This is a genomic window from Nocardia sp. NPDC050697, assembly GCF_040654395.1.
Classification (GTDB): Bacteria; Actinomycetota; Actinomycetes; order Mycobacteriales; family Mycobacteriaceae; genus Nocardia.
Map to the genome: position 1 here is coordinate 224685 of NZ_JBFAHY010000006.1, position 55914 is coordinate 280598.

Consider the following 55914-nt stretch of genomic DNA (forward strand, 5'->3'; position numbering starts at 1 on the left):
GTCGCCGCCCGCGGCCGCGCGCCGCACGTGCACGGTGGGCGGGAAGACCACCGGCCAGCGCTCGGCGTCGGCGATCACCGCGTAGAGCGCGGCCGCGGGCGCGGCCACGTTGACGGTGTGCCTGGTGGTGTACTCGGTATCGGGTGCGGGCATGTCGAGCTCCTGGATCATGCGGTGGGGATTCGGGTTTCAGCGCAGGTGCACGCCGCCGTCGACCAGCAGCACGGTGCCGGTCGCGTAGGTCGCGCGGGCCAGGCCGAGCACCGCCTCGGCGACGTCGCCCGGCGCGCCGAGGCGGCGCAGCGGCGCGATCTCCCGCACCTGGGCGCGCGGGCCGGTGAGCGCGGTGGTGAAGGCGGTGTCGATGAGCCCGGGCGCCACCGCGTTCACCCGGATCTCCGGGCCGAGGGTGGCGGCGAGCAGCCGGGTCAGGTGCTCGACGGCGGCCTTGCTCACCGCGTACGGGATCGAGCTGCCCGCGGGCCTGCTGCCCGCGATGGAGGAGATATTGACGATCTGCCCGTGCGGGGAGCGCCGCAGGTGCTCGGCCGCGGCGACGGTGAGCCGCCAGGTGCCGAACACATTGACCTCGAAGATCTCCCGCCACACCTCGACCGAGGCCGCCGCGAGGTCGGCGTGCGGGATCTGCCTGGTCACCCCGGCGTTGTTCACCAGCACGTCCAGCCCGCCGAACTCGGCCACCACCCGGTTCACCAGGTCGGCGGCCTCGGTGTCGTCGGTGATGTCGGCGCGGAAGTAGCGCGCGCCCGGGATGTCCGAGGCCACCTTCTCCCCCGCCTCGACCGAGTTCGCGGAGTTCACCGCGACCCGGTACCCGGCCGCGCCGAACCGGGCGGCGATCTCCGCGCCGATCCCCGAGGACGACCCGGTGACGAGCACCACCGGCTCGCGCGTTTCGCTGTCGCTCATACCTGCTGCTCCTTCCGCCCGGCCGCGAAGGCGATCGCGGACACCGGGCACGTATCGCGGACCTCGGCCAGCCGCGCGGTCAGCGCCACCTCGGCCGCGGCGAGGCCGGGCCGCAGCACGACGGTGCCGAGCTCGTCGTCCTGGTCGAAGAACTCCGGCGCCAGCCGGGCGCAGTGGCCGGAGCCGATGCAGCGCCCGGCGTCGGTGCGGATGCGGACGGCCACGGTGTCACCACGCGACCCGCAGCTCGTGCAGCCCGTAGACCGACTTCTCCGGCCCGAAGGTGCTGTCGCCGGTGAGCCGCAGCGTCGGCACCCGCTCGAAGAGCCGGGTCAGCGCGATCTCCAGCTCCCTGCGGGCCAGCGGCTGGCCGAGGCACTGGTGGATGCCGAAGCCGAAGGCCAGGTGCCGGTTCGGCTCCCGGTCGATGTCGAAGCGGGTGGCCTCGGCGAAGACCGATTCATCGCGGTTCGCGGCGGGCACCGAGGCGATCACGCCCTCGCCCCTCCGGATCAGCGTGCCACCGATCTCGACGTCCTCGAGCGCCACCCGCGGGACCCCCGTGTGCACGATGGAGAGGAAGCGCAGCAGCTCCTCTACCACCCGGGTGATCAGCGCGGGGTCGGCGCGCAGCCGGGCGTGCTGCTCCGGGTGGCCGAGCAGCGTGTAGACGCCGAGCCCGATCATATTGGCGGTGGTCTCGTGCCCGGCGACCAGCAGCAGCAGCGCCGAGCTCTTCAGGTCCTCGGGGTCGAGCTCGCCGGTCACCACCCGCTCGTGCACCAGCCGGGAGAGCACGTCGTCGCCCGGCTCGGCGCGCTTGCGTTCCGCCAGTTCGCCCAGGTACTCCCGTAATTCGACGACGGCCCGCGCGCTCTGCTCCAGGGTGAACTCGGAGCTGAGCATGCGCCTGCCCCGCTCCTGGAAGTACTCGTGGTCGGCGTACGGGACCCCGAGCAGCTCGGCGATCACCGCGGACGGGATCGGCAGCGCGAAGTTCGCCACCAGGTCGGCGGGGTGCCCGGCGCCGAGCAGCTGGTCGATGAAGCGGTCCACGATGGCCTCGATCGCCGGGCGCAGCGCGTCGATCCGCTTGACGATGAACTCCCGGCTCAGCATCCGGCGCAGCCGGTCGTGCTCCGGCGGGTCGAGCCGCAGGAACGGGATGTGCTTCTGCCCCACGCTCGCCCGCAGCGCGGCGGAGACGAAGGGGAAGCCGGCGTTGCGGGCGTCGGCGCTGAACCGGTGGTCGCCGAGGACCGCCTTGACGTCCTCGTAGCGGGTCAGCAGCCAGGCCTCGGTGCCGCTGTAGAGGGTGATCCGCGCGGTCGGGGTGCTGCCGCGCAGCAGCGCGTACTCGCGCGGCGGGTGCAGCTCGTCGGTGCGCTCGAACGGGAACGGGGGCGCCTGGGTCGGCGTGTGCACGGACAAGGCCGGAACCTTCCTTCGATGGGCTGACGGTCAGGAGGTGCCGAGCCGGTCCCAGGACAACGCGGGATCGTGCGAGAGCAGCCGGTTCTCGGCATGGGATTTGGCCGCCTCCAGCGTGTCGAGGCTGTGTTTGCCGAGCGCGGCGCGGACCCGCCCGGTGGCGGCCTCGACGGTGGCGTCCGGGCCGAGCACCTTCTCGATGCCGACCGGATCCAGCGCGACGGTGTGCCTGCCGGTGATCGTCACCGACCCGGCGTGCTGCTCCACCGACCACTGCCCCAGGTGCGCCCTGGCGATCGGCGGCACCGAGCTCGGCTTGTACACCACCCGGGAGCTGCCGAGCAGCACCCGCAGCGACGGAATGCGGTGGCGCGCGCCGTCGTCGGCGAGCACCGTGGTCCAAACCCGCTGCACGCCGTCACCGTCCTCGTCCCAGACGACGTCCTCGATGTGCGCGAGGGCGGCGGGCCAGAGCGTGAGGTCGCGCAGGAAGGCGTAGGCGTGCGCGGCGGCGCCGTGCGTGCGCACCACGTCCTCGAAGGTGTAGACCCAGGCGCCGTGGCCGCCGGGCAGCGCGGCCGATTCGGTGAGCTCGGCCAGCACCCCGCGCACCGCGGGCAGCAGCGGCGCGCCCGGCTCCGCCGCCACCCGCACCGCCTCCGGTGCGGCGCCGCGCTGCCGCCGCACCGTCACCGGCGCCCCGGTGTCCGCGCCGAAGACCAGCACCGTGCCGTCCTCGCCGGCGCGGCGCTCCAGCACCACCGGGCGAACCGCGCGCTCCTCGGCCAGCCACAGCTCGAAGATCTCGGCGTCGTCGCTGGCGGTGAGTGCCCTGGTGTGGATGGCGGGCCCGGCGAAGAGCGGCCAGGCGTGCACGTCGGCCAGCAGCCGATCGACGGGCGAGGGCAGTGCGGTCATCATCGACTCTCTTCTGCTCGGGAACTGGTTCCGGTGCGCGGCTTTCCGGGGCGGCCGGGCAGCAGGGCCGCGCTGAGCGCCGCGAGCACGAGGATCACCGCGGCGACGGCGAAGGCGGTGGTGTAGCCGTCGGTGATCGCCGTCGCGTCCGGCGCGTCGTCGCCGCGGGTGCGCGCTGCGGCCACGATGGTGAGGACGGCGAGCCCGACCGAGCCGCCCAGCTGCCTGGTGGCATTGGCCAGCCCGGAGACCACGCCGGCGTCCTGCGGCGCGGCGCCGCCGATCGCGGTCGCCGCGGTGGGCGCCAGCGCCAGCCCGATGCCGAGGAAGACCACCAGCCCGGGCAGCACCACCGACCAGCCGATGGACGAATCGGCGTTCAGCAGGGTGAGCGCCGCGAAGGCGAGCGCGGCGAGCAGGGTACCCGCGGCGATCACCAGCCGGGGGGCGGTGCCGCGCTTCAGCAGCCGTGCCGCCGACTGCGCCCCGATCACCGTGGTCACCGCGAAGGGGACGAACACCAGCCCGGCAGCGAGCGCCGAGAGCCCGCGCACCCCCTGCAGATACAGCGAGACGAAGTACAGCACCGAGAAGAACCCCGCGCCGAGCAGGAACATGGTCAGGTTCGCCACCGCGACCGCGCGCTGCCGGACGATCCGCAGCGGCAGCAGCGGGTGCGCGGCCACCCGCGCCTCGATCAGCACGAAGAGCGCGAGCAGCGCGATCCCGGCCAGCACCGCGGCGGTCGCGATCGGGTCGAGGCTCGCCTCCTTGCCGAACCGCACCAGGCCGTAGACCAGCACGATGAAACCGGCGGTGACGGTCAGGCTGCCGAGCACGTCGAGCCTGCCGGGCGCGCGCTCGGTATCCCGGTTCAGGTGCACCAGCGCGAGCACCGCGAGCACCAGCCCGACCGGCACATTGACCAGCAGAACCCAGCGCCAGGAGAGGAATTCGGTGAGGATCCCGCCGAGCACGGCGCCGATCGCGCCGCCGACGGCGCCCATCATGGTCCAGGTGGCGATGGCCTGGGTGCGGCGCGGCCCCTCCTCGAAGGCGGCGGTGAGGATGGCCAGCGTGGCCGGGGCCAGCACCGCGCCGCCGATGCCCTGCACGGTGCGCGCCACCACCAGCCAGACCGCGTTCGGCGCGAGCCCGCCCGCCAGGCTGGCCAGCGTGAACAGCGCCAGGCTGAGCACGAAGACCCGGCGGCGGCCGAACAGGTCGGAGGCCCGGCCGCCGATCAGCATGAAGCCGGCGAAGGTCAGCGTGTAGGCGGTGACCACCCACTGCAGATCCGCCTCGGCGAAGCCGAGCGAGGCGCGGATGCCGGGCAGCGCCACATTGACGATGGAGACGTCGAGCACGACGATCAACTGCCCGGTGCAGGCCAGCGCCACCAGGATCCAGTCCCCGGCGCGGCGCGCGGTGTCCGGGCCCGGCGCCGCCTGCGCGGGCGCCCCGTCGATTCTGTTCGTCATATCCGCTTTCCCGATCGTGTCGTGGCGCCGCCCGTGGTCAGGCTCCGGCGCCCGCTCGCAGCCCGATCTCGAGCTGGGTGAGCAATTGGCGTGGGGTCGTGATGTTCTCGAGTTCGTCGTCGGACAACTTCACGCCGTAGCGGCGCGCGATGATCGCGGCGGCCTCGAGCAGTGCCAGCGAGTCGTAGCCGAGTTCGGCGAAGTCGGTGTCGAGCACATCGCCCTCGAGATCGACCGATTCGTCCTCCCCGGCGGCTTCCCGCAGGATGTCCTTCAGCTCCGCGGCGCCGAATTGCACGCTCATGGTTCGCTCCTCAGCTCGTCTCCTCGATCGGACCAGCCGAGCCTGACAGCACCCGCTGGACGATCCCTGGAATCGCGCTGTAGCCGCCGAAGGCCATCCGTGACCATCATCGCCACCGGAACGGTAGATTGGTAAGAAGCCACTTTCAGGTTTGCTGCTCACCGACGGAAAGCTTGCAGATGACCACGCTTTTGCCCGTGATTCCAGAGAACCGCGCGCTGCTGCGCCGGGATTGCCCCGGCCGGGCGCTGCTCGACCACATCACCGGGAAGTGGGGGGTGCTCGTGCTCACCTCGCTGTCCGAGGGGCCGCTGCGCTTCCATCAGCTGCGCTCGCGGATCGACGGCGTCAGCGACAAGATGCTCACCCAGACGCTGCGCACCTTCGCCGGTGACGGCCTGGTGGAGCGCACGGTGCTGCCCACCGCCCCGCCCTCGGTGAGCTACGCGCTCACCGACCTCGGCGCCGAGGCGGCGCGCGAACTCGAGCCCTTCCTGCGCTGGGTCCGCACGACGGCGTCGCGACAGTAGGGGTTCCGGGGGGGGGCGGCGGCGGTCAGCGCACCAGGCGCAGGCAGGCCCTGGTCCCGCCGGCCAGGCTGTCCAGCCACTGCTGCGCGCCGTCCCAGCCGTCGGCGCGGGCGCACTGCAGCAGCAGCCGCAGCGCGGTGAGGGTGAACTGGCGTTCCCGCGGACCGAGCGACAGCAACCCGCTCGCACGCTGCTGCCAGTGCGGCGCGCCGTGGTCGGGGTAGGCGATCTGCTCGGCCGCCATCTGGGCCACGACGGCCTCGTGCAGCCCGGTCCGGCGCGGGTCCTCGTCCAGCCAGCGCAGCGCGCCGACGGCCCGTCCCCAGGAGGTGAGCCGGTGCTCGAAGCAGAGCGGGACGCTCCGCGAGTCCGGCCGGAGCGGCTCGAAATCGGTGAGCAGTTCCCGCATTCCGGTCGTGGTGAGGCCGTCCCACCAGCGCACCGTCATGGTGTCGACGGCACCGCCCCCGTTGCCGGGGCCGGTGCGGACGAGGTGCACCCGGCAGCCGGCCAGCTCGGCGAGCCGCGCGGAGGCCCGCACCAGCTCACCGTCGACGACGTCGGCACATTCCGATCCCACCCTTGCCTCCCATCCGCGGATACGGCAAATATGCCGCAACGATACGGTCCCGCTGCCGCGCGCGGCCGATTACCGCGGAAATGGGGCCGCCCCCGCCCGGAGAATCCGGACGGGGGCGGCTGGTACGCGGTCGAGCGCTCAGGAGGAACCGGCCACTCCGAAGAGCAGGTCACCGAGTCCGCCGATCACACCGAGCAGCAAGTCCACAAGACCCATGTCGTTCTCCCCATTCTCTCTCGAACGCGACCGGGGTCTCTCCCCGACGCACTGGCGACGTTAATGGGGCTGATCACCCGAATCGAGGAAAGTTACAGGTCAGAGGGCTTACCGCCGGGAGCCCGTACCGCACCGTGAGGGGCGGAAGGGGTTTACTCCCCGGATTCCTGGCCACGGCCGGTCAGCGCGCCGCCCGCCGCCCGCCACTGGATCAGCCCGCCGCTCATATTGACCGCGTCGAAGCCGTTCTCCACCAGCAGGTTGGCCGCGCCCGCCGAGCGCAGCCCGCCGGTGCAGAAGGTGATCAGCAGCCGCTCCTCCGGCAGTTCGGGGCAGCGGTCGAGCAACACCTCGAGCGGCAGGTGCACCGCGCCGGGGATGTGCGTGCGGCTCCACTCGAACTCGCGCCGGACGTCGACGATCAGCGCGCCATCGGCCACGAGCCGCAGCGCCTCCGCGGCGCTCACCGCCGGTGGTCTGCGCAGGTAGTGCCGCAGCTTGGTACTCATTCCTTCAGTCTAGCTGAAGGTCGTGCGTCGCAGTTCGGCGCGCAGCCCCTCGGTCAGCTCCGGATGCCGGGCGGCGAACTCGGCGTCCAGCTCGGCCACGATCTGCGCCGCCCGCCCGAGCAGCCGCTCCCCCGCCGCCGTCACCCGCAGCGTCGACGCCGCCCCCGGCTGCGCCGTCCCGTCGTCCACCAGCCCCGCCGCCACGAACCCGCGCACCGCCGCGTGCGCGCTCTGCACGGTGATGCGCGAGCGCCGCGCCAGCTCGCTGAACGAGATCCCCGGCGTGCCGCGCACATGCCCGAGCAACCCGTACTTGCGGGTGGTGAGCCCGAGCGGTTTCAGCGCCTCGGCGTAGGTGGCGTCCCACACCCTGGCCATCGTCAGCAGGGCGATGGTGGGGCTGAAGGGTGGGGGGTTGGGCATGCGGGCAGGGTACCGGCCTCGCCACCGCGAGGTCGCCGCCTCGCACGCCGCCTACGTCGCGCAGCCGGGCGCGGTCGCCGATATCGTGCGGGCCGCGGCGGGCCGACCCTCCAGGGAAGCAGCCGGAAAATGCGGCGCGCAAGCGGTTTCGCGGGGTCTAGCGTCCCGGGGATGACCGAGATCCACGGTTCCTGGGACGCCCGCTTCGCCGGGGTCGCCGCGGCGCTCGGCGCCGCGCTCGACGCGGACGGGGCGGGCGCGTCGGCGGCCGTCTTCGTCGACGGGGAGCCGGTGGTCGACGCCTGGGGCGGCTACCGGGACGCGGCGCGCACGCTGCCGTGGGAGCGCGACACCATCGTGAACGTCTGGTCCACCACCAAGACCATGGTGGCGCTCTGTGCGCTGCTCCTCGCCGACCGCGGCGAGCTGGAGCTGGACGCCCCGGTCGCCCGGTACTGGCCGGAGTTCGCCGCGGCGGGCAAGGGCGAGGTCCGGGTGCGGCACCTGCTCGGCCACACCGCGGGGCTGCCGGACTGGGGCAGGCCGGTCACCGCCGCCGAGCTCTGCGACGGCCCCGCGGTCACCGCGGCGCTGGCCGCGCGGGCGCCCGACTGGGAGCCGGGGACGGCGGCGGGGTACCACGCCGTCACCTTCGGCTTCCTGCTCGGCGAGGTGATCGCGCGGGTCAGTGGCCGCGGCGTGGGGCGGTTCTTCGCCGAGGAGGTCGCCGCGCCGCTCGGCGCCGACTTCCACATCGGGCTGGCGGCCGAGCACGACCACCGGGTCGCCGAGCTCCTCCCCGACCCGGAGGGCGACAGCCCGGCGGGCTTCCCGGCCGGCGTCGCCGACGCCAACACCGCTGCCTGGCGGCGCGCGGAGATCCCGGCGCTCAACGGCCACGGCAATGCCCGCTCGGTCGCGCTGGTGCAGTCGGCGCTGGCCTGCGGCGGCAGCGTGGGCGGGTACCGGCTGCTCTCCGAGGCCGGCGCGGAGCGGGTCTTCGACGAGCAGTTCGCCGGGACCGACCTGGTGCTCGGGCAGCCCATCCGCTGGGGTCTCGGCTACCGGCTGGAGAACCGCACCTGCTCGTGGGGCGGCTGGGGCGGCTCGGTGGTGCTGGCCGACGCCGAGCAGCGGATGACGGTGGCCTACACCATGAACCAGGTGCTCTGGCAGGACGGCTACAGCCGCGGGCTGGAGGTCGTATTCGCCGCCTACGGCGGCCTTCATGCCTGATGGGAGCGGCGCCCCCGCAGTGCCGGGGCGCCGCCCGGGCGCGCTACGCCGCGCTGAGGGTGCTCAGCACGATATTGAGCAACCCGAGGATGAGATTCAACACTGTCCCGCTTCTCCTTCGTCCGTTCGGCGCACCGTCTTCGGTAGCCACCGAGAAGCTAACAGAACCGAGTTTGAAATAGGAGCGTTTCAGGAGTCCAGCCGGACCCGCGCGACCAGCGCGCGGTGATCGGCCCCGGGCAGCGGCACCGTCTCCACCCCGTGCGCGCGACCCCCGGCGAGCAGGATGTGGTCGATGCCGACCAGCGGCGGATACCACGTGTCGGCCGGGTAGGTGCGCAGGAGCCCGGCGCCGGACTGCTCGGCGGCGTCCCGGAGGCGGCCGGTGAGCCAGCGCCGGAACTGCGCATGGTCGTGGGTGGCATTGAAATCGCCGCCCACGACAACGGGCCGGTCGTCGGGCGCGCGCCCGACGAGGGCGCGCAGCCGCTCCAGCTCGTCGGCCCAGACATCGATGCCGTAGACCGGCGGCACCGGGTGCAGGGCGAACACCGTCACCGGGCCCGCGCCGGGGATCTCGGCGGTGGCGCCGAGCTGGTTCAGCACGAAGCCGTCGAACTCGACGGTGCCGGTCAGCGGGAAGCGGCTCCAGATGCCGGTGCCCGATGCCGTGCGCCCCGGCGCGACGTAGCGGTGCGGGAGCAGCGCGTCCAGCCCGGCCGCGGTGAGGCCGTCGAGCGCGGCGGGGGTGAGCTCGTTCACGGTGAGCAGGTCGACCGCGCGCTCGCGCACCAGGCCGACGAAGGCGGCGGGGTCGGCGCCGTCGAAGAGCAGGTTGGCTTGCGCCACGGTGAGTTCCGGGCCGGAGCCGGTGGCCGGTTCGCCGTGGAAGAGCGGCGCCTGGGTCCAGGCCGCCACCCCGGCCACCAGCACCGCGACCACCACCCCCGCCCAGCTCCGCAGCCCGGCGAAGAGCAGCACCGCGACCACCGCGCCGAGCATGAGGTAGGGCGCCAGCGCGGCCGCCAGCACCGGCAGCCGCGCGGCGACCGGGCTGACGTGCAACGCGACCCCGGTGGCCGCGGCCAGCACGGCCGCCCAGCCGGCCACCTCGGCGCCGACGCGCAGAACGGTCACGGCGACGGCACCTCGGCCGCCCAGCGCGCCCGGCGCTCGGCCTCGGACTGCTCCCACCACGGCGTGCCGCGCTCGCCGAGCGCCACCTTCGCCGCCTGCACGCCGTCGCGGGCCGCGCGGGCGCCCTCGGTGCGGCGCACCTCGCGCCGCCACGCCATGAGGATCGACTGCAGCTCGGCGCGGCGCTCCGCCGGGATGAGCGGGTCGGTGGCGCGCCAGCGACGGCCGTCGACCACGATGTAGCGGCCGTCGGGGGTGTGCTCGACCTCCCGGCTCACGGGAAGGCGCCCGGGGTGAGGATGGCGTCCGGGCCGAGCGGGCGGCGCAGCCGCCAGCGCTCGGTGAGCGTGCTCGCCGACATCAGCCAGGCGCCCTCCTCCAGCAGGTACTCGTCGCGGTACTCGCCGGTCATCAGCGTCTCGGTGCGGTCGAGCAGGTTCACCTGGCGGAACTGCAGCGTCCACGCCCCGGTGGCGGTGGTGGCCGAGGTCAGGGTGATCCGCGGGTGCACGGCGTGGTGCATGTCGAAGATCACGAACTCGTCGTCCACCCGGTGCCGGGCCACCCGGCCGAAGAGCGCCGCCATCGGCTCGGCGTCGTCGTACCTCCCGAGCGGGCCGTAGTCGATGCGCGCGCCGGAGCGCACGAAGCACGCGCGGAAGGCGGTGGCGTCCTTGGCGTCGCAGGCCCGCAGGTACCGGTATTTGAGCTGCTCGATCGCCGCGATCCGGTCGAGATCGTCGAGGCGGCGGGCCAGCTCGTCGGAGGACGTCATCCCTGCACGGTAGGCGGCCGCCCGGCCGCCGCGAAACCGGTTCGTACGTTAGGGTCCGTGGCGAACCGGACGCGCGGCACCACGGCCGCGAATCCCCTGCGCCTCCCGGAGATCGGCTTGTCGACGACGCCAACGGAATTCGACCGCACCGACGAGCGGCGGCTGCCGCTGTGGGCCGAGCCGGAGCCCGACTTCGCGGCGCTGCGCCGGGAGTTCGGCGCGCTGGTCCCGGTGGAGCTGGCGCCCGGCGTCCCGGCCACGCTGGTGATCGGCTACCGGGTGGCGCTCTCCATCCTGAACGACCCCGACCGCTTCCCCGCCGACCCGCGCGCCTGGGAGCCGACGGTGCCGCCGGAGTGCCCGGTGCTGCCGCAGCTGCGCTACCAGCCCAATGCCTTCCGCAGCGCCGGGTTCGAGCACGCCAGGCTGCGCGAGGTGCTGGTGGCCGCGCTGGACGAAATCGACCTGCACGCGGTGCACACCGTCGTCGAGCGCACCGCGGTGCCGCTGATCAACGGCTTCTGCGCCGACGGCGCCGCCGACCTGGTCACCCGGTACGCGGGGCCGCTGGTCTTCGCGGTGGTGAACGCGCTGCTCGGCTGCCCGCCGGAGATCAGCGCGCGAGCCGCGGCCGGGCTGGCCGACCTGCTCGGCGGCACCGAGGCCGAGCGCGGCAGGCGCGCCTTCCGCGCCGCACTGGACGACCTGGTGCAGGCCAAGCGCGGGCACCCCGGCGCCGACGTCACCTCCGGGCTGCTCCGGCACGGCACCGCGCTGAACGACGAGGAGCTGCTGCAGCAGATCTACCTGCTCTACGGCATCGGCACCGAGCCGGTGCAGGCGCTCATCGTGAACGCGCTGCGGCTGGTGCTCACCGACGCCCGCTTCGACGCCACGCTCGGCGGCTCGCTCTCCACCAGGGACGCCCTGGACCAGGTGCTCTTCGACGACCCGCCGCCGCCGAACAAGATCTTCAGCTACCCGCGACAGCCGGTGCTGATCGGCAATACCTGGCTCGCCGCCAACCGGCCGGTGGTGATCAGCCTGGCCGGCTGCAACCGGGACCCGGAGATCGCCGGCGACCACACCGGCAACCGCGCGCACCTGGCCTGGAGCGCGGGCCCGCACGCCTGCCCGGCCCGCTCGCTCGGCTACCTGATCGCGGAGACCGCCGTCGACCAGCTGCTCGACGCTCTGCCCGAGCTGGAGCTGGCCGTCCCCGACGCCGAGCTGCGCAGGCACACCAGCCCGCTGCACCGGACCCTCGCCGAGCTCCCGGTCACCTTCCCGCCCGCGCCCCCGCTGCCGCCGCGCTGAGCCGCGGGGAACATCCGGCGCGCCCGGCCGGTTGCGCACTCTCGGGACAGCACGATCGAGAGGAACTCGCATGAAGATCGGCATCATCGGGGCCGGCGCCATCGGCGGCACGCTCACCCGCAGGCTCACCGCGCTCGGCCACGAGGTCGCGGTGGCGAACTCGCGCGATCCGGAGACGCTGGCCGAGCTGGCCGCCGAGACCGGGGCGACCGCGGTCTGGGCCGGGGACGCCGCGGCCGACGCCGAGCTGGTGATCGTCTCCATCCCGCAGAAGGCCGTGCCGGACCTGGCGCCCGGCATCGTCGCGGCGCGCCGGAGCGGAGCCCCGGTCATCGAGACCAACAACTACTACCCGCAGCAGCGCGACGGCCTGATCGAGCAGATCGAGCGGGGCACGACGGAGAGCGAGTGGGTGGCCGAGCAGCTGGGCGCGCCGGTGGTGAAGGTCTTCAACACCATCTGGTGGAAGCGGCTGCTGGAGAACGGCGTCCCCGCGGGCACCCCCGGGCGGATCGCGCTGCCGATCGCCGGGGACGACGCGGCCGCCAAGCAGCTCGTCAGCGCGCTCGTCGACGACCTCGGCTTCGACCCGGTCGACGCGGGCACGCTCGCCGAATCCTGGCGCCAGCACCCCGGAACCCCGGTGTACGGCAAGGATTTCGACGCCGCGCAGACGAAGGCCGCGCTCGCCGAGGCGAGCCGGGAGCGGACCGCGGAGTGGCGCGCCTGAGCGCGCCCGGCTCGCCTAGTGGCCGATGTAGACCGACTTGATATTGAAGTAGGACTCCAGCCCCTTCTTGCCGCGCTCCCCGCCCCAGCCGGACTGCTTGTGCCCGCAGATCGGCATGGACGGATCCGAGGCAAGCGCGGAGTTCACCCAGACCTGGCCCGCGCGCAGCTCGTTCACCACGCGGTGCGCGCGGCCCAGGTTCTCGGTCCAGATCGAGCCGGCGAGGCCGTAGTGGGTGTCGTTGGCGGCGGCGATCACCTCGTCCTCGTCGTCGAAGGGGATGACCGAGCCGACCGGGCCGAAGATCTCCTCGCGGATGAGCCGCATGTCCGGGGTGGTGCCGGTGACGATGGTGGCCTCGTAGAAGTAGCCGCGGCGATCCAGCGGCTTGCCGCCGGTGATCACCTCGGCGCCCTTGGCCACCCCCTCCTGAACGATGCCCTCGACCCGTTCCCGCTGCTTCTGGCTGATCAGCGGGCCGAGCACGGAGTTCGGGTCGTCGCTGCCGCCCATCGGGAGCATCTGGGCGAAGCCGGCCAGCCCCTCGACCACCTGCTCGTAGATGCCGCGCTGCACGTAGATCCGCGAGGTGCACGAGCAGTTCTGGCCGGAGCCGGCCAGCAGCCCCATGCCCGCGCCCATGATCGCCTTGCTCAGGTCGGCGTCGTCGAACATGATCAGCGGTGACTTGCCGCCGAGTTCCAGCGTGAGCCGCTTGAGGTTGCCCGCGGCCGCCTTGACGATCAGCTTCCCGACCTCGGTCGAGCCGGTGAAGGCGATCTTGTCCACATCCGGGTGCGCGGTGAGCGCGGCGCCGGTGGTCTCGCCGTAGCCGGTGATCACGTTCAGCACGCCGTCCGGCAGCCCGGCCTCGCGGAAGATCTCCTCCAGCTTCAGCGCGCTGAGGGGGGTCTCCTCGGCGGGCTTGAGCACGGCGCTGCACCCGGCGGCCAGCGCGGGCGCCACCTTCAGCATGGCGATGAAGAACGGGCCGTTCCACGGGATGATCAGCCCGACCACGCCGACCGGCTCCAGCTGGGTGAAGGTGTGGTAGTTCTCGAAGGTGCCGAGCAGGCCGTCGGAGACCAGGTTGGCGGACTCGCCGTGGATCTTGCCGACCCAGCCCGCGTAGTACACCAGCATCTCCTGCGAGACCTTGATGATGTGCCGCGCCGCGGTGGCGTTCATGCCGTTGTCCTGCGCCTCCAGCTCGGCGAGCTCGTCGGTGCGGGCCTTGATGATCTCGGCGGCGCGGAACAGCACCTCGGCGCGGTGCGCGGCCGGCAGCTTGCGCCAGACGCCGGACTCGAAGGTCTCCCTGGCCCGCGCCACCGCCGCGTCGACGGCCTTCTGGTCCGAGTCGGCGACCTCGCCGATCTGCTCCTCGGTGGACGGGTTGTAGACCGGGATGATCCCCGAGCTCGGGCTCTCGACCACAGGTTCGACGACGGTGCTGCTCACAGTTGCTCATCCTCCGCATTGATCGTTCTGCGCGACTCTCGAGGAGAATATCACTCTCACTTGAGGGAAACGAGACTTTCGTCCCGCGCTACGGTGCGCGCGTGCCCGCCGACGGCCGGTCGAAGGGTGATACCGGGCGTGTCGGCGGGATCCCCCCGCCGCGGATCGCGAACGCACCCTCGGGCGTCGCGCGCCGCGCCGGCCTGCACAGGAACCATCGCCACCCCCCGACGCACCGCTGCACGCCGTTCATCGCCCCGCCTCCGCCGCCTCCCGCGGCTCCGCCACCCGCAGCGGGGCATCGGCGGGCACCTCGGTGTGGTGCTCCCGGGTGTAGAACCGCACCTCGTGACCGTCCGGGTCGTGGAGCAGCGGCAGGGTCCAGCCGACGGTGGCGCGGTGCACCCCGGCGTGCTCCTCGCCGAGCGCGGTCAGGTGCGCGGCGAGCTCGTGCAGTGCGCCCCGATCCGGGACTCCGAGCGCGAAGTAGTCGAAACCGGCGGCGGCAGCGGCTTTCTCGGGGTCGCGCCGGAGCGCGAGCGCCGGGCCGCCCGCCGGGTGGGTCATGGCGACGCCGGCGAGCGCGCCGCCCTCGACGAACTCCACCGCGACCCGGTAGCCGAGCCGGGATCGGTACCAGGCGATGGAGCGCTGCAGATCGCGGACCGGGAGCTTCAGGTGGTGCACGTCGGCGAGGCGAGGTGTCATCGGAACCACTCCTTACAGTGGTGATGTAATCATGCAGTGAGACTGCACTCGATACAGTTAGACTGCACCTCGTGAGCGAAACAGTCAAGCGGTCGTCACCGCTGCGCGAAGCGCGCAAGGCCGAAACCGAGCAGCGCATCATCGAGGCGGCCACCACCCGCTTCCTGGCCGACGGGTACGCGGGCACCACGCTCGCCGCCGTGGCGGCCGCGGCCGGCGTCGGGGAGCGCACCGTCTACGTACGCTTCGGCAACAAGGCCGAGCTGCTGAAGCGGGTGGTCGACGTGGCCGTCGTCGGCGACACCGCCGACCGCCCGCTGGCCGCGCGGGGCTGGTACCGCCGGGTCAGGGAGGCCCCGACGCTGGCCGAGCGGGTCGCCGCCTACGCCGACGGCGCCGCGGCCATGATGCGCAGGCTCGGCCCCGCGGTCGCGGTGGCCCAGCAGGCCGAACACATCGAACCGCTGATCGCCGACGCCGCCGCCGCGGGGCGCGCGGGCAGCCGCGCCGAAGTCGCCGAGATCTGGACCGCGATGCACGCCGACGGCCTGCTGCACCCGGATGCCGACCTGGACTGGATCATCACCACGGTCACCACCCTGACCGCCGCCGACACCTACGTACTCATGACCAAGATGCTCGGCATCACCCCGGAGAGCTACCGGGACTGGGTGTACGACACCTGGATGCACTTCGCGACCAATCCGCGGCCCGCCGCGGGGCCGGGGCAGCCGCGCTAGTGTTCTGCGCCTGAAATCCGTTGGAGACGGATTTCAGGCGCAGAACACTAGGGGCGGTGCTTCGCCGCCGCTTCCGCCGCCCGGCGCTCGTCGTCGTCGAGCTTGCGGGTGTCGCGCGGCTCGGCGAACGGCCGCACCTCCTCCGGCAACCCGCCCGCGATGGCCTTGCCGTGGTCGAGCTCGGCGTTGATCTCCGCGCCGAGCAGCAGCGCGATATTGGTGAGCCAGAGCCAGACCAGGAAGATCACCACCCCGGCCAGCGAGCCGTAGGTCTTGTCGTAGGAGGAGAAGTTGGCGATGTAGAGCGCGAAGGCGGCCGAGATGGCGAGCCAGATGAGCACCGCGATCACGCCGCCGGGGCTGACCCAGCGGATGCCGCCCTGGCGCGCGTTCGGGCTGGCCCAGAACAGAATCGCCAGCAGCACCGAGACCAGCACGAAGAGCACCGGCCACTTGGCGATCCCCCAGATCGTCACCGCGGTCTCGCCGAGCTTCAGGAACTCCCCGATCTGCGCCGCGACCGGCCCGCTGGCGACCACGATGGCCGTGCACACCACCAGCAGGATCACCGCGATCACGGTGACGCCGATCCGGATCGGGACGGTCTTCCAGATCGGGCGTCCCTCGCCGATCCCGTAGACCACGTTCGAGGCGCGCATGAAGGCCGCGACGTACCCCGACGCCGACCACAGCGCCACCGCGAGGCCGAGGATCGCGCCGAGCCCGGCGCCCTGCTTGTTGCTCTGCGCCTGCTCGATCAGGGTGCGCACGAAGTCGGCGCTGGAGCCGGGGGCGAGCTGCTGGGCCTGGTTCACCAGCTCGTCGGCGGCGGCCGGGCCGAGCAGTCCGAGCAGCGAGACCAGCACGATCAGCCCGGGCACGATGGAGAGCACCGCGTAGTAGGTGAGCGCGGCGGCCAGATCGGACAGATTGTCCCGCTGGAATTCCTTGGCCGCGCGCTTCACCACCGCCAGCAGCGAGGGTTTCGAGAGCGCGGCCGGGCTGCTCGGTTCGTCCGGGTCCAGGTCCGGCCGCGCGCCGGTCTCGGTCGCCTGTCCTGCTTCGTTCCGCCGCCGCTCCGGCTCGCCGTGCTCCGCACTCATACCGATTCGGTGCCCCGGGGACGCGCCGGTAAACCCGGCGGGGCCGGATATCGGCTCGCGCGGCGCGCCCGGCTCTGCGAGCATGGCATCGCCGCCGCGGCCGCGGCGTCGGTAGAGTTGCCCCGTCCGCGCGCTCCGCTCGTGCGAAACGCGCTCCCGCTCAGGTACTTCCGTTTCCGAAAGGGGTTCGAGGCCCATGTTCGCACGGTTGGGTGCGATAGTCGTCCATAATCCGCTCAAGGTGATCGGGCTGTGGCTGGTGCTGGCGGTGGCGGTGGTGACCGCGGCCCCCGCGCTGGAATCGACCACCGATCAATCCGCCTTCCTGCCCGCGCATTACGAGTCCATCCAGGCGATGGAGATCCAGCAGGAGGCGTTTCCGCAGAGCTCGGCGCCCGCGGCGATCATCGTCTTCGCCAGGGTGGACGGGGCGCCGCTCACCGACCCGGACGCGGCCGCGGTGCAGCGCATCGGCACCGAACTGGGGGAGGCGAAGGTCCCGGACGTCATCGGCCTCACGCCGGTGCCGCCCTCGCAGAACCGGCTGATCCAGATCATCGCGGTGCAGATGACCAAGGTGACCGACCCGAGCGACCCGGCGCAGACCGACGCGGTGGCGGCGCTGCGCGAGCAGCTGAAGGAGCGGGTGAGCGGCACCGAGCTGCGCGCCGGCATCACCGGCCAGGCCGCGCAGATCCTCGACCAGCAGGAGTCCAGCGAGAAGGGGCTGGCCATCGTCGGCATCGCCACCATCGTGCTGATCCTGGTGCTGCTGCTGGTGATCTTCCGCAGCCCGGTGATCGCACTGCTCCCGGTCGTCGTGATCGGCGCCGTCTCCAGCATGGTGAACGGGCTGATCGGCGCGGTGGCGAAGGCCTTCGACCTGCAGATCGACGCCTCGATCAGCGCGATTCTGCTGGTCGTGCTGTTCGGCGTCGGCACCGACTACATCCTGTTCCTCATGTTCCGCTACCGCGAGCAGCTGCGCGCCGGCGACGACCCGAAGACCGCCATGGTCAATGCCGTGGCCCGGGTCGGCGAGGCGATCACCTCCGCGGCGGGCGCGGTGATCATCGCCTTCCTCGCGCTGCTGCTCTCCACGCTCGGCATGTTCCGGGCGATGGGGCCCGCGCTGGCGATCGCGGTCGCGGTGGCGCTGGCCGCCGGGCTGACGCTGGTGCCCGCGGTGGTGTCGCTGCTCGGGACCAGGGTGTTCTGGCCGTCCAAGAGCTGGCGGCACGAGCCGACCGGCACCCGGTTCCGCGCGGCCGGTTCCGCGCTCGGCGCCAGGCCCGCGCTCTTCGCCGCGGTCTCCGGCGGGGTGCTGCTTGTGCTCGGCGTCTTCGCGCTCGGCTTCCACCCGACCTTCGACCTCAGCTCCGGCTCCACCTCGGCGGAGTCCGAATCCGTGGTCTACAGCCGGGAACTGGTGAAGGGGATGCCCGCGGGCACCACCCAGCCCTCGGACGTGCTGCTGCGCTCCGGCGGGGGTGAGCTCACCGCCGAGCAGCTCGGCGCCTACCGCACCGCGCTGGCCGGGGTGCCCGGGGTCGGGCAGGTGGCGGAGCCGAAGCTCTCCGCCGATCGGTCGATCGCCGACTTCTCCGTCACGCTCTCCGACGCGCCGGAGTCCGATGCCGCGCTGGCCACCGTCGAGGGGCCGCTGCGGGAGACCGCGCACACCGCCGCACCGGACGGCGCCACCGCCGCGGTCGGGGGGCTGACCTCCGTCTTCGTCGACTTCCAGGAGGCCATGGCGCGGGACTACTCGATCGTCTTCCCGGTGGCGGCGGTGCTCATCATGATCGTGCTCGGGCTGCTGCTGCGCAGCCTGGTCGCGCCGTGGTACCTGATGCTCTCGGTGTTCCTCGGGTTCGCGGCGACGCTCGGCGCCACGGTGCTGGTCTTCCAGCACATTCGCGGGGAGTCCGGGCTGATCTTCACGCTGCCGGTGATCATGTACCTGTTCGTCGTCGCGCTCGGCACCGACTACAACATCCTCATGGTGGCGCGGCTGCGCGAGGAGGCGCGGGCGGGGGTCGAGCCGAAACAGGCGGCGGCGCTGGCGGTGCGGCACACCGGGCCGACCATCGCGGCGGCCGGGGTGATCCTGGCTGGCACCTTCGCCTCCATGATGCTGGCGGGCAATACCGTGCTCTCCCAGATGGGGTTCGCCATCTCGGTCGGGATCGGCATCGCCGCCTTCGTCATGGCGATGTTCTTCACGCCGGCGCTCACCGCGCTCATCGGGCACGCGGCGTGGTGGCCGGGGCACGCGGATCGCGCGCCGGAAGAAAAGGGCGCGATCGCGCCGAAGGTCGGGGAGTCGGGCGCAGCCGAGCGGGGGTCAGCAGGGCAGGGCGCAGCCGGATCCGACACTGCCGAGCCGGATACTGCCGAGCCGGGCGCAGTCGAGGCGGGCGCAGTCGCGCAGGACGCGGCCGAGACGGGAGCGCCGGGGCCTGCGACGCGCGCCGCGGACTGATTCGGACGGGCCGGTATCGCACAGGCGGTACCGGCCACCGGGCTCGCCGGACGACAGCCGGTCGTGTCCCCTGTCCGGCCGACATACCCGCGCGGCGCGGCGGATTCCGGATCGCCCGGAGTGCGCCGGGATTACGATTCGCCCCTAGCCGGGCGGGGGCTCGGGAGCGAAGGGGAGGTCTGTGATGAGTACGCCGGTGACGGTCGAGGTGCCGCGGGGGACGCGCGAGGTGGTCACCCCCGAGGCGCTGGCGCCCGATGACAGGGCCGCGTTCGAGCAGGGGAAATCGGTTCGCTCGCTGGTGATCATCCGGTTCGTGGCCGGGCTGGTCGGCGTGCTCCTGCCGCTGGCGCTGATCGGGGTCGACTTCGTCTTCCTCGGCCAGAGCTGCGTGCGCGTGCGTGGATCGCTGAGCGCCTACTACCACTCGGGCGCGCGCGACATCTTCGTGCTCGGGCTGGGAATCGTCGGATTCCTGCTGGCCGCCTACAAGATCACCAGGGCGACGGTGGGGAACGTGTTCAGCCTGACCGCCGGGCTCGCCGTCATCGGGGTGGCGATGCTGCCCACCGGCCGGCCCGGCCCGGTCCCGATCGGCGAGTGCGGCAGCGGGGTCGCCGAGGCGGCGCTCACCCCGCTGCAGCAGCGCTTCGGCGAGGACGTGGTGGCGCACTGGCACTCCGCCTGCGCCGTCGTCGCCTTCCTCGCGTTCACGGCCATCTGCCTCTACACCGCCTACCGGGACCGGCGCTACCCCATGCTGCGCCCCGCGCAGGTGCGGGCGCGCCCGCAGTGGCGGAAGCTGGAGGCGGTCTTCGTGGCGATCAGCAACCGCATCGACTGGCGCTTCCACCTGATCTGCGGCCTGCTCATCATCGCCACCATCGGCTTCTTCGCGATCACCGCGGTCGCCGGGATCGACGAGCTTCCCGGCGGGTTCGGCCCGACCTGGGTGGTCGAGGTCGCCGGGGTCATGCTCTTCTCCGCCTCCTGGTTCGCCAAGGGGCTCGACGACTACTTCTGGCGCCGGGAACCGCTCTCCCCCTGCGTCGCCCGCACGGTCGAGGAGGCCGTCGTCGCGGTCGCCGCCGAGCCGCCGCGGGGCTGACGCGCGGGGACCGGCCGCACCACCCACCAGGCCACCCCGAGCCACACCGTGGCCAGCAGCACCGAGCCGAGGATATCGGCCGGGTGGTGCGCGCCGGCGTAGAGCCGCTGCGCGGCGACGAGCACCGGGATCAGCAGCAGCGCGCCCGCGGGCAGGCGGTACCTGCGCTCCCGGGTGGAGGCCCACACCAGCAGCGCGATGCCGCCGTAGAGCGTGAGCGCGGCGGCGACGTGCCCGGAGGGGAAGCTCGCGGTGGGCGGCAGGTCGGGGTTCAGGTGCTCGACCTCCGGCCGCGGCCGGTCCACCACCGCCGCGGTGGTGAGGAAGAGCGTGATCTCGCCGAGCAGCGCGACGGTGAGGAAGAGCGCGGGCCGCCAGGTGCGGAAGACCGCGACCGCGAGCACCGCAGCGACCAGCGCCACCGCGATGATGGCGAGGGTATTGCCGACCTCGCCGAAGACGTCGAGTACGGCGGTGACCGCCGGGGTGCGGTGCTCGGCGAGCAGCGCGACGACGCCGTGCTCGCCGGTGGCGTCCGCGCCGAGCGCGCGCACCAGCAGCCCGAGCCCGATCAGCGGGGCCAGCAGCAGCACCCAGGCCACCGCCAGCTCGCCGAGCCCGCGGTACGGGTGCGGCAGCGTGGGTGCGTGCCGGGCGGGGACCGGGCGCAGGTCGTCGGCGTCGCCGGGCGGGACATCGCCGGGCAGCGGCCCGGCATCCGGCGCGCCGGACTCCACCCGCCAGCGGTGGAAGGCGAGCGAAGCGGCGGTCAGCCAGAGCACACCGAGCAGCCAGCCCGCGAGCACATCGGTCAGGTAGTGCACGCCGAGCCCGATCCGGGTGAGCCCGACCGCGACCACCACGGTCAGCACCAGCGCGATCAGCGCGCGGCGCGCGAGCGGGGCCAGGACCGGCGCGAAGACCAGCAGCAGCACGCCGTAGCAGACCGTCGAGCTCATGGCGTGGCCGCTCGGGAAGCTCCAGCCGTCGGTGCGGTAGACCGGCGTCTCCACCACCGGCCGCACCCGGCCGACCAGCGCCTTCACCACCGGATTCAGGATCAGCCCGCCGACGCCGGTGAGCACGACGAAGGCGGCGAGCCGCGGCTGTTTGCGCAGCAGCAGCCAGAGCACGCCGACGGCGAGCAGGATGACCAGCGTGATCGTGGCGCCCAGATCGGTGCCGGCGCTGAGCACGTCGTAGAGCACCCGGTGCTCGGCCACCCGCGCCACCGCGGCATCGCTCACGCCCTGATCGAGATCGAGCAGCGGCTGCCAGCGCGCGCCGATCAGCGTGGTGAGCACCGCGAATCCGGCGCCCGCCGCCGCGACGGCGGGCAGCGCGACGGCGCTGCGCACCGCGTAGCGACCGGTCGCCGCCCGTGTGGTCTCCTCGTCGAGGTGGTCGACGGTCACCGCGGTACCTCCTCCGTGCGCGCTGTGCCGTGATCGACTTCCCGGAATTCACCCCGGCAATCGCCGGCCGGCACCGGAACTTCCCGCGCCCGTTCCCGGCGTCGGGTAGGCGACTGTCCAGCGCCGCCTCCCCGGCATCGGCCCGCGCCGGGGGCATGATGACCGTATGACGGAGCTGTTGGTGCTGGTGAACGGCCTTCCCGGGTCGGGGAAGTCGACGGTGGGCCGCGCGCTGGCGGCGGTGCTCGGCGCGCAGTTCCTCGCCAAGGACGTCGTGAAGGAGGCGCTGGCCGACTGCGTCGACGACGCCGCCGTGGCAGCCGCGCTCGGCGGGGTCGCGATGGACGCGGTCTGGGCGCTGGCCAGGGCCGTCCCCGGCACCGTCGTCGTGGACTCCTGGTGGTTCCGCCCGCGCGACCTGCACTTCGCCCGCGCCGGGCTGGACCGCTGCGCCGCCGCCCGCGCGGTCGAGGTCTGGTGCGACGTCCCCGCCGAGACCGCCCGCCGCCGCTACGCCGACCGCCGCCGCCCCGCCTTCTACCAGGACCGGCAGCAGCTGGCCGAGCACTGGGACACCTGGGCCGCGCACGCCGAGCCGCTCGGGCTCACCCCGGCCGTCCGGGTCGACACCGCCGGGCCGGTGGACAGCCTGCTCCTCGCCGAGCGGGTGCTCGCCGCCGCCGACCGCACCCCCGCCGGAGCCTTCCCGCCGCGCTGAGCCCCGGCCGGCGCTCCCCCGCCGACCACTCTCCGGCCGAAGCCTTCCGCCGCGGCGGAATCGGCTGCGAAACAGCGAGATCCGCTGCCGAAAGCCCATCGGTTCCCGAGCTGCGCGGGTGCGCGCGACCCCCGTCTGTGCTACAACTTGTGCGCTTCATGAAAATGATTGTCATTTGCCAAAGGCTTGCGGGAGGACGCTCGGCATGGGACATCTGCTGGTGATCGAGAGCTGGGTGGGGGCGATGAGCACCCTGCTGCCCCGGGCGATCCGGGAATCGGGGCACCGCTTCAGCTTCCTGACCCGCGATCTGGGCCACTACCTGCGCAAGCCGCCACCGGGGCACGCCGTGCACCCGCTGCTGGCGGCGGAGAACCTGCTCACCGCCGAGACCAACGACGGCGCCGCGCTGCCCGCCCGGGTCGCCGCGCTGCACGGGGTGCTCGGCTTCGACGGCGTCGTCTCCGCCTGCGACTACTACCTGCCCGCGGTGGCCGCGGTCGCCGAGCACCTGGGGCTGCCGGGAGCGGGGGCCGAGGCCACCGCGCGGGCCTGCCGCAAGGATCACGCGCGGATCGCGCTCGCCGCGGCGGGCGTGCCCGGCCCGCGCTTCGCCGTCGCCACCGGGTGGCCGGAGACGGCGGCGGCCGCGGCGGAGCTCGGCTACCCGCTGGTCGTCAAGCCGGTCGACCTGTGCGCCGGGATGTTCGTGCGGCGCGTGGAGACCGAGGCCGAGCTGCGCGCCGCGCACGGCGCCGTCACCGCATCGGCCACCAATGCCAGGCAGCAGCCCCGGGTGCCCGCGGTGCTGCTGGAGGAGCTGCTGACCGGGCCGGAGGTGAGCGTGGAGACGGTGACCACCGGCGCGGGCACGGTGGTGGCCGGGGTGACCGACAAGAGCCTCACCGGCGCGCCGTTCTTCGTGGAGTCCGGGCACATGTTCCCGGCCGCGCTGCCGGAGCCGGAGCGGGCCGCCGCCGCGGAGCTCGCGGTCGCGGCGGTGACGGCGCTCGGGCTGCGGCTCGGAGTGGCGCACACCGAGGTCAGGCTGACGCCGGCCGGGCCGCGGCTGGTGGAGGTGAACCCGCGGCCCGCCGGGAACCGGATCACCGAGCTGGTGCGCCGGGTCACCGGGATCGATCTGCCCATGGCGCACGCCCGGCTCGCGCTCGGCGAGCAACCGGAGCTCGAGCCGGTGCGGACCGGCGCCGCGAGCGCCGCCATCGGGCTCGTCGTGCCGCCGCGGGCGGGGCGGCTCGCCGCGGTCGGGCTGCGCGGCGGTGGCGCGGCGGCGGAGCTGGCCGCGCTTCCCGACGTGGTGGAGGCGGTACTGCCCGAGCCGGGCACCGTCGCGGCCGAGCCGACCAGCAACAACACCTACCTCGGGCACCTCATGGTGGTGGACAGGGCGGGCGCGGGCGCCCGGCGCCGGGCCGAGGAGCTGCTGGACCGGCTGGAGCTGCGGTACGCGGAGCTCGCCGGGGCGGTGGCGCCGTGATCCCGGAGAGCCTCTGTCGCGTCACCGATCTCACCGAGCTCGCCGCCCGGGTGCGCGCCGCCGCGCCCGCGATCGCCGCCGAACCGGTGACCGTCGCCTTCAGCACGCACCAGGGCGCTGAGCACGCGGGACGGCGCACCGGCTACCGGAACCACGTACTCAGCCTGCGGGTGGGGGCGGCGGTCGGCTCCGCGGCGGTGGCGCCGGGCAGCGTGGCCGACGATGCCGTGCACGGCTGCGTCGGCAGCCCGGCGGAGGCGCTCTTCACGCATCCGCTGCTGCCGGTGCGGGTGGCCGCGCTCGATGCCGTGCTGGCGGCGGCGTGGCCGCACGCCGGGGAGGCGGTGCCGGTGCCGGGCGGGGATTCCCGGGCCAAGTCCGAGGCGCGGGCGGCGGCGGTGGTCGAGCTGCTCGGCACCGGGGTGCGCACGGTTCTCGTTGTCGGCGTCGTCAATTCGCTGCTGCGCGCGCTGCGGGAGCGGGGCATCGGGTATCGGGCCTGCGACCACACCGGCGGGCACACCGAGTGGGGCGAGCCCATCGGCACCGACGCCGCCGCGGCGCTGCCCGGCTGCGACGCCCTGCTGGTCTCCGGGATGACGCTGGCCAACGGCACCCTCGAGCCGCTGCGCCGGCACGCCGCGGCGCACGGGCTGCCGCTGGTGGTCTTCGCGCAGACCGGGGCCGCGGTGCTGCGCTGCTTCGTCGGGGCCGGGGTGACCGCGCTCTCGGCGGAGCCGTACCCGTTCTTCTGGCTCGACGGCGGGCCGAGCGTGCTGCACCGCTACCGGCAGGGGGCGGCGTGAACCGCCCGGTGCCGAATCCCGCGCTGCGGGCGCTGCTCGGCGCGACGCCGCTGGCCAGGATCACCACCCCGCTGCCGTACGAGCACCGCGGCTTCTGGGCCAAGCTCGAGTACCTGCGGCCCGGCGGGATGAAGGCGCGCGCAGCCGTCTCCATGCTCACCGCCGCCAGGGAGCGCGGCGACCTGCGCCCGGGCGCACCGGTCGTCGAATCGACCAGCGGAACCATGGGGTTGGGGCTGCTGTACGCCGGGCAACTGCTCGGGCACCCGATCGTGCTCGTCGTCGACGACGAGCTGGAACCGCCCATGCGGGCGCTGCTCACCGCGCACGGCGCGCGGCTGGAGATCGTCAGCGAGCCGCACCCCGCGGGTGGCTGGCAGCGGGCCCGGCTGGAGCGGGTGCACAGCGTCCTGGCGGCGCTGCCGGGCGCCTGGTACCCGGCCCAGTACGACAACCCGGACAACCCGGCCGGGTACGCGGCGCTGGCCGGGGAGCTGCTCGCCGAGCTGGACGAGATCGATGTGCTGGTGTGCAGCGTCGGCACCGGCGGGCACAGCGCCGGGGTGGTGCGCGAGCTGCGCAGGCACCGGCCGGGGGTGCGGCTGGTCGGGGTGGACTCGGTGGGCTCCACGCTCTTCGGGCGGCCGGACCGGCCGCGGCTCATGCGCGGGCTCGGCAGCAGCATCCACCCGCGCAATGTCGCCTACGACGCCTTCGACGAGGTGCACTGGCTCGGCCCGGCCGAGGCGGTGGACGCCTGCCGCCGGCTGGCCGGGCACAGCTTCGTCACCGGCGGCTGGAGTACCGGCGCGGTCGCCGCGGTGGCGGCCTGGCTGGCCCGGGTGGAGGACCCGGTGTCGGTGGTCGCGGTCTTCCCGGACGGGCCGCACCGGTACCTGGGGACCATCTTCGACGACGAGTTCTGCGCCCGCGCCGGGCTTTTCGCGCCGCGCAGGCCGTACCCGGTGGAGGTGGCGGATCCGGGCTGCGTCGCCGTCTCCGGCTGGACCCGGTGCCGGAGCGTCGTCGATCCGCTGGCCGCGAAGCGGGTGCCGGCGTGAGGGTGTCGTGGCGGGTGACCACGCTCGCGCTCGCCACGCCGCTGCGGATCGCGCGCGGGAGCATGGCGGCGCGGGAGGCGGTCGAGGTCGTGCTCACCGATGCCGATGGGGTGCAGGGGCACGGCGAGGTGGTGACCAGCGTGCGGCTGGGGCTGGATGTCGCCGGGATCGTGCGGGCGCTGGCGGACTCGCGGCCCGCGCTGGCCGCGGCCCGGGACGGGGAGCAGGTGCTGGCCGTGCTGGCCGCCGCTCCCCCGCCCGCCGGGGTCAGGGCCGCGCTCGACGCCGCCGCGCACGATCTGCTCGGGGTGCGCGCGGGGTGTCCGGTGTACGCCCTGTTCGGGAACGGCGCGGCCGGTGGTACAAGCCGCTCGGGGGTCCCGGTCCCGGGAGGGGGGGCCGTGGCCGAACACGCGGGTGGCGCTGCGCTGAGCGAGGCCGGGGCGCTGGACGGCGCTGCGCCGGGCGGGGCCGAGACGCCGGGCGGCGGTTGGCAAAGCGGGGCCGTGGCGCCGGGCGGCGCGGCGGCGCGGCGGCCGGGGGGCGGCCGCCCGACCGGCACCTTCGCGCCCGTCCCGACCGCGCGCACGATCGGGATCGGCGCCCCCCTCGAGGCCGCCGGGCAAGCGAAACGACTGTGGGAGAGCGGTTTCCGGGTGCTGAAGGTCAAGGCCGGGGACCCGGCCGACGTCGAGCGGCTCGCGGCGGTGCGCACCGCCGCGCCGGACGCCACCGTCATCGCCGACGCCAATGGCGGCTGGACCGCCGAGCGCGCGGTCCGCACCCTGAACCACCTCCCGTGGCTCGCCGCCGCGGAGCAGCCGGTCCCGCCGGGCACCCCGGAGACCCTCGCCTGGGTGAGCGAGCGCAGCCCGGTCCCGGTGATCGCCGACGAGGACGCCGCCACCGTCGCCGACATTCAAGCCCTCGCCGGTGCCGTGGCCGGGGTGAACGTGAAGCTCGCCGAGTGCGGCGGCCTCGAGCCCGCCCGCGCCATGATCGCCGCGGCCGAGCGCTCCGGGCTGGAGATCATGCTCGGCTGCCTGGTGGCGAGCTCGCTCGGCATCGCCCCCGCCGTCCACCTGACCCCGCGCGCCCGCTGGGCCGACCTGGACGGCCACCTCCTGCTGGCCGCCGACCCGTGAACCGGGCTCGGCGGCCACGACGGCATCCTGCGCCTGGAGAACACCCCCGGCCTCGGCGTTCGGCGGGCCTCATGACCTCGTTCCGCACCTTCCCGCTCGCGGTCCGGTTGCTGCTGATCAACCAGTTCGGCGTGAACCTCGGCTTTTACCTGCTGATCCCGTACCTGGCGACCTACCTGACCGATGACATCGGGCTCTCGCTCGCCGTGGTCGGCGTGGTACTCGGCGTGCGCAACCTGGCCCAGCAGGGGCTCTTCCTGCTGGGCGGCACCGCGGCCGACCGGCTCGGCGCGCGCGGCGTGATCATCGCCGGGTGCGGGCTGCGGACCGTCGGGTTCGGGCTCTTCGCGCTGGGCGAGTCGGTGCCGGTGCTGCTGGCGGCGGCGGTGCTGAGCGGGCTGGCCGGTGCGCTGTTCAACCCGGCGGTGCGCGCCTACATCGCGGTCGCCACCGACCGGAGGGCCGAGGCGTTCGCCCTGTTCAATGTGTTCGCGCAGGCGGGGGCGCTGGCCGGGCCCGCGCTCGGGGCGCTGCTGGTCCTCGTCGATTTCCGGGTGTCGGCGCTGGTCGCGGCGGGCATCTTCGCGCTGCTCACGCTGGCGCAGGCGGCGGTGCTGCCGGGCCGCGCGGTGCCGCCGCAGCAGCGCTCGGTGCCCGCGCAGTGGTGGGCATGCCTGCGCGACCGCCGCTTCCTCGCCTTCACGCTGGCGCTGAGCGGGATGTTCGCGCTGCAGAACCAGCTGTACCTGGTGCTGGCGGTGGCGGCGCAGCGCGCGACCGGGTGGGCGAGCGCGGTGGCGGCGCTCTTCGCGGTCTCCACCGCGGTGACCTTCGCCGGGCAGGTGCCGATCACCCGGCGGCTCGGCGCCCGCGCCGAGCGGGGCCCGGCGCTGGCGCTCGGCATGGCGGTCATGGGGGCCGGGTTCGCGCTGCTCGGCGCTGCGCCGCTGCTCGGGCCGGCGCCGCCGCTGGCGCTGCTCCCGGTGCTGGTGACGACGGTGTTCCTGGCGGTGGGGATCATGATCGCGCAGCCGTTCGTGTACGAGCTCATTCCGGCCTTCACCACCGAGAGCGACACCGGCACCTACTTCGGCATGTTCTACCTGGTGTCCGGGGTGGTGGCGGCGGTGAGCACCGCGGCCGTCGGGGCGCTGGGCGAGCTCGGGGGCAGGCCGACGGGGTGGGTCGCGGCGCTGGTCTGCGCCGGGATCGGCTTCGGTTGCGCCGCCGCCGTGCTGCTGCTGCACCGGCTCGGGGCACTGCCGCGCGCGGAGGTTCCGGCATGAGCGGGCCCGGTGCGCGGAACTTCCTCACCGACAACCCGGCGCTGTACGAGGCCCGCTTCCCGGATCCCGGGCACGTAGCCGCGCGCTTCGTCGACGAGACGGTGCGGCGCTTCGGCGGCGGGCGCAGGCTGCTCGATCTCGGCTGCGGGACCGGCCGGGACGCCGGGTACCTGGCCGGGATCGGCTACGCGGTGACCGGGCTCGACTCGTCGGAGGCCATGCTCACCTACGCCCGGAGCACCTACCCGGCAGCGGCTTTCGTCCCCGGCGACCTGCGCGATTTCCACCTCGGCGCCCCATTCGACGTCCTCACCTGCCTGGACAGCGCCCTGCTCTACTGCCACACCAATACCGAGCTCGCCGGATTCCTTACGCACTGCGCCCGGCACCTGGAGCCCGGCGGCCTGCTCATCGCCGAGATGCGCAACGGCGCCTTCTTCCTCGGCCGCACCGAACCGCCCGCCGCCACCCGCGCCCTCACCTGGGACGGCGCCACCTACCACTCGCACACCGCCCTGCGCCTCGACCACGCCGCGCAACTCCTGCGCCGCACCCGCACCTGGAGCCTCCCGGACGGCACCACCCTGCACCAGGAATCGGCCTGGCGCCTCCTCTTCCCGCACGAGCTGCGGTACTTCCTCGACGTCGCCGGATTCGACGTCCTCGCCCTCTTCGACGGCCCCGGCCCCCGCACCGACCCGGTGTGGGAACCCGGCGCGGCGCCGTCCGCCGACGCCACCGGCGATCGGCTGCACCTGGTCGCCCGGCTCCGGGCGGCCGCCCCCGAAGGAGAAGCCTGATGCAGCACCCCACCCTCGACCGGCGCCGATTCCTCGGCCTCGCCGCGGGAGCGGGCGCCCTCGCGCTCACCGCCGCCTGCGGCACCGGCCCGGACAGCACCGCCACGCCGCGCGCGGGCGGACGGCTCCGCGCGGTGTTCGCCGGTGGCGGGGCCCGCGAGGTGCTCGACCCGCACAAGGCCAACCTCTTCGTGGAGGCCGCCCGCGCCAAGGCGCTCTACGACAAGCTCGCCGACCTCGGCACCGACGTCGCCCCGCGGCCCCGGCTCGCCGAGCGCTGGGAGCCGGACGCCTCGCTCACCCGCTGGCGGATCACGTTGCGGCAGGCGGTCTTCCACGACGGCCGCCCGCTGCGCGCCGCCGACGTGCTGGCCAGCTACGCCCGCATCCTCGACCCCGCGCAGGCGCTGCGCGCCCGCTCCAGCCTCGCCGTGATCGACCTGGCCGCGAGCCGCGCGGTGGACGACCGCACGGTGGAGTTCGCGCTGCGCCGCCCGTTCGTCGAGTTCCCGAACGTGCTCGCCGCCTTCGGCGCCTACATCGTGCCCGAGGGACACACCGACTTCGACCGCCCGAACGGCACCGGCCCCTTCGCCTTCCGCTCCTTCGAGCCCGGCCGCAGCACCCTGCTCGCCCGCTTCGACGACCACTGGGACGGCGCCCCGCACCTGGACGAGCTGGAGTTCCTGCTGGCGAACGAGGAGTCGGCGCGGATCAACGCGCTGCTCGGCGGCCAGGTCGAGTACGCGCACGACCTCTCCGCCACCACCGCGCGCAGCCACGAGGCCGGAGGCCGGGTCGCCGTGGTGCGCTCGCCGAACAGCCTGGCGCACGGCTTCGCCATGAAGCTGGACCGGCCGCCGTTCGACCGCCGCGAGCTGCGCGAGGCGCTCTTCCTGCTCGCCGACCGGCGGCAGCTGGTGGACAGCGTGCTCTCCGGCGCCGGGCAGGTCGGCAACGACCTGTTCGGCCGCGGCTACCAGTACTACGACGACGCGATCCCGCAGCGCACCCCCGATATCGACCGGGCGCGGGCGCTGGTGCGGGCCGCCGGGGCCGAGGGGGCGCGGATCGACCTGCTCACCTCCACCGCGTCGGCGGGCATGGTGGAGGCGGCCACCGTGCTCGCCGACCAGGCGCGGGCGGCCGGGCTCACGCTGAACGTGGTGCAGGGCAACAGGGACACCTACTGGGCCGACACCCTGAACAGCGGGGTGCTCACCAGTTTCCGCTCCGGCACCATGCCGATCGAGACGCACATCGCGCAGCGGCTGCTCACCGGCGCGAGCAACAATGTGACCAAGTGGAACCGGCCGGAGTTCGACGCGCTGTACGACACCGCCGTCGCCACCGCCGACCCGGTCGCCCGCACCGAGGTCTACGCCCGCATGCAGCGGCTGCTGCACAGCGACGGCGGCTACCTGTGGTGGGGCTTCGGGGAGAGCATCGTCGGCACCGCGCGCTCGGTCGCCGGGGTGGCCTCGGCGCCGGCCAATACGCTGGACTGGGCGCGCTTCGACAAGGTCTGGATGGCGTGAGCTTCGGGCGGTACGTGGCGCGGCGGCTCGCGCTCGGGGCGGCGCAGGTGCTCGCCGTCGTCACCCTGGTGTTCCTGCTGGTGGAGGCGCTGCCGGGGGATGCGGCGGTGACGCTCGCCGGGGACAACCCGGAGCCGGAGCGGATCGCGCGCATCCGGGCCGCCATGGGGCTGGAGCGGCCCGCGCCGGAACGCTACCTGGACTGGCTGGCCGGGCTCCCCCGCGGCGACCTCGGGACCTCGCTCGCCGCCGACCGGCCGGTGCGCGCGTTCCTCGCCGCCGCGGTGCCGCCGACGCTGCTGCTGGCCGGGCTGACCCTGGTGCTGCTGGTTCCGCTGGCGGTGTGGCTCGGGGTGCTCGCCGGGAGCCGGGAGGGCGGGGTCGTCGACCGGGTCGTGAGCTCGGTGAGCGTCGGCCTGCACGCCGTGCCCGAGTTCGCGCTGGCGCTGCTGCTGGTCGCGGTGTTCGGGGCCGGGCTCGGGTGGTTGCCGCCGACCGCCGTCGGGATCGACCCCTTCGCCGAGCCCGCCGTGCTGGTGCTACCGCTGCTGGTGCTGGCCGCGCGCCCCCTCTGCTCGATCGCGCGGCTGGTGCGCGCCGGGATGATCGAGGCGCTGGCGTCGGGGTACGTGCGCCACCTCGTCCGGATCGGCCTGCCCACCTGGCGAATCCGCTACCTGCACGCCCTCCCGAACGCGGTCGCTCCCGCCGTGCAGCAGCTCGCCCGCACCGTGGACTGGCTGCTCGGCGGCGTGATCGTGGTCGAGGCGGTCTTCGTCATCCCCGGCCTCGGTACCGCCCTGGTCGACGCGGTCGCCGCCCGCGATCTCCCGGTGGTCCAGGGGCTCGCCGTCCTCTTCGCCACCATGACGGTCCTGGTCAACCTCGCCGCCGACGTCATCGCCTTCCGCCTGGCTCCCCGCACTGCGGGACTCCGATGAAGCCGATGCGAGACAGGGGCGCACCGAACGTGCGCCGCGCCCGGTCGGCGGGCACCGTCACCTCGGTCGCGCGGTACGGGATCGGCATTGTCCTGCTCGGAATTCCGCTACTCCTGGCCCTCGCCGGACCCTGGTTCGTCCCGGACGAACTCACCCGCGGCATCCCCTTCGCCGGTGGCGCCGAGAACCCCCTCGGCACCGATTTCGTCGGCCGCGACGTGTGGCACCAGGTTCTGCTCGGCGGCCGCAGCGTGGTCCTCATCGCCCTCGCCGCGACCGCACTCTCCTACCTGGTCGGAATCCCCCTGGCGCTGGCAGCCGCCACCACCCGCCGCCGCCTGGTGGACGAGGCACTCATGCGCCCGCTGGATCTGCTGCTGGCCATCCCGTCACTCCTCCTGCTCATCCTGGTGGCCGGAATCGCCCGCGCCGGAACGGCGATCGTCATCCTGGCGGTCGCGCTGGTGAACCTCCCCGACGTGGTGCGGGTCGTGCGCGCCGCCGCACTCGAGGTCGCGGGCAGGCCGGCCGTCGAGGCGCTCCGCCTGCAGGGCGAGACCCGCGGCTACATCGCCATCCGCTACGTCGGCAGGTCACTGATCCGCACCCTCGCCGCCGACCTCGGCATCCGCCTCACCGCGGCGCTCTACCTCGTCGCCTCGGCCTCGTTCCTCGGCATCGGCGTCGCGCCGGACGCCGCCGACTGGGCCGTCATGGTCGACCGCAACCGCGCCGGCCTGTTCCTGCAACCCTGGGGAGTCGTCGTGCCCGCCCTGCTCATCGTCGCGCTCACGGTCGGGCTCAACCTGATCTTCGACCACGCCACGGATCGGCGGCGGCGGTGAACCCGGTCGCCGAGATCGACGCGCTGTCGGTCACGGTCGCCGGCCGGACCCTGCTGGCCGGGGTCGACCTGCGAATAGCCGCGGGCGAGATCGTCGCGCTGGTCGGCGGCTCGGGCAGCGGCAAGACCACGACCGCGCTCGCGCTCTTCGGCGAGTTCCCGCCGGGCGCCGAGGTGCGCGGGTCGGCGCGGGTGCGGGGCCGGGCCGCCTTCGTCCCGCAGCATCCGGCGGCGGCGCTGGACCCGGTGCGCCGGATCGGCTCCGCGCTGCGCGAACTCGCCGGGCACCACGGCAACGCCGATCCCGCGACCGCGCTGCGCCGGGCACACCTCCCCGGCGACCGCGCCTTCCTGCGCCGCTTCCCGCACCAGCTCTCCGGCGGCCAGCAGCAGCGGCTGCTCATCGCCGGGGCGCTGCTCGGCGACCCGGTGCTCGTGGTCGCCGACGAGCCGACCACCGGGCAGGATCCGGTGACGAGGGCGGGCATCGTGGCGGAGTTGCGCGGGTTGCGCGCGGCCGGGATCGCGGTCCTGGTGCTCTGCCACGACCTGGATGTGGTGCGCGGCAGCGCCGATCGGGTGCTCGTGCTGGATCGGGGCCGGGTGGTGGAGGAGGGCCGGGTGGCCGAGGTCTTCGCCGCCCCGGCGGCGGAGTACACCCGCGCGCTGGTGGCCGCCGCGGCACCCGGCGCGCCCTCCCCCCGAGGGCAGACGCCCGCGGGTGTCGGGGCGGCCCGGCTGGAGATCACCGGCCTCGCGGCCAGGCACCACGACGCCCCGGTGCTGCACGACATCACCCTCACCGTCGAGCCCGGCACCTGCCTCGGCATCGTCGGCCGCTCCGGCAGCGGCAAGACCACCCTGGCCCGCTGCCTGGCCGGGCTGCACGCCCCCGCCGCTGGCGCCATCCGCCTGGACGGCACCCCGCTCCCCCGCACCCTCGAAGCCCGCGGCCGCGGCGGAATCGCGGCCGTGCAGTACGTCTTCCAGGACGCCGCGGGCTCCTTCGACCACCACCGCCCGATCCTGGAACAGGTCGCCCGAACCGCGATCCGCCTCCGCGGCCTGCGCGCGCGAGCGGCCCGCGCGGCCGCCGCCGAGCTCCTCGAGCGCCTCGGCCTCCCCGCGGCCACCACCGCCCGCCGCCCCGCCCACCTCTCCGGCGGCGAACTGCAGCGCGCCGCGCTGGCCCGCGCCCTGCTGGCCCGGCCCCGCCTGCTCGTCGCGGACGAGATCACCACCGCCCTCGACACCGTCACCAGGGCCGCGATCCTGGACGTATTGGCGACCCTCGGCATCACCCGCGTGGTGATCGCCCACGACCTCGCCGTGATCACCCGGATCGCCGACACCGTCGCGGTGCTGCACGAGGGCCGGGTGCTCGACCACGGCCCCGCGACAGCGGTTCTCGCCGGGCGGTGACCGGCCCCCTCGAGGGCCGGCCCCGGCCCGCTACTTCGCGGGGAACGGCGCGTTGATCGTGCTGAAGTACTGGATCGCCGCCCCGATCGCGGCGGGCGCGGTGACCAGGAGCTGCCCCGCGACCGTCCCGAGCGCCCCGATCGCGATCACCCCGCCGACGCACCCCACCGCCGCCGCGGGCACGAACGGCCCGAAGAGCCCGACGATGGTCGCCGAGGCGACGGTGGCACCGGCGATCCCGCCGAGCACACACCCCGCCGCGGCCCCGGTGAGCCCGCCGACCAGGGTGCCGATGGTGGCGCCCATGCCGATGGTGCTTGTCATCCGCGACCACGCCGCCTGCTCCCGGTCGTACTCGCTCTTCCAGGGCGCCCTGTCCTCGTACGGCAGCGCGACCGGCCGGTACACCGCCCGCTCCGGCACGAGCTGCGGCGTGAGCACCGCCGTCCGGCCGGAGATCTCGGCGGCGATCGGGAATTCGAAGTCGTCCAGCCGGAAGGTGAGCGGCGCACCGGCGACCGCCACCCCCTCCGGCGAGACGATCCGCAGGACCCCGTCCGCCACCTCCAGCGTGCCCGAGCCGATCTCGACGATCGACGCCGTCTCGGTGGCACGGGCCTCGAACGTGACGGCCGCGGGCGCGGGCTCGGCGAGCGCGGTGCCGGGCAGGGTGCCGAGCACGGCGAGCGCCAGCGCGGGAGCGAAGGTCCTTCGGAACATGGTTCATCCTCATCGATCGAGCGGGCAGAGCCCGCTCAGCTTAACGAGAATGATTTTCACTAGCAATGAGGTCCAGCGCGATATCGGTGATCAGGTCCTCCTGTCCGCCGACCAGGCGCCGCTCCCCGACGGCGAGCAGGATCTTGCGGGTGTCGAGGCCGTACTGCTTGGCGGCGGCCTCGGCGTGCCGCAGGAAGCTGGAGTAGACCCCGGCGTAGCCGAGCGTGAGCGTCTCCCGGTCCACCTGGACCGGGCGGTCCTGCAGCGGGCGCACGATGTCGTCGGCGGCGTCCTGCAGCGCGAAGAGGTCGCAGCCGTGCTTCCAGCCGGAGTGGTCGGCGACGGCGACGAAGGGCTCGATCGGGCAGTTGCCCGCGCCCGCGCCGTGCCCGGCCAGCGAGGCGTCCACCCGGATCACGCCCTCCTCCACCGCGACCACCGAGTTGGCCACCGAGAGCGAGAGGTTCTGGTGCGCGTGGATGCCGATCTGGGTGCCGGGATCGAGGATGTCGCGGTAGGCGCGCACCCGGTCGCGGACCCCGTTCATGGTGAGCCTGCCGCCGGAGTCGGTGACGTAGACGCAGTGCGCGCCGTAGGACTCCATGAGCTTGGCCTGCTTCGCCAGCGCCTCCGGCTCGGCCAGGTGCGACATCATGAGGAAGCCGCTGACGTCCATGCCCAGCTCGCGGGCGGTGCCGATGTGCTGGGCGGCGACATCGGCCTCGGTGCAGTGCGTGGCCACCCGCACCGAGGTGACGCCCATCTCGAAGGCGCGCTTCAGCTCCACCACGGTGCCGACGCCGGGCAGCAGCAGGGTGGTCAGCTTGGCCCGGTGCACCACCGCGGCGGCGGCCTCGATCCACTCCCAATCGGTATTGCTGCCGGGGCCGTAGGTGAGGCTGTGCCCGGCCAGGCCGTCGCCGTGCGTGACCTCGATGGCGTCGACACCGGCGGCGTCCAGCGCGGCGGCGACCCTGGCGACGTTCTCCGGGCTGATCCGGTGCCGCATGGCGTGCATGCCGTCGCGCAGCGTGACGTCCTGGATGTAGAGCGCGGCGCCGTCGGTGGCGCTGGGGCGGGTGGACTCGGTCATCGAACTGCCTCCGGAAGCAGGGTCTCGGCGATCTGCTCCGCGACCCGGAGGGCGGCGGAGGTCATGATGTCCAGGTTGCCCGCGTAGGCGGGCAGGTAGTGCGCGGCGCCCTCGACCTCGAGGAAGACCGCGACCTTCCACAGCCCGGGGCCCTTGTCCACGCCACCGGTGAGGGTGGTGACCGGCTCGGCGTCGTCCAGCTTGGTGAACTGCACCTCCTGCTTGAGCCGGTACCCGGGCACGTACTTGGCGACGGCGGCGACGGTGTTCCGCACGGATTCCCGGATCGCCTCCTGGTCCGGGTCGTTCACCAGGGTGAGCACGGTGTCGCGCATGATCAGCGGCGGCTCGGCGGGGTTGAGCACGATGATGGCCTTGCCGTGCGCGGCGCCGCCCACCTTCACGATGGCCTCGGAGGTGGTCTCGGTGAACTCGTCGATATTGGCGCGGGTGCCCGGCCCGGCCGACTTCGAGGCGATGGAGGCCACGATCTCGGCGTAGTGCACCTCGGTCACCGCGGCCACCGCCGCCACGATCGGGATGGTGGCCTGCCCGCCGCAGGTCACCATGTTCACGATCGGCTCGCCGATGTGCTCGTCCAGGTTCACTGTCGGCACCACGAACGGGCCGACCGCGGCCGGGGTCAGGTCGATGATCCGCTTGTCATACGGGCGCAGCGCCTCGACATTGGCCAGGTGCGCCTTGGCCGAGGTGGAGTCGAAGACGATCTGGATATCGGCGAAATCCGGGTGCTCGATCAGCCCCTGCACGCCGCTGTCCACGGTGGCGACGCCGAGCCTGCGGGCCCTGGCCAGGCCATCGGACTCCGGGTCGATGCCGACCAGCACGGCGATCTCGACGTGCTCGGCGACGCGGAGGAGTTTGATCATCAGGTCGGTGCCGATATTGCCCGACCCGATGACCGCGGCTTTGATCCGGCTCATGCTGTCCTGCTTTCCCGAGAGGTGAAAATGGCGGTGACGCTGCCGATTCCGGTGAGCTCGGCGGTGTAGGTGCCGCCCGGCTGGACCGGGGCGAGCGGGCCGAGCGCGCCGGAGAGCACGATCTCGCCCGCGCGCAGCGGGGAGCCGAACTCGCGGGCGGTGTTCGCCAGCCAGGCCAGCGCCGCCCAGGGGCTGCCGAGGCAGTCGGTGCCGCGCCCGGCGGAGATCTGCTCGCCGCCCGCGGTGAGCACCATGGTGACCTGCTCCAGGTCGGGGGCGTCGGCGATGGGGAGCGAGTCGCCGAGCACGTAGAGCCCGGAGGAGGCGTTGTCGGCGACGGTGTCGGCGAACTCGATGTCCCAGTTCGCGACCCGGCTGTCCACGATCTCCAGCGCGGCGTGCACCGTGCGCACGTAGCCGGGGGCATCGGCGGCGGTGATCGGGCCGGTGATGTCGGCGGCCAGGGTGAAGCCGATCTCGGCCTCGATCCGCGGCTGCAGCAGCCGGTCGATGTCGACGGCGGGATCGCCGGTGCAGTCGAAGTCGTCGAGCAGCACGCCGAAGTCGGGCTGCTCGACGCCGAGCTGGCGCTGCACCGCGGGCGAGGTCAGCCCGATCTTGCGGCCGATCACGGTGCGGCCGCCGGCCAGCAGCGCGGCGAGGTTGCGCTGCTGGATGGCGTAGGCCGAGGCCAGATCGTCGGGGGCGATGAGATCGCGGATCGGGGCGCAGGGAATGCCGGTCGCGGCGGCCGTGGCGAGCCGCGCGGCGGCCGCCTCGATCGTCTGGGGTTCCACCGTTGTCATGGTCCGAACGGTAGGCCCGCCGACCGGCGGTGAATAGGATCTGTCCCATGAAACGGGACACCCTGTCGCTGCTGCAGCGCTCGGCGCTCGTGCTCGACGCCTTCCCCGGCGGCACCGCGCTCTCCCTCGCCGAGGTCGCGGCGCGCACCGGGCTGCCCCGCTCGACCACGCACCGGGTGCTGACCGGGCTGGTCGAGCTGGGCTGGGTGGCCCGCACCGGCGGCGGCTTCGAGCTCGGGCTCGGGCTCTTCGAGCTCGGTGAGCGGGTGGGGCTCAAGTACCGGCTGCGCTCGGCGGCGCTGCCCTTCATGCAGGATCTCTACGCGGTGACCGGGCAGACCGTGCACCTGGCCATCCGGGACGGGCTGGACGCGGTGTACGTGGAGAAGATCCACGGCCACGCGGCGCTGCCGCTGCCCTCGCAGATCGGCGGCCGGCTGCCGCTCACCTGCACCGCGGTCGGGAAGGCGCTGCTGGCGCCGGAGCAGCCGGAGGTGCGGGCCGCCGCGCTGGCCGCGCCGCTGCGCAGCTACACCGGCAACTCGATCACCGATCCGAAGCGGCTGGCCAGGGAGCTGGAGGCGGTGCGGCGCACCGGGGTCGCGGTCGAGCGCGAGGAGTCCGCGCTCGGCTGCTGCTGCCTGGCGGCGCCGGTGCTGCAGGGCGGGAGCCCGGTCGCGGCGCTCTCGGTCTCGGTGCCGACCGCGAGCTTCGCGCCGGAGCTGCTCGCGCCCGCGGTCCGCACCACCGCGCTCGCGCTCGGCCGGGTGCTCGCCAAGGGGGCGACGACCGAGCTCTGATGCGTTTGCCTCCGACCGGGCCGATCGGGCAGAGTAGCCACCGGTGTGCCGGGAAGTCTGGTCGGCACCCGGCCCCGAGCCGCGGGCCGGGTTCTTCGTCGAAGGGACCCGCCGTGCCGAGCCTGCTCCGCCCCGGCTCCTGGGCCGAGGCCACGCGCCTCGCCACCATCCTGCGCACCGAGACCGCGGGCGGGCTGCTGCTCATCGCCGCCGCCGCGGTCGGCCTGATCTGGGCGAACAGCCCGTGGTGGCACGGGTACGAAGCGCTGCGCGAGTTCGAGCTCCTCGGCCTGAGCCTGCACGCCTGGGCCGCCGACGGCCTGCTGGCGATCTTCTTCTTCGTGGTCGGGCTGGAGCTGAAGCGCGAGTTCGTCACCGGCGACCTGCGCGATCCGCGCCGGGCGGCGCTGCCGGTCTGCGCCGCGGTGGGCGGGATGATCGCGCCCGCGCTGATCTTCGTGGCGGTGAACGCCCGCACCGGCGACGGCGCGCTCGCCGGCTGGGCGGTGCCGACCGCGACCGATATCGCCTTCGCGCTCGCGGTGCTCGCGCTGCTCGGCGCGCACCTGCCCACCGCGCTGCGCACCTTCCTGCTGACCCTCGCCGTGGTCGACGACCTGCTCGCCGTCACCGTCATCGCCGTCTTCTACACCGACGACCTGCGGCTCGGCTACCTGGCCGCCGCCGCGGTCCCGCTGGCGGTCTTCCTGCTCGCGGCGCGGCGGCGCCGGCTCCCGAGCTGGCTGCTGCTGGTGCCCGCCGCGCTCACCTGGTGGCTGGTGCTCCAGTCGGGCGTGCACGCCACGGTGGCCGGGGTGCTGCTCGGGCTGGCGGTGCCGGTGATCGCCAAGCATCCCGACGATCCCGGTCCGGCGGAGCGGCTCGAGCACCGTGTCCGCCCGCTCTCGGCCGGCTTCGCCGTCCCGGTCTTCGCCTTCTTCGCCGCGGGCGTGCACCTCGGCGGCGCGAGCGCCCTGAGCGCGGCGCTGCGCGATCCGATCACCATCGGCGTGGTCGCGGGGCTGGTACTCGGCAAGGTCGTCGGCATCGTGCTGACCACCTACCTGCTCGCGCGGTTCACCCGCTCCCGCCTCGACGACGACCTGGCCTGGGTGGACGTCGTCGGCCTCGGGCTGCTGGCCGGGATCGGCTTCACCGTCTCGCTGCTCATGGCCGACCTCGCCTACGACGACCCGCTCGCCACCGACCACGCCAGCATCGGGGTCTTCCTCGGCACCGTCACCGCCGCCGCCCTGGCCGCCGTCGTGCTCACCGCCCGCAACCGCACCTACCGCCGGATCGCCGAGCGCGAGCGGCGCGACGACGACCACGACGGCATCCCGGACATCTACCAGCAGTGATTCAGCGCAGGCGGCGCACGAGCCGGGCCAGCCGCCAGCGCCCGCCGCCCTCGTGCGGCCCCAGGTAGAGCACCAGGACCCCGGCCACCACGATGCCGACGAGGTTCACCGCCAGCTGCCCGATCGACATGAGCGCCACGTGCCACTCGCCGATCGTGCTCGCGACCACCGCGAAACCGGCGGCGGGCACCGTCGTCACCGAGATGAACACCCCGACCAGCGCCGCCGATTTCGCGGTGCAGAGCGCCAGCATCCCGGCCGCGCCCGCCAGCACCGCGACCACCAGGGAGAACGGCCCCACCCGGTAGATGAAGTCGACATTGTGCACCGCCTCGAAGCCGGTGAGCGTGATCCAGCCGAACTGCTCCCAGCACAGCGTCGCCGCCAGGGTGATCGCCATGGCCGCGGGGAAGCCGGCCAGCAGCGCCAGCGCCGAGCGCCGCACCAGCGCCCGGTCCCGGCGCACCACGCCCACCGCGAAGGCGGCGAGCGGGCCGAACTCCGGGCCGACCACCATGGCGCCGACGATGGTGACCGCCGAGTCGGTGGCCACGCCGACCGCCGCCAGCAGGCAGGCAATCGTCAGGAAAGCCACGAACGAGGCACTGAGCGTGGACTCCTCGTGCGTCCGGGCGAGCAGCTCCTCCCACACCACCGCGTCGGTCGGCTCACCGGGCGCCTCGGCCGCCGCGCGCTCGGCGGCCGCGGAGAGCACCGTCTCGATCGGCTCCAGGGTGATGGCGCCGGACTCGGCCAGCCCGAGCCGCTCGAGTTCGGCGAGCACGGTATTGGCCGCCTCGCGGGCGACGTCGGCCTGCACCAGATCACCCTCCGGCGCCAGCGCGGCGCCGGGCAGCAGCGACAGGTGGGTGACGCCGGGATCGGCCCGCAGCGCCGCCAGCACGTCGGGGGTGCGGCCGGGCGGGCTGATGATGCGCAGGTGCAGCACGACGGGCTTCCTTCCGGTTCCGCCCGGGCCGGGCCGGGCAAACCTACCGCCGGTCCGGCCCGCCGCGCACCCGGGTCAGGACCGCTGCCTGGCCAGCGCCTCGGGGGTGACCGGGGTGAAGAGGTTCACCAGGGTGCCGTCCGGGTCGCGGAAGAGCAGGGAGCGGTTGCCCCACGGCATGAGCGTCGGTTCCTGCACCGGCTCGCCGATGAGCGGGCGCAGCCGGGCGTACTCGGCGTCCACGTCCGCGACCCGGAGGTCGACGACGACCGAGCGATTGGCGGCCGGGGTGGTCCAGCCGGGCGCCGTCGCGGTCGCCGCGATGGCGAGCGTGCCGGTATCGGTGGTGATCTCGGCGAAGACCGGGGCGAGCCGGCGGGCGGCGATGCCGGCGACCCGCTCGTAGAAGGCGACCAGCCGGTCGACGTCGTCGGTGATGATGCGCAGGGCTGCGAGGTTCATGCGCCGGACGCTACGCCCGATACCGGACAGGATCCGCCCGGTATTCTTCCGCCATGACGCGGCCGACCGCCCGGGTGCTCGCCCTGCTGGAGATCCTGCAGGGCGGCGGCACGCACAGCACCGCGCACCTGACTACCCGGCTCGGCGTGGACGAGCGCACCGTGCGCCGCTACATCGGTCACCTGCTCGACCTGGAGGTGCCGGTGGAATCGGTGCGCGGCCGGTTCGGCGGCTACCGCCTGGCCCCCGGCTTCCGCATGCCGCCGCTCATGCTCACCGACGACGAGGCGCTCGCGGTGCTGCTCGGGCTCACCGCGGGCCGGGTCACCCCGGCCTCGCCCGCCGCCGCGGCGAAGGTGCGCCGGGTCCTGCCCGCCGCCCTCGCCGACCGGCTCGACGCGCTCTTCGACGGCGCCGACCTCGACACCGGGTCGGCGCGCCGGACCCCGGAGGCCGCCGTCCTGCTGCGCCTGGCCGAGGCGGCGCGGGCCGGGCGCCCGGTGCTGATCGAGTACACCGACCGCGGCGACCGGCGCAGCGAGCGCACCCTGCACCCGTACGGCATCGCGGCCCGCTTCGGCCACTGGTACGTGACCGGGCTCGACTCCGCCTCCGGCGAGCTCCGCACCTTCCGGCTGGACCGCATCGCCACCGCCCGCACCACGGTCGGCTCGTTCACCGTCCCAGCCGATTTCGACCCGGCCGCCGCGGTGCTCGACGGCATGGCCGCCGCGCCGTGGCGGTACCGGGTGGTCGTCGCGGTGCGCGGCCCGGCCGCGGCGGTGCGCGCCCGGCTCCCGGCCGGGCCCGCCGAGCTCGAACCGGCCGGGGACGGCTGGGTGACGCTGCGCTTCCGCGCCGAGAGCCTGGACCGGCTGCCCGGCATTCTGGCCGCGCTGGAGCTGCCCTTCGTGGTGCGCGAACCGGAGGAGCTGCGCGCGGTCGTCCGGCGCTGGGCCGAGCGCATCGCCGGGTACGCGGCCCCGCCGTAACGCGCCGCACCTCGCCGCCGACATGTTTGCCGACAGTGTGCTGCATCGGGTCGGCGAGAGCGGAGGCATGGTGGACGGCGACGGCGCCGAGCGGACGGACGACAGCCACCCCGCACGCTGGGCCGAGCGGCTCGCCGAGTTCGCCTGCTGCCCGGTGCTGACCCGGCGGGACGGGCCGCACGACGGCAGCGGCGCGGTCCCGGTCACCACGCTAGTGTGGTCCGACGGCCCGACCGTCACCCAGATGCGCGCGCTGGTAGCCGAATTCGGCGCGCTGGAGCCACGGCCCGCCGGCACCCGGTTCGGCTTCGAGCACCGGCACACCGCCCGCGGCCGCGCCGTCGCCGTGCTGGCCTGGCTGGACCGCGACCCGGCCCGGGTGCGGCTGCCGGAGGCGATCGTGGCCCAGCTGGCCGCCGAGCAGATCGGCTACCCGGAGACCGCGGCCGCGCACTGGCAAGCCCGTGCCACGCGTTTGCTCGGCCTCGGCCCGCAGGGCGGCGAGTTCACCCTGCCCGCGCTGCGGCTGCTCCAGCAGAGCGCCCGCGCCGACGGCTGGCCCGCCGCGCTGCGCTGGCTGGACGGGCCGGCCGGCGAACCGCGCACCCGGCTCACCGTGGTGCGCTGACCGACCAGTACTGCCGGACCTCGCGCAGCGCTGCCGGAGACGCGAGGACATGCCGAACCGCGAGCGGCACCCGCGATCGGAGGCGGTAACTCCACTTTCGCTAGCGAAAACTCCTGTGGCAGAACAGAAGAATTTGCATTCCAAATCCATGGATGCCGGTTAGGCTGCCGTCCGTGAGAATACCGAGACTCGGTGTCCGCGCCCGAGTCCTCGCCGTCGCCCTCGTCCCGAGCCTCGCGGTGCTGCTCGTCGGCAGCGGCACCGTGACCTCCCTGGTCTCGGAGGCCGATTTCGCCGCCGAGTGGGCGACCCAGATGCAGGAGACGCTGCCGCAGACCGTGCAGGTGATCGGCGCGATCCAGGGCGAGCGCCTGGTCACCATGGCGCACCTGGCCGGCGACCGGGCGGCCACCGGCAGGCTGGCCGCGGCGCGGGCCGCGATGGATGTCGCCATTCGCAAGGCCTTCGAGGTGCAGCGGGCGATCAACACCATCGATCCGAATGCCCAGCTGCAGAACGACGCGTTCAACCAGCTCACCGAGATCCTGGTGACGATCAGGGCCGGCGCCGACGCCGGCGCGCTGCCGCTGGCGGACGCCTACCGCTTCTACTGCGGCATCCTGGACACCATCCTCGACGGCACCGCCGCGTCCAAGAACGCCACCCCGGACGCCGAGGTCGCGGTGCAGATCGCGGACGGCGTGCGGCTGCTGCAGGCCGCCGAGAGCATGTCCCGCAGCAATGCGCTCGGCTACGCGCTGGACACCGCGGGCACCGCGACCGCCGCCGACGCGGGCGAGCTCACCAGGCAGGCCGGGTACTACCGCACCGAGCTCACCGCCTTCACCCACGATCTGGACGAGCGCGACCGCACCAGGACCACCGAGCTCATGGCGACCCCCGCCTGGCAGGTGCTGGAGAGCACCGAGCGAGCCGTGCTGGCCCGCGCCGCGCTGCGCGCCACCGACCGCGACGACGAGCTGCCCCCGCTGCCGGTGACCCCGCAGGAGTGGCAGGCCGCCGCCGTCGACGTGAGCGAGCGCATCCTCGGGCTCTGGGTGTCGCAGAGCCACGACACGCAGGCCGTCGCCACCGCGAACGCCGAAGCGACGGAGCGCAACTCGCGGCTCACCGCGGCCGCCATGCTCACCGTCTCGCTGCTCGCGCTCGGCGTCTCGCTGCTGCTGGCCAACCGGATCCTGCGGCGGCTGCGGCGGCTGCGCGCGGAGACCCTGGAGCTGGCCGACCACCGGCTCCCCGAGGCCATGCAGCAGCTCGGCGCCGACCGCTCCGTCGACCCGGCCACCGTCGCCCCGCGGCTGGACTTCGGCGCGGACGAGATCGGCCAGGTCGCCTCGGCCTTCGAGCGCGCCGCGGCCTCGGCCATGGAGGCGGCGGTGGCCGAGCGCCGCACCCGCGAGGGGGTGCGCACGGTCTTCCTGAACATGGCCAGGCGCAGCCAGGTGGTGGTGCACCGGCAGCTGGAGCTGCTCGACGACGCCGAACGCGCGCAGGAGGACCCGGAGCTGCTCGGCACCCTGTTCAAGCTGGACCACCTGGCCACCAGGGAGCGCCGCAACGCGGAGAACCTGATCGTGCTCGGCGGCGGCCAGGTCGGGCGGCGCTGGCGGCACGCGGTGGCGCTGATCGACCTGGTGCGCTCGGCGGTCGGCGAGACGCTGGACTACTCCCGGGTCCGGGTGGCGCGCCTGCCCGAGCTGCACATCATCGGCGGCGCCGTGGCCGACCTGGTGCACCTGCTCGCCGAGCTGGCCGACAATGCCGTGACCTTCTCGCCGCCGCAGTCCCGGGTGGAGATCAGCGGCAGCGCCGATATGCGCGGCGTGCTGCTGGTGATCGAGGACCAGGGCACCGGCATGCTGCCCGCCGATATCGCGCGGGTGAACGCCACCCTGGCCGACCCGCCGGATTTCGGCACCGCGGGCGACTCCCGGCTCGGGCTCTTCGTGGTCGCCCGGCTCGCCGCCAGGCACGAGATCGAGATCGAGCTCGGCGAATCGGTCTACGGCGGCATCCGGGCCACCGTGCTCATCCCGGCGCGGCTGGCCGTCTCCGAGCCGGTCCCCGCCCGCACCTGACCGGATTCAGCTAACATCCAGCGACCTGCGGCGATAAGGTATGCGCACCCGGTTATACGACCTGCTCACCGCTCGGAGGATGCCATGACAGCCGCCACCCATCAGGAGCACACCGATCACGGGCACGCGCACGGCGAGGGCTGCGGCCACGTCGCCGTCCCGCACGGCGACCACGTCGACTTCGTGCACGACGGCCACCTGCACCGCGCCCACGACGGGCACTTCGACGAGTGCGAGCCGTCGGGCCACCACACCCACGAGGGCCACGCGCACGAGCACGGCACCGGCTGCGGCCATGTCGCGGTGCCGCACGGCGATCACGTGGACTACGTGCACGACGGGTGCAGGCACGCGGCCCACGACGGGCACTACGACGAGCACTGAGCCCGGTCAGACCACCTTGGCGGCGATCAGCAGCTCCCAGATCACGCCCTGATCGACCACCTCGACCCCGAGCTTCTCGGCCTTGGCCAGCTTGCTGTCCCCGACCCCGGCGCCGGTGACGAGCATGTCGGTGCTCGCCGAGACCGAGGAGGCCGCGGTGGCCCCGGCCCGCTCGCAGAGCCGCTGAAAGGTCGGGCGGGCCACCTTCTCCCCCGAGCGGGGGTCGGCGATGGCGCCGGTGATGACGATGGTCTTGCCCGCGAGCGGGGCGCCCGCGGCGACCACCGGGGGCAGATCCTCCGGCCGCACATCGAGATTCACGCCGCGCTCGCGGAGGCGTTCGAGTTCGGGGCGCAGCCGGGTCAGGTGCTCGACCAGCGAGGCGGCGACCTTGGGGCCGATGTCCTCCACCGCGACCAGGCGCTCCTCGCCCGCGTCGGCGACCTCCTCCAGTGAGCCGAATCCCGAGCGCGCCAGCCGGGCGGCGGTTCCGTCCGAGGCCATCGGAATCGCGAGCCCGATGAGCGCGCGGCGCAGCCCGACCTGGCGGCTGCGGTCGATGGACTCGATCATCCGGGTCGCGGAGACCTCACCGACGCGGTCGAATTCGAGCAGCCGCTCCTTGGTGAGGGTGTAGAAGTCCGAGGGGTTCTCCAGGATCCCCGCCTCGGCGAGCCGCTCGATCCACTTCTGCCCGATGGCATCGATATCGGCCGACGCGCGCGAGGCCCAGTGGATCAGCCGGCGCACGGTCTGCGCCGGGCACGCGGCATTGGTACAGAAGAGTTCCCGGCTGTTGCCCTGCTCGATCACCGGCTGCGCACACGAGGGGCACGTGGCCGGGACCTCGATGTCGGTCTCCTCGCCGGTGCGCTTGGAGGCGTCCAGGACCCCGGCCACGAACGGAATCACGTCGCCCGCGCGGCGCACGAGCACGGTGTCGCCGACCTTGATGTCGCGGGCCCGGATGACCTCCTGGTTGGCCAGCGTCGCCCTGGTGACCGTGGTCCCGCCGACGAAGACCGGTTCCAGCCAGGCCACCGGGACGATCTTGCCGGTCCTGCCGACGTCCCAGATGACCGCGTTGAGCAGCGTCGTCTTCTCCTCGGCGGCGAACTTGAAGGCCAGGGCGCCGCGCGGGGAGTTCGACCGGGTGCCCGCCGCGGCGTAGGCGCTGCGGTCGGCCAGCCGGAGGACCGCGCCGTCCAGGTCGTAGTCGAGGTCGTTGCGGCCCTGCTCGATCGCGGTGATCGCCTCCTGCGCCTCCGCGGCGTCGGCGCAGACCTGCATGGCCGCGCCCGCGACGCCGATCGCGGCCAGCCCCTCACCGAGATCGGAGGCGGCGCCGCCCTCGGAGGTGTCGAGGTCGAACCCGAAGAACTGCAACCGGCGCTCGGCGACCGTGGCCGGGTCCTTGGCACGCAAGGTGCCCGCCGCGGCATTGCGGGGATTGATCAGGGGTTTGTCCGGGTGCGCGGTGTTGTAGGCCAGGAACGTCGTCCGGAGCATGACCGCCTCGCCGCGCACCTCCACCCGGCCCGGCACCTCGATCCGCTCCGGCACCCCGTCCACCAGCGCCTTGACCAGCGGCGTCACATCGTCGCCGGTGGTGCCGTCCCCCCGGGTGACCGCGCGCAGCAGCACCCCGTCCTCGTATACCAGCGCCAGCGAGAGCCCGTCCAGCTTGGGCATCACCGCCACCGATTGGCCGGGGAACCGGTCGAAGAACGCCGCGACCTGCTCCGGCTTGGTCGCCTTCTCCAGCGAGAGCATGGGCCGCGAGTGCCGCACCGGCGCGTGCAGCACCGCGGGCGCCCCGACCTGCTCCAGCGGGTTCGGCTCCGGCGCCAGCTCCGGGTGCTCGGCGATGAGCGCGCGCAGCTCGTCCTCGACGACGTCGTACTCGGCATCGGCGACCAGCGGCGAGCCCCGGTAGTAGGCATCGCGCAGTGCCACGATGCGATCAGCGAGCTCTTGGATACGTTCCCCGGCTTCCACGCCCCAGAACCTACCCAGCGATACCGACAAAAGATGCCCCGACCACGCCGGGCAGAATCCGGGGACGATGCGACCCACACCGATCACCCCCGACCTCGTGCGCGGCGCCGCCGAACTGGAGACGACCGCGCGCGGGCTCCGCCCGCACCGGCTGCCCGGCTGGGCCCGCCGCCAGTTCCCCGACCCCTACCTGGGGCTCATGGAGTCCCAGGCCGCCGGGGTGCGGCTGACCTTCCGCACCCCGGCCACCGCGCTCACCCTCACCACGCACCCGTCCCGGCTCTCCTACACCGGGCTGCCCCGCCCGCGCGGCCGGATCGATGTGGCCGTGGACGGCGAGGTGGTGCTGCGCGATGTGCTCACCGGCGGCGACCACACCGAGCTGGATATGGCGACCGGCGTGGCCACCCCGCATCAGGGGCCGCCGCACACCACCGAGGTCTCCGGGCTGCCCGGCCGCGAGGTCACCGTGGAGATCTGGCTTCCGCACAACGAGGCGGTCGAGCTCGTCGCGCTGCACGCCGACGCGCCGGTCGCCGCGGTGCCGGAGCCGGGCAGGCGCTGGGTGCACTACGGCAGCTCGATCAGCCAGGGCTCGAACGCCGCCGGGCCGACGGAGGTGTGGACAGCGGTGGCGGCGCGGGCCGCCGGGGTGCAGCTGCGCAATCTGGGGTTCGGCGGGAACGCGATGGTCGACCCGTTCGTGGCGCGGACCATCCGGGACGCCCCGGCCGAGCTGCTCAGCGTCAAGCTCGGCATCAATGTGGTGAACGGGGACACCATGCGGCTGCGCGCCTTCGTGCCCGCCGTGCACGGCTTCCTCGACACCGTCCGCGACGGGCACCCGGACACCCCGCTGCTGCTGATCTCCCCGCTCCACTGCGGAATCCACGAGAACACGCCCGGACCAGGCGCCTTCGACCCGGCGAGCCTCGCCACCGGGACGCCGCGCTTCATCGCCACCGGCGACCCGGACGACGTCCCGCGCGGCAAGCTCACGCTGACCGTGGTGCGGACCGCCCTGGCCGAGATCGCCGCGCAGCGCGCCGACCCGAACCTGCACCACCTCGACGGCACCGCGCTCTACGGCCCGGCCGACGCCGAGACCCATCCGCTGCCGGACGGGCTGCACCCGGACACCGCCGCGCACCGGATCATCGGCACCCGCTTCGCGGAGTACCTGGGGAAGTACTGATCAGGAGGGGTGCAGCCAGGGGCCGATCGGCGTCGGCGGCAGCGCCCGCACCAGGCCCATGACCGGCCCGCACCAGAAGCTCGACGACATGCAGACGAAGGCGCCGGTCTTGTCGTAGTTCCAGGCGTCGCCGTGCCAGCCCCAGGTGAGGCCGTCCTCGGACGGGCTCATCGGGCACTCCTGCGGCGCCTTGCCCGCGCACGGCCCCTCGATATTCCACGGCCCGACCGGATAGGCCGAGGCCGCGGGCGCCAGCAATGCTCCGGCACACGCTATGCCCGCGGACGCGACCAGGGTGGCGAGGATGGGACGTTTCATGCGGAGCTCCCTCCGAGCGACGATGCGACGGGTGTCGCACAGTGCGTCGGGGTACCGCCCCGCATCGTTACCGCGCGCCGCTCGCCGACCGGCACGATGCCGGTGCCCGCGGCGAGCAGCGAGGAGGCGGTGAGGCCGAACAGCGCGTGGAAGCTGTCGCTGAAGTGGCTGGGTGAGGCGAAGCCCGCGTCCGCGGCGGCGCGGGTGAGGTCGACGCCGGCGGCGAGGCCGTGCCCGGCCCGCAGCATCCGCGCCCAGAGCCGGTACCGGCGGAAGCTGGTGCCGGTCTGCGCGCGGAAGAGATGCAGGAAGCGGGAGGTCGAAAGGTCGACGGCGGCGGCGAACCCGGCAGCGCCCGGAGCAGCGGCGGGGTCGGCGAGCAATTCCCGCGATACTCGGGCAATCCGCGGATCGGTGGGAGTTCCCGCGATCCGATAGTCGAAGAGCATGCGCCCCGGCCCCGCCTCGATCCGGTGCACCGTGCGGGGCGGGATGCGGGCCCCGCGCACCCGGCGCCGGACCCCGCCCACGGTCAGGTGAAAGGGCGCGTCCACCCCGACGGCGTAGCAGGGGACGGCGGTGCTGTGCGCGTCCAGCCGCAGCGCGGGCCCGAGGTAGGCCGCCCGCCCCGGCCACAGCCAGATCGTGGACGCCGTCACCCCGCCATCATCGCCTACGCGACCGCGCACAGGGCGGCACCGGCGAGCAACTCGATCACCAGGTAGAAGTACACCGGGTAGAACGGCACCGCAGCGTCGAGCAGCCGGGAGAGCAGCCGCCCGCCTGCCATCCCGAGCAGCGCGATCCCGGCCGCGAGCACCGCGCCCGCGTGCGCGCCCCCGGTGCCGGTGGCGGCCCACGCCAGCACCCCGGCCAGCGCGATGCCGAAGCCGCCGTAGACCGCGCGCACCTCCGACCTGGCCGCCGGTGCGGTGGCGCGCATGCCGAACGGGGTCACGATCCGGTCCGGCGCGGCGAGCGCGGCCAGCCCCATGAGCGCGAAAGCCGTTGCAGCGAGGGCGAGTACGGCGATCCTCATGGCGCCGCTCCCGGCGCGCGATGTGTCGTCACCCGGCCATCGTCCCGGGCGGGCCCCGCCGCCGCTTCCGGAAACGTGCTAGCTGCTGCCGAACCAGCCGGGGCCGAAGTAGTCGCTCGGGACCGGCCGGTCCGGCTCGTGCCGCGGCGGCTCCTGCGGCCGGTGGCGCGGCTCGTGCGGGTAGCACCGCTCCCCCGGCAGCGTCGGCCCGTCCCAGACGTGGCAGTCGAAGGGGGCGGCGGCCGCGGGCGCGGCGAGGGCGATGAGCGGGGCCGCGGCGCAGACGCCTGCGACCGCGAGGCGGGCGAGCACGGAGCGGAATTCGGTTCGGCCGGACACGGTGGATCCTTTCACGGCGGGTTCGAGCACCCTCCACCCTGCTCCGACCGGCCGCGGAAAGCTAGGCGGCCGCGAAGGCGACCCCGGTGAGCTGCTCGGAGAGGTCCCAGAGCCGCTCCGCGTCCGCGGCGCTCCGCAGCCGGGGGAACAGCTTCTGCTCGCCCGGCGCGCCCCCGAGGTGCCCCGGGCCGGACGGGCCCCACAGCTGCCCGGGCTCGGGCGTGGTCGCGGCATGGAGCGCGGGCAGCCCCGCGGTCAAGGCGGTGCCGAGCAGGATGCCGCGCGCGGAGAGCCAGCGGATCACCCGGACCTGCGCGGTATCCGCGGCGCGCCCGACCTCGGGCCGGGCGGCGAGCAGGCTGGTCGGCGCGACACCCGGGTGCGCGAGGTTGCTGGTGATGCCCCACCCCGCGGCCCGGCTGCGCCGGTCGAGCTCCAGCCCGAAGAGCCCGAGCGCGATCTTGGACTGCCGGTAGGCGCGCATACCGTCGTAGGAGCGCTCCCAGTTCGGGTCGGACCAGTTGATCGCCCCGCCGTTCGCGGCGATGCTGAGCTGCGAGGTGACCCGGGCGCCCCCGGCCCGCAGCAGCGGCAGCACCTCCGCCACCAGGGCGAAGTGCCCCAGATGGTTGGTGCCGAGCTGCAGCTCGAAACCGTCTGCCGTGCGCTGGAGCTCCGGCGGGGTCATCACCCCGGCATTGTTGATCAGCAGGTGGATCGGTGCGCCCTCCGCACGCAGTGTCCGGCCGAGCGCCGCGACCGAGGCGAGCGAGGAGAGGTCCAGCTCGCGCAGCGTGACCGCGGCGTCCGGCGCCGCCGCCCGGATCCGCTCCAGCGCCGCCGCCCCCTTGGCCGCGCTGCGCACCGGCAGCACGACCTCGGCGCCCGCCGCGGCCAGCCGGGTGGCGATGCCGAGCCCGATCCCGTCGCTGCCGCCGGTGAGCACGGCGCGGCGGCCGGTGAGCGGCGGCAGGGTGATGTCGATGGTTCTGCGTAACACGGTGTCCTCCTCGGATCGGGTATCTCCACCGTCACCTGCCCGCCCGAGCGCATCCAGGGATCACCGATCCGTGGCTCGCACCCGCCCCCGCCAGTAGAAATGATGCGGGGACGAGAGGAGGACCGGCGATGATCGATCGACCCGGGCTGGCGGAGTTCCTGCGCCGCCGCCGCGCGGCGCTGCAACCCGAGGACGTCGGGCTCCCGCGCGGGCCGCGCCGCCGCACCGGCGGGCTGCGCCGCGAGGAGGTCGCCGCGCTCTGCCACATGTCCACCGACTACTACGCCCGGTTGGAGCGCGAGCGCGGCCCGCACCCGTCGCCGCAGATGCTCGCCGCCATGGCGCAGGGGCTGCGGCTCACCCTGGACGAGCGCGACCACCTCTTCCGGCTCGGCGGGCAGCACTCCCCCGCCCGCGACGCCGGCGGCGAGCACATCGGCGCCGGCATGCTCCGGATCTTCGACCGGCTGCACGACACCCCCGCCGAGATCGTCACCGAGCTCGGCGAGACACTGCGCCAGACCCCGCTCGCCGTGGCGCTCAACGGCGATACCGCCGCGCTCACCGGCCCGCTGCGCAGCATCGGCTACCGCTGGTTCGCCGACCCCGCCACCCGCGCGCGCTACCACCCGGACGACCACGCCTTCCTCTCCCGGGTCTACGCCTCCGGGCTGCGCGAGGTGGTCACCCGCCGCGGCCCCGGCTCGCGCGCCGGGCACTACGCCGAGCTGCTGCTCGCCGCCAGCCCCGAGTTCCGCACGCTCTGGGAGGCGCACGAGATCGGCATCCGCCCCGCCCGGGTGAAGCGGTTCGCGCACCCGGAGGTCGGTGCGCTGGAGCTGCACTGCCAGACCCTGCTCGACCCCGAGCACGCGCACCACCTGCTCGTCTTCACCGCCGCCCCGGGCAGCGAGAGTTACGAGAAGCTCCAGCTGCTCGGTGTGATCGGCGCCCAGACGCTCGCCTGAGCGCTACCGCAGCCCCGGCCAGCCGTACGGCGTCGGGTCCGCGGCGAGCCCGGCGAGCCTCGGCGCACCGGCGGGCGCCGCGGCGGCCGGTGCGCGCTCCGGTGCGGTGACCCCACGTCGCGGCGCACGGCATCCATGTCCAACCACCTGGCCTGCCACGAATCCCGGGACCGGTTCGCGCTCAGGCGAAGCCGGTCAGGAACAGCGCCTCGGCGAGCGCGGTGCGGCGCAGCTCCTCCGGGTCGACGCTCTCGTCCACCGCGTGGATCCGGCACAGCGGCTCCTCCACGCCGAGCAGCGCGATCTCGGCGCGCGGCACCACCTCGGCCAGCACCGTGCAGAGCGGGATCGAGCCGCCCTGCCCGGAGTGCACCACCTCGGCGCCGTAGGCGGTGCGCAGCGCCGCGGTGAGCGCGGCGTAGCCGGGGCCGTCGGTGGCGGCGGCGAAGGGCGCCCCGATCACCTGTGCCCGCACCTCGACCTCGACGCCCCAGGGGATGTGCGCGCGCAGGTGGGCGGCGAGCGCGTCGTAGGTGGCGCGCGGGTCGAGCCCGGGCGGCACCCGCAGGTTCAGCAGCGCGGCCGCCTCCGGGATGATCGCGGCCGCGGCGTCGGCGGTGCCGGGGGCGTCGATGCCGATGACGGTGACCGCCGGACGCGCCCACACCATGTCCGCGGGGGTGCCGGTGCCGAGCAGCTCGGTGCCTGGCAGCGCGGTGGTATCGGCGCGGAACACCTCGGGCGGGTAGGGCGCGCCGGTCCAGCGCTGGTCGCCGGGGACGCCGTCGATGACGGTGTCGCCCGCGGCGTCGCGCAGCGAGGCCAGCCCGTGCAGCAGCGCGGCCATGGCGTCCGGCGCGGCGCCGCCGAACTGCCCGGAGTGCACCGCCGAGCCGAGCGCCCGCACGGTGACCTCAGCGTTCACCACTCCGCGCAGGCTGGTGGTGAGCGTCGGGGTGCCGACGGCGACATTGCCGGTGTCGCCGATGACGATCATGTCGGCGTCGAAGAGCTCGGGGCGCCGCCGCGCCAGATCGTCGAGCCCGGCACCGCCCGCCTCCTCCGACCCCTCCACGATCACCCGCACCGCGCACCCGGTCGGCCCAGCCGCGCGCAGCGCGGTCAGGTGCGCGACCAGGTTGCCCTTGCAGTCCGCCGCGCCCCGCCCGTACCAGCGCCCGGCCCGCTCGGTGAGCTCGAACGGCGGCGAGCTCCACCGCTCCACCGGCCCGGCGGGCTGCACGTCGTGGTGGCTGTAGAGCAGCACCGTGCGGGCCTCGGCGGTGGCGCCGGGGCGGTACCCGACCACCGCCTGGCTGCCGTCCGAGGTCTCGACCACCTCGACCTCGAAGCCGAGCTCGGCGCAGGCCTTCGCGGTCCACTCGGCCGCGGCCCGGCACGCCGCCCCGCTACCCGGCTCCAGGTGCACCGAGCGGTGCGCCACCAGCTCGGCCAGGTCGTCGCGGGCCCGCGTCATCAGCTCGGCGACGCGGGCGGTCAGCTCGGTACTCACGACCTCCACCGTAGGCGCTGCTAGAGCACCGGCAGCGGATGCGAGGGCGGGAAGACCACCGGCAGCGCGGAGAGCGCGCGGTGGAACGGCCCCGGCCGCCAGATCAGCTCGTTCGGCGGCACCGCGAGCTCCACCTCGGGCAGCGTGTCCAGGAGCTGGTCGATGACGTCCTGCGCGAGCAGCAGCCCGTACGGCCGCGCCTGCGCGGGGCAGGCGTGATCACCGCTGCTGAAGGCCAGGTTCCAGCCGTTGCCCTCGAACTCGCCGGTGTTCATCTCCGGGTCGGTGTTGCAGGCCGCCATGCTGATGATCACCGGCTCGTTTGCCTGCAGCCACACCCCCTCGACCTGGATCGGCTGGCGCGGGTAGGTGATGCAGTAGTTCGCCATCGGCGGGTCGGTGGCCAGCCGCTCCTCGAGCGCGGCCCGGGTGGAGAGCGGAACCCGGCCGTCCGAGCTGGTGAAGCGGGGGTCGGTGAGCATGAGCAGCAGGGTGTTGGCGATCAGGTTCACCGGCGGCTCCACGCCCGCGGCGAAGAAGAGCACCAGCTGGTGCACCATCTCCTCGTCGGTGAGCGCGGCCGGGTGCTGCAGCAGCCGGGTGGTGATGTCGTCGCCCGGGTGCGCGCGCTTGAGCGCGGTCAGGTCGAGCAGCGCGTTGCCCATGATGGCGTTCACCGTCTCGGTGTCGACGCCGTCGAACATGGCGGCGCTGGCGCTCGCCACCTGCTCGCCGATCTCCGGCGGGCAGCCCAGCATCTGGCACAGCACCGAGAAGACCAGCGGCAGCGCGTACTGGTTCAGCAGGTCGGCGCTGCCCTCCTTGCAGAAGGTGTTGACGATCGGGACCGCGGAGGTCTCCACGATCGAGCGCAGCGAATTCAGGTCGATCCCGGCCAGCGCGAAATTGATGGCGTCGCGGTAGCGGGCGTGCTCGGCGCCGCTGGTGCGGATGGCGTTCGGCCGGTACTCGATCATCGGCATGATCGGGATGTCCTGCGGCGCGGTCTTCTGCCAGACGCTCGGGTCGGCCGGAAAATGGTGTGCGTCACCGAGAATGCGCACCGCGGTGCTATACTTGATCACCAGGGTGGCGGGCACGCCGGGCCACATCTCGACCGGCACCAGTGGTCCATAATTGTTTCTGCGCATCTGGCGATACGCCTCATGGGGGTCGGCCGCGAATTCCTGGGTGTAGATCGGGATTCGGGGGCCGATGGACTCGATCGACCGCTTCGGGTTGATGGTTGTAGCGGTAGCACCCTGGAGCGGGTGATGCGGATGCACGTAATCTCCTCGATCTCGGATTGCGACAGGGTAGCACCGGCGGCGCCGATCGGCGCCGCGATCCCGCCCGCGGCATGACCCAGACTCTCAGTGCGCGTTGATCTTTGCGCAGCACACTGGAGACGGCGGCCGCGCCGGGGGATGCCGCGGCGGTACGCGGAATCCCCCGGCGGGCGTGACCGTATCCGGCCGGCGCCACGGGTGTCGCACCCGGGAACGCCCCGCCCGGGCGCCCTACGGCACCCGGGCCGGGGTGATCACCCCCGGTTCGGGTCGTGGATGCGGTCGTCCCAGGCGGCGGGCAGATCATCGGACAGTACCGGAGCACCGAGGATCGCGTCGTCGAAGCCGAAGGCGTCGAGCAGCGCGGGCAGGTGGCCGGCGAGTTCGTCGATGGCCCTGGCCAGCTCGCGCTTGGTCACCGCGGCCGCGGCCGGGTCGAGCAGCCCGCGGGTGAGGTACCAGGCGGCGTGCCGGTCCAGGTAGTCCAGCGCGAAGACGTCCCGCACGGCCACGATCTCCGGGTGCGCGGCGTGCCCGTGCAGCAGCCCGAGCGCCTCCTCCGCGCAGTACGCCTCGGCGAGGTCGAGCGCCTGCGGGATGACCGCGAGCCGATCGGCCAGCGCCGGGGTGGCGAGGTGCTCCTGCGCCTCCTGCACGATGGTCAGGGTCCTGGCATTGAGCGCCCGCTCCCGGTCGGCGGCGTCCGCCGGGTCGTACAGCACCGGGTCCGGCGGCGTCTTCCCGGCCAGCTGCCTGGCCAGCACCCGGCCCGCCACCGAGCCGAGCACCGCGCAGTCGCCCTCGCCGGTGATCGCCGCGTGGCAGACACCGAGGTAGTCGGCGACCCGGTTGGCGCTGAACATGCCCTGCGCGCCCATCTTGATCCGCGCGTGCGTCACCGTCTCCAGCGCGTGCAGCTGGATGAACGGCTTGGCCAGCATGACCGAGACCACGGTGTCCCGGTGCGTCAGGTCGCTGTCGGCGAGCGAGGTCTTGACCGCGTTGCCGTAGATGGTCCGGATCACGGTGCCCGCCAGGTCGGTGAGCAGCGTGTCCCGCACGTGCGGGATATCGATCATCAGCGGCGTGTCCAGCGGGGTGAGCGGCACCGGCCGCTTGCCCGCGTAGGTCAGCGCGATGTGGAGCGCCGACCGCGCCGAGGCGTTCAGGCAGGACGAGAGCGCCAGCCTGCCCACGGTCAGCTGGCTGATGGCGGAGGGGAATCCGCGCTTCCGGCTGGTCTCGTCGCGCCAGGTGAGCACCCCCTCGTCGTCGATCGTGGCGAGGTCGTTGCTCAGCCAGGCGCTCTTGTCGACCCGGAGGCCGTCGAAGCTGATCACCGAGTTGTCCATGATCACCAGGGGCTGGTGGTCCAGCTGGGTGATCGTGACGCCGGGCGCCGCCTCGCCGCTCGCGTCCCG

The 55914-nt window shown here is 73.8% G+C and carries 58 protein-coding genes (2 of these 58 running past the window's edge); 26 read left to right on the plus strand and 32 right to left on the minus strand.

Annotation, left to right across the window (positions count from 1 at the left end):
* The 7 genes in view from AB0H71_RS22010 to AB0H71_RS22040 are tightly spaced (at most 37 nt apart) and all read right to left on the minus strand, a layout consistent with a single transcriptional unit that may run on beyond the window.
* Nucleotides 1–153, minus strand: the 5' end (the start) of a protein-coding gene (locus AB0H71_RS22010; RefSeq protein ID WP_357023872.1) for an aromatase/cyclase. The gene continues 798 nt to the left of window position 1, outside the view; only the first 153 of its 951 coding nucleotides appear in the window; its start codon is at nt 151–153; its stop codon lies off the left edge, out of view.
* A 36-nt stretch (nt 154–189) separates the two neighbouring features.
* On the minus strand, nt 190–930 hold the full coding sequence (locus tag AB0H71_RS22015) for an SDR family oxidoreductase (protein WP_357023875.1): 741 nt from the start codon (nt 928–930) through the stop codon (nt 190–192).
* Nucleotides 927–1154, minus strand: a complete 228-nt coding sequence (locus AB0H71_RS22020; RefSeq protein WP_357023878.1) for a ferredoxin — start codon at nt 1152–1154, stop codon at nt 927–929. Before AB0H71_RS22020 ends, AB0H71_RS22015 begins: the two co-directional genes overlap by 4 nt.
* 4 nt (nt 1155–1158) lie before the next feature.
* Nucleotides 1159–2355 carry a cytochrome P450 gene (locus tag AB0H71_RS22025; RefSeq protein ID WP_357024520.1) on the minus strand — a complete coding sequence of 399 codons (1197 nt, stop codon included), beginning with the start codon at nt 2353–2355 and terminating at the stop codon, nt 1159–1161.
* Nucleotides 2356–2391: 36 nt separating this feature from the next.
* A complete protein-coding gene (locus tag AB0H71_RS22030) occupies nt 2392–3282 on the minus strand; it encodes a hypothetical protein (RefSeq protein ID WP_357023881.1) in 891 nt (296 codons plus the stop codon).
* Nucleotides 3279–4760, minus strand: a complete 1482-nt coding sequence (locus tag AB0H71_RS22035) for an MFS transporter (RefSeq protein ID WP_357023883.1) — start codon at nt 4758–4760, stop codon at nt 3279–3281. Before AB0H71_RS22035 ends, AB0H71_RS22030 begins: the two co-directional genes overlap by 4 nt.
* A 37-nt stretch (nt 4761–4797) precedes the next feature.
* Complete coding sequence (locus AB0H71_RS22040; protein WP_357023885.1) at nt 4798–5064, minus strand: acyl carrier protein; 267 nt, start codon at nt 5062–5064, stop codon at nt 4798–4800.
* A 197-nt stretch (nt 5065–5261) separates the two neighbouring features.
* Between AB0H71_RS22040 and AB0H71_RS22045 the strand changes: the two genes are divergently transcribed.
* Nucleotides 5262–5594 (plus strand): helix-turn-helix domain-containing protein, encoded by a 333-nt coding sequence (locus tag AB0H71_RS22045; protein WP_357023887.1) that lies wholly within the window; start codon nt 5262–5264, stop codon nt 5592–5594.
* A gap of 25 nt (nt 5595–5619) precedes the next feature.
* Here the strand turns inward: AB0H71_RS22045 and AB0H71_RS22050 are convergent, their stop codons facing one another.
* The 3 genes from AB0H71_RS22050 to AB0H71_RS22060 all read right to left on the minus strand — a co-directional run bounded on the left by AB0H71_RS22050 (nt 5620) and on the right by AB0H71_RS22060 (nt 7322).
* On the minus strand, nt 5620–6174 hold the full coding sequence (locus tag AB0H71_RS22050) for a hypothetical protein (protein WP_357023890.1): 555 nt from the start codon (nt 6172–6174) through the stop codon (nt 5620–5622).
* Nucleotides 6175–6542: 368 nt separating this feature from the next.
* On the minus strand, nt 6543–6899 hold the full coding sequence (locus AB0H71_RS22055) for a rhodanese-like domain-containing protein (RefSeq protein WP_357023892.1): 357 nt from the start codon (nt 6897–6899) through the stop codon (nt 6543–6545).
* Between the two features lie 9 nt (nt 6900–6908).
* Nucleotides 6909–7322, minus strand: a complete 414-nt coding sequence (locus tag AB0H71_RS22060) for a MarR family winged helix-turn-helix transcriptional regulator (protein WP_357023895.1) — start codon at nt 7320–7322, stop codon at nt 6909–6911.
* 171 nt (nt 7323–7493) lie between these two features.
* On the opposite strand from AB0H71_RS22060, the gene AB0H71_RS22065 reads away from it, so the two are divergent.
* Nucleotides 7494–8558, plus strand: coding sequence for a serine hydrolase domain-containing protein (locus AB0H71_RS22065; protein ID WP_357023898.1), 1065 nt, complete (start codon nt 7494–7496; stop codon nt 8556–8558).
* 189 nt (nt 8559–8747) lie between these two features.
* Here the strand turns inward: AB0H71_RS22065 and AB0H71_RS22070 are convergent, their stop codons facing one another.
* The 3 genes from AB0H71_RS22070 to AB0H71_RS22080 are packed head-to-tail and all read right to left on the minus strand — an operon-like array spanning nt 8748 to nt 10470.
* A complete protein-coding gene (locus tag AB0H71_RS22070) occupies nt 8748–9695 on the minus strand; it encodes an endonuclease/exonuclease/phosphatase family protein (protein WP_357023901.1) in 948 nt (315 codons plus the stop codon).
* Nucleotides 9692–9973 carry a hypothetical protein gene (locus tag AB0H71_RS22075; RefSeq protein ID WP_357023904.1) on the minus strand — a complete coding sequence of 94 codons (282 nt, stop codon included), beginning with the start codon at nt 9971–9973 and terminating at the stop codon, nt 9692–9694. Before AB0H71_RS22075 ends, AB0H71_RS22070 begins: the two co-directional genes overlap by 4 nt.
* Nucleotides 9970–10470 carry a nuclear transport factor 2 family protein gene (locus AB0H71_RS22080; protein WP_357023907.1) on the minus strand — a complete coding sequence of 167 codons (501 nt, stop codon included), beginning with the start codon at nt 10468–10470 and terminating at the stop codon, nt 9970–9972. The genes AB0H71_RS22075 and AB0H71_RS22080 overlap by 4 nt, the downstream gene beginning before the upstream one ends.
* A gap of 57 nt (nt 10471–10527) precedes the next feature.
* Here AB0H71_RS22080 and AB0H71_RS22085 point away from each other — a divergent pair, with 57 nt between their 5' ends.
* Together AB0H71_RS22085 and AB0H71_RS22090 are read left to right on the plus strand one after the other, a co-directional pair.
* Nucleotides 10528–11787, plus strand: a complete 1260-nt coding sequence (locus AB0H71_RS22085; RefSeq protein ID WP_357023910.1) for a cytochrome P450 — start codon at nt 10528–10530, stop codon at nt 11785–11787.
* 31 nt (nt 11788–11818) lie between these two features.
* Complete coding sequence (locus tag AB0H71_RS22090; RefSeq protein ID WP_357023914.1) at nt 11819–12517, plus strand: NAD(P)-binding domain-containing protein; 699 nt, start codon at nt 11819–11821, stop codon at nt 12515–12517.
* 15 nt (nt 12518–12532) lie between these two features.
* Here the strand turns inward: AB0H71_RS22090 and AB0H71_RS22095 are convergent, their stop codons facing one another.
* Both AB0H71_RS22095 and AB0H71_RS22100 read right to left on the minus strand, forming a co-directional pair.
* A complete protein-coding gene (locus AB0H71_RS22095) occupies nt 12533–13978 on the minus strand; it encodes an aldehyde dehydrogenase family protein (RefSeq protein WP_357023917.1) in 1446 nt (481 codons plus the stop codon).
* Between the two features lie 249 nt (nt 13979–14227).
* Nucleotides 14228–14686 carry a VOC family protein gene (locus AB0H71_RS22100; RefSeq protein ID WP_357023920.1) on the minus strand — a complete coding sequence of 153 codons (459 nt, stop codon included), beginning with the start codon at nt 14684–14686 and terminating at the stop codon, nt 14228–14230.
* Nucleotides 14687–14757: 71 nt separating this feature from the next.
* Here AB0H71_RS22100 and AB0H71_RS22105 point away from each other — a divergent pair, with 71 nt between their 5' ends.
* On the plus strand, nt 14758–15426 hold the full coding sequence (locus AB0H71_RS22105; protein ID WP_357023923.1) for a TetR family transcriptional regulator: 669 nt from the start codon (nt 14758–14760) through the stop codon (nt 15424–15426).
* A gap of 47 nt (nt 15427–15473) precedes the next feature.
* Here AB0H71_RS22105 and AB0H71_RS22110 read toward each other — a convergent pair whose 3' ends face one another.
* Nucleotides 15474–16529 carry a YihY/virulence factor BrkB family protein gene (locus tag AB0H71_RS22110; RefSeq protein ID WP_357023926.1) on the minus strand — a complete coding sequence of 352 codons (1056 nt, stop codon included), beginning with the start codon at nt 16527–16529 and terminating at the stop codon, nt 15474–15476.
* Nucleotides 16530–16725: 196 nt separating this feature from the next.
* On the opposite strand from AB0H71_RS22110, the gene AB0H71_RS22115 reads away from it, so the two are divergent.
* Complete coding sequence (locus AB0H71_RS22115; RefSeq protein ID WP_357023928.1) at nt 16726–19014, plus strand: MMPL family transporter; 2289 nt, start codon at nt 16726–16728, stop codon at nt 19012–19014.
* A gap of 184 nt (nt 19015–19198) precedes the next feature.
* Nucleotides 19199–20122 (plus strand): hypothetical protein, encoded by a 924-nt coding sequence (locus AB0H71_RS22120; RefSeq protein WP_357023931.1) that lies wholly within the window; start codon nt 19199–19201, stop codon nt 20120–20122.
* Here the strand turns inward: AB0H71_RS22120 and AB0H71_RS22125 are convergent.
* Nucleotides 20029–21537 (minus strand): phosphatase PAP2 family protein, encoded by a 1509-nt coding sequence (locus AB0H71_RS22125; RefSeq protein WP_357023933.1) that lies wholly within the window; start codon nt 21535–21537, stop codon nt 20029–20031. The genes AB0H71_RS22120 and AB0H71_RS22125 overlap by 94 nt on opposite strands.
* A gap of 166 nt (nt 21538–21703) precedes the next feature.
* Between AB0H71_RS22125 and AB0H71_RS22130 the strand changes: the two genes are divergently transcribed.
* The 11 genes from AB0H71_RS22130 to AB0H71_RS22180 all read left to right on the plus strand — a co-directional run bounded on the left by AB0H71_RS22130 (nt 21704) and on the right by AB0H71_RS22180 (nt 33596).
* Complete coding sequence (locus AB0H71_RS22130) at nt 21704–22255, plus strand: AAA family ATPase (protein WP_357023936.1); 552 nt, start codon at nt 21704–21706, stop codon at nt 22253–22255.
* 205 nt (nt 22256–22460) lie between these two features.
* Entirely contained in the window at nt 22461–23753 is a 1293-nt protein-coding gene (locus AB0H71_RS22135; protein ID WP_357023939.1) for an ATP-grasp domain-containing protein, read from the plus strand.
* Complete coding sequence (locus AB0H71_RS22140) at nt 23750–24559, plus strand: DUF364 domain-containing protein (RefSeq protein ID WP_357023942.1); 810 nt, start codon at nt 23750–23752, stop codon at nt 24557–24559. Before AB0H71_RS22135 ends, AB0H71_RS22140 begins: the two co-directional genes overlap by 4 nt.
* Nucleotides 24556–25620: a PLP-dependent cysteine synthase family protein gene (locus AB0H71_RS22145; RefSeq protein WP_357023945.1), complete on the plus strand. Its 1065-nt coding sequence runs from the start codon at nt 24556–24558 to the stop codon at nt 25618–25620. The genes AB0H71_RS22140 and AB0H71_RS22145 overlap by 4 nt, the downstream gene beginning before the upstream one ends.
* Complete coding sequence (locus AB0H71_RS22150; protein ID WP_357023948.1) at nt 25617–26765, plus strand: enolase C-terminal domain-like protein; 1149 nt, start codon at nt 25617–25619, stop codon at nt 26763–26765. Before AB0H71_RS22145 ends, AB0H71_RS22150 begins: the two co-directional genes overlap by 4 nt.
* 71 nt (nt 26766–26836) lie before the next feature.
* A complete protein-coding gene (locus tag AB0H71_RS22155) occupies nt 26837–28051 on the plus strand; it encodes an MFS transporter (protein ID WP_357023950.1) in 1215 nt (404 codons plus the stop codon).
* Nucleotides 28048–28851, plus strand: a complete 804-nt coding sequence (locus tag AB0H71_RS22160; protein ID WP_357023952.1) for a methyltransferase domain-containing protein — start codon at nt 28048–28050, stop codon at nt 28849–28851. Before AB0H71_RS22155 ends, AB0H71_RS22160 begins: the two co-directional genes overlap by 4 nt.
* Nucleotides 28851–30389, plus strand: coding sequence for an ABC transporter substrate-binding protein (locus tag AB0H71_RS22165; RefSeq protein WP_357023955.1), 1539 nt, complete (start codon nt 28851–28853; stop codon nt 30387–30389). The genes AB0H71_RS22160 and AB0H71_RS22165 overlap by 1 nt, the downstream gene beginning before the upstream one ends.
* Nucleotides 30386–31330, plus strand: a complete 945-nt coding sequence (locus AB0H71_RS22170) for an ABC transporter permease (RefSeq protein ID WP_357023958.1) — start codon at nt 30386–30388, stop codon at nt 31328–31330. Before AB0H71_RS22165 ends, AB0H71_RS22170 begins: the two co-directional genes overlap by 4 nt.
* A gap of 5 nt (nt 31331–31335) precedes the next feature.
* Entirely contained in the window at nt 31336–32175 is an 840-nt protein-coding gene (locus tag AB0H71_RS22175) for an ABC transporter permease subunit (RefSeq protein WP_357023960.1), read from the plus strand.
* On the plus strand, nt 32172–33596 hold the full coding sequence (locus AB0H71_RS22180; protein ID WP_357023963.1) for an ATP-binding cassette domain-containing protein: 1425 nt from the start codon (nt 32172–32174) through the stop codon (nt 33594–33596). Before AB0H71_RS22175 ends, AB0H71_RS22180 begins: the two co-directional genes overlap by 4 nt.
* Before the next feature lie 30 nt (nt 33597–33626).
* On the opposite strand, the gene AB0H71_RS22185 is transcribed toward AB0H71_RS22180, so the two are convergent.
* Genes AB0H71_RS22185 through AB0H71_RS22200 form a run of 4 tightly spaced genes read right to left on the minus strand, consistent with a single transcriptional unit; the run spans nt 33627 to nt 37159 of the window.
* Nucleotides 33627–34316 carry a hypothetical protein gene (locus tag AB0H71_RS22185; protein ID WP_357023965.1) on the minus strand — a complete coding sequence of 230 codons (690 nt, stop codon included), beginning with the start codon at nt 34314–34316 and terminating at the stop codon, nt 33627–33629.
* Nucleotides 34317–34356: 40 nt separating this feature from the next.
* On the minus strand, nt 34357–35409 hold the full coding sequence (dmpG, locus tag AB0H71_RS22190) for a 4-hydroxy-2-oxovalerate aldolase (protein ID WP_357023968.1): 1053 nt from the start codon (nt 35407–35409) through the stop codon (nt 34357–34359).
* Nucleotides 35406–36353 (minus strand): acetaldehyde dehydrogenase (acetylating), encoded by a 948-nt coding sequence (locus AB0H71_RS22195; RefSeq protein WP_357023971.1) that lies wholly within the window; start codon nt 36351–36353, stop codon nt 35406–35408. Before AB0H71_RS22195 ends, dmpG begins: the two co-directional genes overlap by 4 nt.
* Nucleotides 36350–37159 (minus strand): fumarylacetoacetate hydrolase family protein, encoded by an 810-nt coding sequence (locus AB0H71_RS22200; protein WP_357023974.1) that lies wholly within the window; start codon nt 37157–37159, stop codon nt 36350–36352. The genes AB0H71_RS22195 and AB0H71_RS22200 overlap by 4 nt, the downstream gene beginning before the upstream one ends.
* Nucleotides 37160–37206: 47 nt before the next feature.
* Here AB0H71_RS22200 and AB0H71_RS22205 point away from each other — a divergent pair, with 47 nt between their 5' ends.
* A complete protein-coding gene (locus tag AB0H71_RS22205; protein ID WP_357023977.1) occupies nt 37207–37959 on the plus strand; it encodes an IclR family transcriptional regulator in 753 nt (250 codons plus the stop codon).
* A 113-nt stretch (nt 37960–38072) separates the two neighbouring features.
* Complete coding sequence (nhaA, locus tag AB0H71_RS22210) at nt 38073–39320, plus strand: Na+/H+ antiporter NhaA (protein WP_357023980.1); 1248 nt, start codon at nt 38073–38075, stop codon at nt 39318–39320.
* A 1-nt stretch (nt 39321) separates the two neighbouring features.
* On the opposite strand, the gene AB0H71_RS22215 is transcribed toward nhaA, so the two are convergent.
* Together AB0H71_RS22215 and AB0H71_RS22220 are read right to left on the minus strand one after the other, a co-directional pair.
* On the minus strand, nt 39322–40269 hold the full coding sequence (locus tag AB0H71_RS22215; RefSeq protein ID WP_357023983.1) for a DUF389 domain-containing protein: 948 nt from the start codon (nt 40267–40269) through the stop codon (nt 39322–39324).
* A 75-nt stretch (nt 40270–40344) separates the two neighbouring features.
* Entirely contained in the window at nt 40345–40731 is a 387-nt protein-coding gene (locus tag AB0H71_RS22220; RefSeq protein ID WP_357023986.1) for a VOC family protein, read from the minus strand.
* A 53-nt stretch (nt 40732–40784) separates the two neighbouring features.
* On the opposite strand from AB0H71_RS22220, the gene AB0H71_RS22225 reads away from it, so the two are divergent.
* From AB0H71_RS22225 to AB0H71_RS22240, 4 genes are all read left to right on the plus strand, one after another.
* Nucleotides 40785–41723: a YafY family protein gene (locus AB0H71_RS22225; RefSeq protein WP_357023989.1), complete on the plus strand. Its 939-nt coding sequence runs from the start codon at nt 40785–40787 to the stop codon at nt 41721–41723.
* A gap of 22 nt (nt 41724–41745) precedes the next feature.
* The gene (locus tag AB0H71_RS22230) at nt 41746–42351 is read left to right on the plus strand and encodes a hypothetical protein (RefSeq protein WP_357023991.1); all 606 of its coding nucleotides are present in this window, start codon (nt 41746–41748) and stop codon (nt 42349–42351) included.
* Nucleotides 42352–42524: 173 nt separating this feature from the next.
* Nucleotides 42525–44450, plus strand: coding sequence for an ATP-binding protein (locus tag AB0H71_RS22235; protein ID WP_357023994.1), 1926 nt, complete (start codon nt 42525–42527; stop codon nt 44448–44450).
* An 84-nt stretch (nt 44451–44534) separates the two neighbouring features.
* Nucleotides 44535–44834: a hypothetical protein gene (locus AB0H71_RS22240; RefSeq protein ID WP_357023997.1), complete on the plus strand. Its 300-nt coding sequence runs from the start codon at nt 44535–44537 to the stop codon at nt 44832–44834.
* Between the two features lie 6 nt (nt 44835–44840).
* On the opposite strand, the gene ligA is transcribed toward AB0H71_RS22240, so the two are convergent.
* Complete coding sequence (gene ligA, locus AB0H71_RS22245; RefSeq protein WP_357024000.1) at nt 44841–46832, minus strand: NAD-dependent DNA ligase LigA; 1992 nt, start codon at nt 46830–46832, stop codon at nt 44841–44843.
* A 67-nt stretch (nt 46833–46899) separates the two neighbouring features.
* On the opposite strand from ligA, the gene AB0H71_RS22250 reads away from it, so the two are divergent.
* Nucleotides 46900–48027 carry an SGNH/GDSL hydrolase family protein gene (locus tag AB0H71_RS22250; RefSeq protein ID WP_357024002.1) on the plus strand — a complete coding sequence of 376 codons (1128 nt, stop codon included), beginning with the start codon at nt 46900–46902 and terminating at the stop codon, nt 48025–48027.
* Here the strand turns inward: AB0H71_RS22250 and AB0H71_RS22255 are convergent, their stop codons facing one another.
* The 5 genes from AB0H71_RS22255 to AB0H71_RS22275 all read right to left on the minus strand — a co-directional run bounded on the left by AB0H71_RS22255 (nt 48028) and on the right by AB0H71_RS22275 (nt 50723).
* Complete coding sequence (locus tag AB0H71_RS22255; protein WP_357024005.1) at nt 48028–48345, minus strand: hypothetical protein; 318 nt, start codon at nt 48343–48345, stop codon at nt 48028–48030. It abuts the gene before it with no gap.
* Nucleotides 48342–49004: a helix-turn-helix domain-containing protein gene (locus AB0H71_RS22260; protein ID WP_357024008.1), complete on the minus strand. Its 663-nt coding sequence runs from the start codon at nt 49002–49004 to the stop codon at nt 48342–48344. Before AB0H71_RS22260 ends, AB0H71_RS22255 begins: the two co-directional genes overlap by 4 nt.
* Nucleotides 49005–49018: 14 nt before the next feature.
* Complete coding sequence (locus AB0H71_RS22265; RefSeq protein ID WP_357024010.1) at nt 49019–49384, minus strand: DUF4345 family protein; 366 nt, start codon at nt 49382–49384, stop codon at nt 49019–49021.
* Nucleotides 49385–49462: 78 nt separating this feature from the next.
* Nucleotides 49463–49723: a hypothetical protein gene (locus tag AB0H71_RS22270; RefSeq protein ID WP_357024013.1), complete on the minus strand. Its 261-nt coding sequence runs from the start codon at nt 49721–49723 to the stop codon at nt 49463–49465.
* Between the two features lie 61 nt (nt 49724–49784).
* A complete protein-coding gene (locus AB0H71_RS22275) occupies nt 49785–50723 on the minus strand; it encodes an SDR family oxidoreductase (RefSeq protein ID WP_357024016.1) in 939 nt (312 codons plus the stop codon).
* 128 nt (nt 50724–50851) lie between these two features.
* On the opposite strand from AB0H71_RS22275, the gene AB0H71_RS22280 reads away from it, so the two are divergent.
* Nucleotides 50852–51691: a helix-turn-helix transcriptional regulator gene (locus AB0H71_RS22280; protein WP_357024018.1), complete on the plus strand. Its 840-nt coding sequence runs from the start codon at nt 50852–50854 to the stop codon at nt 51689–51691.
* A 181-nt stretch (nt 51692–51872) separates the two neighbouring features.
* Here the strand turns inward: AB0H71_RS22280 and AB0H71_RS22285 are convergent, their stop codons facing one another.
* The 3 genes from AB0H71_RS22285 to AB0H71_RS22295 all read right to left on the minus strand — a co-directional run.
* Entirely contained in the window at nt 51873–53204 is a 1332-nt protein-coding gene (locus AB0H71_RS22285) for a dipeptidase (RefSeq protein WP_357024021.1), read from the minus strand.
* Nucleotides 53205–53224: 20 nt separating this feature from the next.
* Nucleotides 53225–54328 (minus strand): cytochrome P450, encoded by a 1104-nt coding sequence (locus AB0H71_RS22290; RefSeq protein WP_357024023.1) that lies wholly within the window; start codon nt 54326–54328, stop codon nt 53225–53227.
* Nucleotides 54329–54747: 419 nt separating this feature from the next.
* On the minus strand, nt 54748–55914 hold the 3' portion of the coding sequence (locus tag AB0H71_RS22295) for a hypothetical protein (RefSeq protein WP_357024026.1). Its footprint extends 429 nt past the window's final position; 1167 of the gene's 1596 nt are visible here — the last part of the coding sequence; the start codon falls outside the window, past its right edge — the gene reads right to left on this strand; its stop codon occupies nt 54748–54750.

Coding starts and splice junctions, on each gene's coding strand:
- AB0H71_RS22015 (WP_357023875.1), bottom strand. CDS start 930: ATGAGCGACAGCGAAACGCGCGAGCCGGTGGTGCTCGTCACCGGGTCG.
- AB0H71_RS22030 (WP_357023881.1), bottom strand. CDS start 3,282: ATGATGACCGCACTGCCCTCGCCCGTCGATCGGCTGCTGGCCGACGTG.
- AB0H71_RS22035 (WP_357023883.1), bottom strand. CDS start 4,760: ATGACGAACAGAATCGACGGGGCGCCCGCGCAGGCGGCGCCGGGCCCG.
- AB0H71_RS22040 (WP_357023885.1), bottom strand. CDS start 5,064: ATGAGCGTGCAATTCGGCGCCGCGGAGCTGAAGGACATCCTGCGGGAA.
- AB0H71_RS22055 (WP_357023892.1), bottom strand. CDS start 6,899: ATGAGTACCAAGCTGCGGCACTACCTGCGCAGACCACCGGCGGTGAGC.
- AB0H71_RS22060 (WP_357023895.1), bottom strand. CDS start 7,322: ATGCCCAACCCCCCACCCTTCAGCCCCACCATCGCCCTGCTGACGATG.
- AB0H71_RS22065 (WP_357023898.1), top strand. CDS start 7,494: ATGACCGAGATCCACGGTTCCTGGGACGCCCGCTTCGCCGGGGTCGCC.
- AB0H71_RS22080 (WP_357023907.1), bottom strand. CDS start 10,470: ATGACGTCCTCCGACGAGCTGGCCCGCCGCCTCGACGATCTCGACCGG.
- AB0H71_RS22100 (WP_357023920.1), bottom strand. CDS start 14,686: ATGACACCTCGCCTCGCCGACGTGCACCACCTGAAGCTCCCGGTCCGC.
- AB0H71_RS22110 (WP_357023926.1), bottom strand. CDS start 16,529: ATGAGTGCGGAGCACGGCGAGCCGGAGCGGCGGCGGAACGAAGCAGGA.
- AB0H71_RS22115 (WP_357023928.1), top strand. CDS start 16,726: ATGTTCGCACGGTTGGGTGCGATAGTCGTCCATAATCCGCTCAAGGTG.
- AB0H71_RS22120 (WP_357023931.1), top strand. CDS start 19,199: ATGAGTACGCCGGTGACGGTCGAGGTGCCGCGGGGGACGCGCGAGGTG.
- AB0H71_RS22130 (WP_357023936.1), top strand. CDS start 21,704: ATGACGGAGCTGTTGGTGCTGGTGAACGGCCTTCCCGGGTCGGGGAAG.
- AB0H71_RS22135 (WP_357023939.1), top strand. CDS start 22,461: ATGGGACATCTGCTGGTGATCGAGAGCTGGGTGGGGGCGATGAGCACC.
- AB0H71_RS22155 (WP_357023950.1), top strand. CDS start 26,837: ATGACCTCGTTCCGCACCTTCCCGCTCGCGGTCCGGTTGCTGCTGATC.
- AB0H71_RS22160 (WP_357023952.1), top strand. CDS start 28,048: ATGAGCGGGCCCGGTGCGCGGAACTTCCTCACCGACAACCCGGCGCTG.
- AB0H71_RS22165 (WP_357023955.1), top strand. CDS start 28,851: ATGCAGCACCCCACCCTCGACCGGCGCCGATTCCTCGGCCTCGCCGCG.
- AB0H71_RS22175 (WP_357023960.1), top strand. CDS start 31,336: ATGCGAGACAGGGGCGCACCGAACGTGCGCCGCGCCCGGTCGGCGGGC.
- AB0H71_RS22185 (WP_357023965.1), bottom strand. CDS start 34,316: ATGTTCCGAAGGACCTTCGCTCCCGCGCTGGCGCTCGCCGTGCTCGGC.
- dmpG (WP_357023968.1), bottom strand. CDS start 35,409: ATGACCGAGTCCACCCGCCCCAGCGCCACCGACGGCGCCGCGCTCTAC.
- AB0H71_RS22195 (WP_357023971.1), bottom strand. CDS start 36,353: ATGAGCCGGATCAAAGCCGCGGTCATCGGGTCGGGCAATATCGGCACC.
- AB0H71_RS22200 (WP_357023974.1), bottom strand. CDS start 37,159: ATGACAACGGTGGAACCCCAGACGATCGAGGCGGCCGCCGCGCGGCTC.
- AB0H71_RS22205 (WP_357023977.1), top strand. CDS start 37,207: ATGAAACGGGACACCCTGTCGCTGCTGCAGCGCTCGGCGCTCGTGCTC.
- AB0H71_RS22220 (WP_357023986.1), bottom strand. CDS start 40,731: ATGAACCTCGCAGCCCTGCGCATCATCACCGACGACGTCGACCGGCTG.
- AB0H71_RS22225 (WP_357023989.1), top strand. CDS start 40,785: ATGACGCGGCCGACCGCCCGGGTGCTCGCCCTGCTGGAGATCCTGCAG.
- AB0H71_RS22230 (WP_357023991.1), top strand. CDS start 41,746: ATGTTTGCCGACAGTGTGCTGCATCGGGTCGGCGAGAGCGGAGGCATG.
- AB0H71_RS22240 (WP_357023997.1), top strand. CDS start 44,535: ATGACAGCCGCCACCCATCAGGAGCACACCGATCACGGGCACGCGCAC.
- AB0H71_RS22250 (WP_357024002.1), top strand. CDS start 46,900: ATGCGACCCACACCGATCACCCCCGACCTCGTGCGCGGCGCCGCCGAA.
- AB0H71_RS22255 (WP_357024005.1), bottom strand. CDS start 48,345: ATGAAACGTCCCATCCTCGCCACCCTGGTCGCGTCCGCGGGCATAGCG.
- AB0H71_RS22265 (WP_357024010.1), bottom strand. CDS start 49,384: ATGAGGATCGCCGTACTCGCCCTCGCTGCAACGGCTTTCGCGCTCATG.
- AB0H71_RS22280 (WP_357024018.1), top strand. CDS start 50,852: ATGATCGATCGACCCGGGCTGGCGGAGTTCCTGCGCCGCCGCCGCGCG.